This is a genomic window from Maledivibacter halophilus, assembly GCF_900167445.1.
GTDB lineage: Bacteria > Bacillota > Clostridia > Peptostreptococcales > Caminicellaceae > Maledivibacter > Maledivibacter halophilus.
Genome location: NZ_FUZT01000014.1, coordinates 57,672 through 115,342, shown reverse-complemented (window position 1 = coordinate 115,342; position 57,671 = coordinate 57,672). Strand labels below are relative to the sequence as shown.

General features: G+C 31.7%; 53 protein-coding genes and 1 pseudogene (2 of these 54 cut by a window edge). 45 read left to right on the top strand and 9 right to left on the bottom strand.

Translation table 11 applies throughout. The features are described from left to right. The 22 genes from lipA to B5X81_RS21905 all read left to right on the top strand — a co-directional run. Nucleotides 1-216, top strand: partial view of a lipoyl synthase gene (lipA, locus tag B5X81_RS22010; protein WP_079494951.1) — the 3' end only. 645 nt of this gene lie to the left of the window's left edge; the window shows 216 of its 861 coding nt (coding positions 646-861); the start codon falls outside the window, past its left edge; its stop codon occupies nt 214-216. A 57-nt stretch (nt 217-273) separates the two neighbouring features. Further along, nucleotides 274-1,170 (top strand): transposase, encoded by an 897-nt coding sequence (locus B5X81_RS22005; RefSeq protein WP_079494949.1) that lies wholly within the window; start codon nt 274-276, stop codon nt 1,168-1,170. A 77-nt stretch (nt 1,171-1,247) separates the two neighbouring features. Beyond that, entirely contained in the window at nt 1,248-1,922 is a 675-nt protein-coding gene (locus B5X81_RS22000) for a response regulator transcription factor (RefSeq protein WP_079494948.1), read from the top strand. After that, a complete protein-coding gene (locus B5X81_RS21995) occupies nt 1,919-2,965 on the top strand; it encodes a sensor histidine kinase (protein ID WP_079494946.1) in 1,047 nt (348 codons plus the stop codon). Before B5X81_RS22000 ends, B5X81_RS21995 begins: the two co-directional genes overlap by 4 nt. A 275-nt stretch (nt 2,966-3,240) precedes the next feature. After that, nucleotides 3,241-4,005 carry an ABC transporter ATP-binding protein gene (locus B5X81_RS21990; protein WP_079494945.1) on the top strand — a complete coding sequence of 255 codons (765 nt, stop codon included), beginning with the start codon at nt 3,241-3,243 and terminating at the stop codon, nt 4,003-4,005. Then, nucleotides 3,992-5,923, top strand: a complete 1,932-nt coding sequence (locus B5X81_RS21985; RefSeq protein ID WP_079494943.1) for an FtsX-like permease family protein — start codon at nt 3,992-3,994, stop codon at nt 5,921-5,923. Before B5X81_RS21990 ends, B5X81_RS21985 begins: the two co-directional genes overlap by 14 nt. 312 nt (nt 5,924-6,235) lie before the next feature. After that, a complete protein-coding gene (locus tag B5X81_RS21980) occupies nt 6,236-6,931 on the top strand; it encodes a transglycosylase domain-containing protein (RefSeq protein ID WP_170917547.1) in 696 nt (231 codons plus the stop codon). A gap of 68 nt (nt 6,932-6,999) precedes the next feature. Next, entirely contained in the window at nt 7,000-7,248 is a 249-nt protein-coding gene (locus tag B5X81_RS21975) for an alpha/beta hydrolase (protein ID WP_079494940.1), read from the top strand. Nucleotides 7,249-7,506: 258 nt separating this feature from the next. Next, nucleotides 7,507-8,514 (top strand): LacI family DNA-binding transcriptional regulator, encoded by a 1,008-nt coding sequence (locus B5X81_RS21970; protein ID WP_079494939.1) that lies wholly within the window; start codon nt 7,507-7,509, stop codon nt 8,512-8,514. 286 nt (nt 8,515-8,800) lie between these two features. After that, nucleotides 8,801-9,832 carry a TRAP transporter substrate-binding protein gene (locus B5X81_RS21965; RefSeq protein ID WP_079494937.1) on the top strand — a complete coding sequence of 344 codons (1,032 nt, stop codon included), beginning with the start codon at nt 8,801-8,803 and terminating at the stop codon, nt 9,830-9,832. 65 nt (nt 9,833-9,897) lie between these two features. After that, nucleotides 9,898-11,700 carry a beta-glucuronidase gene (uidA, locus tag B5X81_RS21960; protein ID WP_079494936.1) on the top strand — a complete coding sequence of 601 codons (1,803 nt, stop codon included), beginning with the start codon at nt 9,898-9,900 and terminating at the stop codon, nt 11,698-11,700. A 40-nt stretch (nt 11,701-11,740) separates the two neighbouring features. Then, nucleotides 11,741-12,217 carry a TRAP transporter small permease gene (locus B5X81_RS21955; RefSeq protein WP_079494934.1) on the top strand — a complete coding sequence of 159 codons (477 nt, stop codon included), beginning with the start codon at nt 11,741-11,743 and terminating at the stop codon, nt 12,215-12,217. A gap of 28 nt (nt 12,218-12,245) precedes the next feature. Next, a complete protein-coding gene (locus B5X81_RS21950) occupies nt 12,246-13,550 on the top strand; it encodes a TRAP transporter large permease (protein ID WP_079494933.1) in 1,305 nt (434 codons plus the stop codon). Nucleotides 13,551-13,569: 19 nt separating this feature from the next. After that, nucleotides 13,570-15,969 (top strand): glycoside hydrolase family 31 protein, encoded by a 2,400-nt coding sequence (locus B5X81_RS21945; RefSeq protein WP_079494931.1) that lies wholly within the window; start codon nt 13,570-13,572, stop codon nt 15,967-15,969. Nucleotides 15,970-15,990: 21 nt separating this feature from the next. Further along, a complete protein-coding gene (uxaC, locus tag B5X81_RS21940; protein WP_079494930.1) occupies nt 15,991-17,394 on the top strand; it encodes a glucuronate isomerase in 1,404 nt (467 codons plus the stop codon). Between the two features lie 18 nt (nt 17,395-17,412). Next, entirely contained in the window at nt 17,413-18,459 is a 1,047-nt protein-coding gene (uxuA, locus tag B5X81_RS21935; protein ID WP_079494928.1) for a mannonate dehydratase, read from the top strand. 11 nt (nt 18,460-18,470) lie between these two features. Continuing rightward, nucleotides 18,471-19,325, top strand: a complete 855-nt coding sequence (locus B5X81_RS21930; protein WP_079494927.1) for an SDR family oxidoreductase — start codon at nt 18,471-18,473, stop codon at nt 19,323-19,325. A 185-nt stretch (nt 19,326-19,510) separates the two neighbouring features. After that, nucleotides 19,511-20,239, top strand: coding sequence for a ZIP family metal transporter (locus B5X81_RS21925; protein WP_079494925.1), 729 nt, complete (start codon nt 19,511-19,513; stop codon nt 20,237-20,239). Nucleotides 20,240-20,682: 443 nt separating this feature from the next. Then, entirely contained in the window at nt 20,683-21,897 is a 1,215-nt protein-coding gene (locus B5X81_RS21920; protein ID WP_079494924.1) for a molybdopterin molybdotransferase MoeA, read from the top strand. 50 nt (nt 21,898-21,947) lie between these two features. Then, a complete protein-coding gene (locus B5X81_RS21915; protein WP_079494922.1) occupies nt 21,948-22,571 on the top strand; it encodes a molybdenum cofactor guanylyltransferase in 624 nt (207 codons plus the stop codon). Further along, nucleotides 22,534-23,022 carry a molybdopterin-guanine dinucleotide biosynthesis protein B gene (mobB, locus tag B5X81_RS21910; protein ID WP_079494921.1) on the top strand — a complete coding sequence of 163 codons (489 nt, stop codon included), beginning with the start codon at nt 22,534-22,536 and terminating at the stop codon, nt 23,020-23,022. Before B5X81_RS21915 ends, mobB (B5X81_RS21910) begins: the two co-directional genes overlap by 38 nt. Before the next feature lie 16 nt (nt 23,023-23,038). After that, nucleotides 23,039-23,806, top strand: a complete 768-nt coding sequence (locus B5X81_RS21905; protein WP_079494919.1) for an IclR family transcriptional regulator — start codon at nt 23,039-23,041, stop codon at nt 23,804-23,806. A 100-nt stretch (nt 23,807-23,906) separates the two neighbouring features. Here the strand turns inward: B5X81_RS21905 and B5X81_RS21900 are convergent, their stop codons facing one another. Both B5X81_RS21900 and B5X81_RS28850 read right to left on the bottom strand, forming a co-directional pair. Further along, entirely contained in the window at nt 23,907-24,419 is a 513-nt protein-coding gene (locus tag B5X81_RS21900) for a hypothetical protein (protein ID WP_079494918.1), read from the bottom strand. A 200-nt stretch (nt 24,420-24,619) separates the two neighbouring features. Further along, nucleotides 24,620-24,770 (bottom strand): annotated as a pseudogene (locus tag B5X81_RS28850) (IS1595-like element ISClba2 family transposase); the annotation flags it as partial. Nucleotides 24,771-25,269: 499 nt separating this feature from the next. Here B5X81_RS28850 and B5X81_RS21890 point away from each other — a divergent pair. The 9 genes from B5X81_RS21890 to B5X81_RS21850 all read left to right on the top strand — a co-directional run bounded on the left by B5X81_RS21890 (nt 25,270) and on the right by B5X81_RS21850 (nt 35,774). Then, on the top strand, nt 25,270-26,496 hold the full coding sequence (locus tag B5X81_RS21890; RefSeq protein WP_079494915.1) for an NAD(P)/FAD-dependent oxidoreductase: 1,227 nt from the start codon (nt 25,270-25,272) through the stop codon (nt 26,494-26,496). A 19-nt stretch (nt 26,497-26,515) separates the two neighbouring features. Continuing rightward, the gene (gene mobB / locus B5X81_RS21885; protein ID WP_079494913.1) at nt 26,516-27,037 is read left to right on the top strand and encodes a molybdopterin-guanine dinucleotide biosynthesis protein B; all 522 of its coding nucleotides are present in this window, start codon (nt 26,516-26,518) and stop codon (nt 27,035-27,037) included. A gap of 101 nt (nt 27,038-27,138) precedes the next feature. Further along, nucleotides 27,139-27,648, top strand: coding sequence for a 4Fe-4S dicluster domain-containing protein (locus B5X81_RS21880; RefSeq protein WP_244282205.1), 510 nt, complete (start codon nt 27,139-27,141; stop codon nt 27,646-27,648). Beyond that, on the top strand, nt 27,638-29,704 hold the full coding sequence (locus B5X81_RS21875; protein ID WP_079494912.1) for a molybdopterin-containing oxidoreductase family protein: 2,067 nt from the start codon (nt 27,638-27,640) through the stop codon (nt 29,702-29,704). The genes B5X81_RS21880 and B5X81_RS21875 overlap by 11 nt, the downstream gene beginning before the upstream one ends. A 29-nt stretch (nt 29,705-29,733) precedes the next feature. Then, a complete protein-coding gene (gene nhaC / locus B5X81_RS21870) occupies nt 29,734-31,155 on the top strand; it encodes a Na+/H+ antiporter NhaC (RefSeq protein WP_079494910.1) in 1,422 nt (473 codons plus the stop codon). Between the two features lie 106 nt (nt 31,156-31,261). After that, nucleotides 31,262-32,323 carry a butyrate kinase gene (gene buk / locus B5X81_RS21865; protein WP_079494909.1) on the top strand — a complete coding sequence of 354 codons (1,062 nt, stop codon included), beginning with the start codon at nt 31,262-31,264 and terminating at the stop codon, nt 32,321-32,323. Between the two features lie 17 nt (nt 32,324-32,340). Further along, entirely contained in the window at nt 32,341-33,240 is a 900-nt protein-coding gene (locus tag B5X81_RS21860) for a bifunctional enoyl-CoA hydratase/phosphate acetyltransferase (RefSeq protein WP_079494907.1), read from the top strand. 28 nt (nt 33,241-33,268) lie between these two features. Then, nucleotides 33,269-34,447, top strand: coding sequence for an aminotransferase-like domain-containing protein (locus B5X81_RS21855; RefSeq protein WP_079494906.1), 1,179 nt, complete (start codon nt 33,269-33,271; stop codon nt 34,445-34,447). Between the two features lies 1 nt (nt 34,448). Continuing rightward, nucleotides 34,449-35,774, top strand: coding sequence for an MFS transporter (locus tag B5X81_RS21850; RefSeq protein WP_244282204.1), 1,326 nt, complete (start codon nt 34,449-34,451; stop codon nt 35,772-35,774). A gap of 188 nt (nt 35,775-35,962) precedes the next feature. On the opposite strand, the gene B5X81_RS21845 is transcribed toward B5X81_RS21850, so the two are convergent. The 4 genes from B5X81_RS21845 to B5X81_RS21830 are packed head-to-tail and all read right to left on the bottom strand — an operon-like array spanning nt 35,963 to nt 38,539. Next, nucleotides 35,963-36,511 (bottom strand): 2-oxoacid:acceptor oxidoreductase family protein, encoded by a 549-nt coding sequence (locus B5X81_RS21845; protein ID WP_079494904.1) that lies wholly within the window; start codon nt 36,509-36,511, stop codon nt 35,963-35,965. A 2-nt stretch (nt 36,512-36,513) separates the two neighbouring features. Next, nucleotides 36,514-37,254 (bottom strand): thiamine pyrophosphate-dependent enzyme, encoded by a 741-nt coding sequence (locus B5X81_RS21840; RefSeq protein WP_079494903.1) that lies wholly within the window; start codon nt 37,252-37,254, stop codon nt 36,514-36,516. Between the two features lie 2 nt (nt 37,255-37,256). Beyond that, the gene (locus B5X81_RS21835) at nt 37,257-38,315 is read right to left on the bottom strand and encodes a 3-methyl-2-oxobutanoate dehydrogenase subunit VorB (protein ID WP_079494901.1); all 1,059 of its coding nucleotides are present in this window, start codon (nt 38,313-38,315) and stop codon (nt 37,257-37,259) included. Between the two features lie 26 nt (nt 38,316-38,341). Then, nucleotides 38,342-38,539, bottom strand: a complete 198-nt coding sequence (locus B5X81_RS21830) for a DUF362 domain-containing protein (protein ID WP_079494900.1) — start codon at nt 38,537-38,539, stop codon at nt 38,342-38,344. 704 nt (nt 38,540-39,243) lie between these two features. Here B5X81_RS21830 and B5X81_RS21825 point away from each other — a divergent pair. From B5X81_RS21825 to B5X81_RS21810, 4 genes are all read left to right on the top strand, one after another. Next, entirely contained in the window at nt 39,244-40,770 is a 1,527-nt protein-coding gene (locus tag B5X81_RS21825; protein ID WP_079494898.1) for an efflux RND transporter periplasmic adaptor subunit, read from the top strand. Between the two features lies 1 nt (nt 40,771). Continuing rightward, nucleotides 40,772-41,461 (top strand): ABC transporter ATP-binding protein, encoded by a 690-nt coding sequence (locus tag B5X81_RS21820; RefSeq protein ID WP_079494897.1) that lies wholly within the window; start codon nt 40,772-40,774, stop codon nt 41,459-41,461. Between the two features lie 11 nt (nt 41,462-41,472). After that, a complete protein-coding gene (locus B5X81_RS21815; RefSeq protein WP_079494895.1) occupies nt 41,473-42,651 on the top strand; it encodes an ABC transporter permease in 1,179 nt (392 codons plus the stop codon). A gap of 182 nt (nt 42,652-42,833) precedes the next feature. Continuing rightward, nucleotides 42,834-43,421, top strand: coding sequence for a GDSL-type esterase/lipase family protein (locus B5X81_RS21810; RefSeq protein ID WP_170917546.1), 588 nt, complete (start codon nt 42,834-42,836; stop codon nt 43,419-43,421). Nucleotides 43,422-43,533: 112 nt separating this feature from the next. Here the strand turns inward: B5X81_RS21810 and B5X81_RS21805 are convergent, their stop codons facing one another. The 3 genes from B5X81_RS21805 to B5X81_RS21795 all read right to left on the bottom strand — a co-directional run bounded on the left by B5X81_RS21805 (nt 43,534) and on the right by B5X81_RS21795 (nt 46,293). Then, the gene (locus B5X81_RS21805; protein WP_079494892.1) at nt 43,534-44,556 is read right to left on the bottom strand and encodes a sugar kinase; all 1,023 of its coding nucleotides are present in this window, start codon (nt 44,554-44,556) and stop codon (nt 43,534-43,536) included. A 193-nt stretch (nt 44,557-44,749) separates the two neighbouring features. Further along, nucleotides 44,750-45,379, bottom strand: a complete 630-nt coding sequence (locus B5X81_RS21800; RefSeq protein ID WP_079494891.1) for a bifunctional 2-keto-4-hydroxyglutarate aldolase/2-keto-3-deoxy-6-phosphogluconate aldolase — start codon at nt 45,377-45,379, stop codon at nt 44,750-44,752. 146 nt (nt 45,380-45,525) lie between these two features. After that, nucleotides 45,526-46,293 carry an IclR family transcriptional regulator gene (locus B5X81_RS21795; RefSeq protein WP_079494889.1) on the bottom strand — a complete coding sequence of 256 codons (768 nt, stop codon included), beginning with the start codon at nt 46,291-46,293 and terminating at the stop codon, nt 45,526-45,528. Between the two features lie 292 nt (nt 46,294-46,585). Here B5X81_RS21795 and B5X81_RS21790 point away from each other — a divergent pair, with 292 nt between their 5' ends. From B5X81_RS21790 to ortB, 10 genes are all read left to right on the top strand, one after another. After that, the gene (locus B5X81_RS21790; protein ID WP_079494888.1) at nt 46,586-47,230 is read left to right on the top strand and encodes a helix-turn-helix transcriptional regulator; all 645 of its coding nucleotides are present in this window, start codon (nt 46,586-46,588) and stop codon (nt 47,228-47,230) included. Between the two features lie 294 nt (nt 47,231-47,524). Continuing rightward, nucleotides 47,525-48,961: a sodium:solute symporter family protein gene (locus B5X81_RS21785; protein WP_079494886.1), complete on the top strand. Its 1,437-nt coding sequence runs from the start codon at nt 47,525-47,527 to the stop codon at nt 48,959-48,961. A 53-nt stretch (nt 48,962-49,014) separates the two neighbouring features. Next, nucleotides 49,015-49,680 (top strand): RraA family protein, encoded by a 666-nt coding sequence (locus B5X81_RS21780; RefSeq protein WP_079494885.1) that lies wholly within the window; start codon nt 49,015-49,017, stop codon nt 49,678-49,680. 167 nt (nt 49,681-49,847) lie between these two features. Beyond that, nucleotides 49,848-50,984 (top strand): aminotransferase class V-fold PLP-dependent enzyme, encoded by a 1,137-nt coding sequence (locus tag B5X81_RS21775; RefSeq protein ID WP_079494883.1) that lies wholly within the window; start codon nt 49,848-49,850, stop codon nt 50,982-50,984. A 37-nt stretch (nt 50,985-51,021) separates the two neighbouring features. Then, a complete protein-coding gene (locus tag B5X81_RS21770; protein WP_170917545.1) occupies nt 51,022-51,420 on the top strand; it encodes a RidA family protein in 399 nt (132 codons plus the stop codon). 288 nt (nt 51,421-51,708) lie between these two features. Further along, nucleotides 51,709-52,656 (top strand): sugar kinase, encoded by a 948-nt coding sequence (locus tag B5X81_RS21765; protein ID WP_079494880.1) that lies wholly within the window; start codon nt 51,709-51,711, stop codon nt 52,654-52,656. 490 nt (nt 52,657-53,146) lie between these two features. Continuing rightward, nucleotides 53,147-55,156 (top strand): transporter substrate-binding domain-containing protein, encoded by a 2,010-nt coding sequence (locus tag B5X81_RS21760; protein ID WP_079494879.1) that lies wholly within the window; start codon nt 53,147-53,149, stop codon nt 55,154-55,156. Then, nucleotides 55,153-56,502 (top strand): sigma-54-dependent transcriptional regulator, encoded by a 1,350-nt coding sequence (locus tag B5X81_RS21755; RefSeq protein WP_208985119.1) that lies wholly within the window; start codon nt 55,153-55,155, stop codon nt 56,500-56,502. The genes B5X81_RS21760 and B5X81_RS21755 overlap by 4 nt, the downstream gene beginning before the upstream one ends. Before the next feature lie 75 nt (nt 56,503-56,577). Continuing rightward, complete coding sequence (ortA, locus tag B5X81_RS21750; RefSeq protein ID WP_079494876.1) at nt 56,578-56,880, top strand: 2-amino-4-oxopentanoate thiolase subunit OrtA; 303 nt, start codon at nt 56,578-56,580, stop codon at nt 56,878-56,880. Then, nucleotides 56,881-57,671, top strand: the 5' portion of a protein-coding gene (gene ortB / locus B5X81_RS21745; protein WP_079494874.1) for a 2-amino-4-oxopentanoate thiolase subunit OrtB. Its footprint extends 610 nt past the window's final position; only the first 791 of its 1,401 coding nucleotides appear in the window; the start codon lies at nt 56,881-56,883; the stop codon falls past the right edge of the window.

Sequence of the window (57,671 nt, the reverse complement as noted above, 5' to 3'; positions counted from 1 at the left end):
TTTAAAGATCTCAGAGGAGTGCAGTGTGATTTTTTAACTGTAGGGCAATATCTAGCACCTAGTAAAGAGCATTATTCTGTTAAAGAATATGTTCATCCAAACATTTTCGAAAAGTATAAAGAAGAAGCACTTGAGCTTGGGTTTAATTTTGTAGCTTCTGATCCATTAGTAAGAAGCTCATATAATGCATATGAATGCATAAGGGGTCAGGCATGACAAAATGACAAACAGATAATATGATATAATAAATTTAGATAGTTTGGAGGATAAAAGATGGCAAGGAAGCCTAGAATTCATTACGAAGGCGCTTTATATCATGTGATTTGCAGAGGAAACAATAAAGAATATATTTTTGAAAATGAAGAAGATAAAGAAGAATATAGAAAAATAATTATTAAGTATAAAAAGAAGTATGGATTTACACTTTATGCATATTGTATTATGGATAATCATGTGCATATGCTTATAGAAGTTGAAAAAATACCACTGTCGAAAATAATGAAGGGGATACAACAAGTTTATACACAAAGGTATAATAAAAAATATGAACGCACAGGACATGTATTTGAACAAAGGTATAAAGCACAATTATGTAAAAAGAATGAATACCTATTAAATTTGATTAGATATATTCATAAAAATCCAGTTAAGGCTAAGTTAAATAAAGGTATAAATTACAATTGGAGCAGCCATAATGAATATTTAAATAAAGCAAATTTAAGGATTACAGATGTAAAATTTCCATTAGAATGTTTTTCTTATAATAATGAAGAAGCAATAAAAAGATATTTATTATTTATGGGAGAAGAGGAAAGCATTGATAAAGAGAAATGGCAAATTGATCAAAATGAAGTAAAGCAGAGTAAAAATTATCAAAATAAAGAAAAGAAAATTAAATTCTTAGAAATAATAAAATGTATAGAAGTGATTACAGGTATAAATATAGAAGATGTTAAAGGATCAACAAAAAACAGAAGAATTTCTGATATTAGAAAAGCTATTATTATTTTAAATAATAAATATGGAGATTATAACAATAAAATGGTTAGTGAATATTTACAAATAGATCCTACAACAGTATCACAAATAGTAAATGGGAGGTACTCTAAGAGTGAGCTTTTGACTAAAATAATAGAAGAATTTATACAAATGTCATCTTGTCATGCCTGACCCCTTTTGATGCTTATGCCTGCCCCCTTTTGATGACCCCTTTTGATGCTTTTGATGATGAGAAGGAGATGTAATAAATGTTTAAAATACTAGTAGTCGAAGACGATATAAAAATAAGAAACATAATACTTGAAAATATGAAAAGATGGGAATATGAAGGACTAGGTGTTGATGATTTCAATGAAGTATTTAACATATTTGTAGAATTTAATCCCCATTTGGTTTTATTAGATATTAATCTTCCTGCCTTTGATGGATTCTATTGGTGTAATAAAATAAGGGAGGTATCCAAGGTTCCCATAATATTTATATCTTCAAGAAATAGTAATATGGATATAATAATGTCGGTTAATATGGGCGGAGATGATTTTGTACAAAAGCCATTTTCATTAGAAGTATTAATGGCTAAAATAAATGCACTTCTAAGAAGAACATATTCCTATACAGATATTCAAACTAATGTTATTGAGCATAATGGGGTAGTTCTAAACCTAAAGGATAACAATATTATTTATAATGAAAAGCGTATAGAACTTACAAAAAATGAGTTTAAAATCATATATATACTTATGAAGGATAGTAGAAATGTAGTAAGTAGAGATAATATAATGAGAAAGCTCTGGGAGGATGAAAGCTTTGTGGATGATAATACATTAACTGTTAATATAAATAGATTGAGAAAAAAATTATCTGATATTGGGCTAAATGACTTTATAAAAACAAAAAGAGGGCAGGGATATATAATAGAATGAAATTTAGGAAATACTTAATAGATAAAAGATACATGTCTCTATTTTACATTATTATAATGTTATTTGTTTCTTTAGTAGTATATCTTGACCCTACGGTAAAGGTAAGTATAGAAAATATATTTTATATAAATGTTGTTTCCTTTATTTTATTTTCAATGTATTTAGTAGGAAGCTATATATATAATAAAAGATACTACGATACTCTTGAACATATAATAAAAAGTAATAGAAGCGATATAATTAATAGTTTGCCTGAAAGCAATACCTATGAACAAATATTATATAATAAATTATTAAAATATCTCTATGAAGAGCAAAATAAGAAAATTGAAGAATTATATAGAGAAAAAAAAGAAAATCTTGAGTATATAACTTCGTGGGTTCACGAAGTTAAAACTCCTATTGCAGTAAGTAGGTTAATTATTGAAAATGACATTGGAAAAACAAAGAAAGAAATACTTGAAAGTTTAGAAGAAGAAATCGATAAAATTGAAGCCCAGGTTGAACGGGCTTTATATAAATCGAGAATAGATTCATTTTCTAGAGACTATTTAATAAATGAAATAAAATTAGAGAAAGTTATAAAAGAAACTATAAAAAAACATGCTAAAACCTTTATTAATAAGAAAATAGAAATTTTAATAGAAAATGTAGATATAGATGTAAGTACAGATAAAAAATGGCTTATGTTTATTATAGATCAAATCATATGGAATTCTTTGAAATATACTAATAAAAATGGAAGTATAAAAATAAGTACTGAAAAGGATGAAAATGAAAAGAGGCTTATTGTTGAAGATAATGGAATTGGAATAAAGGTTGAAGACATAGGTCGTGTTTTCGAAAAGGGTTTTACTGGTCATTGTGGAAGAGAAAATTATAAGTCTACTGGAATGGGATTGTATCTAGCTAAAAAACTTGCGCGGAAATTAGGTCATAATATAACCATTCAATCTGAGTATGAAAAATATACAAGGGTAATAATACACTTTCCAAAGCTTATAGATTATTATAATATACAATTGAGAAACTTGCATAATTAACATTATCAATTTTTAAATACAATATGTAGATAACTCACCTGACTCTCTCTACTACATTTTGCATTTAAAAATTCTTTACATGTATTATGCAATTTCCTCAATTATAAAATAATTCAATGTTACAAAAATGTAAGTTTAAAATATAGTTTTGTTAGATAAATAAATGGTTTCGTTTATATATTTTAATTAAAATAAGGTTAGAAGCTCTTAAAAATCTTATAGGAGTTTTGAACCTTATTTTTTTTGTAATAATAAATATATAGGAGTGAAATTAAATGAATAATGTTTTAGTGGCAAGAAATTTAAAAAAAGTGTATGGTTCTAGAGGGAATATTTATCCTGCCCTTGATGATATAAATTTGGAAATAAAAGAAGGTGAATTCGTTGGAATAATGGGACCTTCTGGTGCTGGGAAAACCACGTTATTAAATGTTGTTTCAACCATAGATAGACCAACTTCTGGAACTATAACTATAGATGATGAGGATATTGTAAAAATGAATGAAAAAAGATTGTCTTTATTTAGAAGAAATAAATTAGGCTTTATTTTTCAAGATTTTAATCTTCTTGATACTTTAACAATTAGAGAAAATATAGTACTTCCATTAGCCCTTTCAAAGATTAATTATAAAGAAATTGAGAGAAGAGTAAATGAAGTTTCAAATAAACTTGGAATTAACGATATATTAAACAAGTATCCCTATGAGGTTTCAGGGGGGCAACAGCAAAGAACAGCAGCAGCTAGAGCAATAATTAACAAACCTAAATTGATATTGGCGGATGAGCCAACAGGTGCTTTAGATTCTAGATCGTCAAGTGATCTTTTACAGTGTCTAAACGACTTAAATGAAAACAGTAAAGCCACTATTATGATGGTTACCCATGATGCTTTTGCAGCAAGCTATTGTAAAAGAATAATATTTATTAAGGATGGGGTACTATTTACAGAGCTTTTTAAAGGAAAGTCTCGCAAGGAGTTTTTCCAAAGGATACTTGATGTATTAAAGGCCCTTGGAGGTGACAATAGTGACCTTATTTAATATAGCATTAAAGAATATAAAAAGAAACTTTTATAATTATTTTATATATTTAGTTTCTATGATATCTAGTATTATGATATATTACACCTTTACATCAATCCAATACAATGAGCAGGTGTTAACAATAGTTGGCCTTGATCGAAGGATAGATGTTGCATTTAAAGCTTCATCTATTGTAATTGCAATATTTACTGCAATGTTTATATGGTATTCAAATACTTTTTTTACTAAAAAGAGAAAAAAGGAAGTTGGATTGTATTCTCTAATGGGGATTAGAAAGAAAGAAATAGGAAGAATGCTTTTTTATGAAAATATACTAATGGGCATATTAGCCCTTGGTGCTGGAATTTTTATGGGAACCTTATTATCAAAGGTTTTTGTAATGCTATTAATTAAATTAATGGGATTTTACGTAGGGGTAAAATTTACTATAATTCCTAAAGCAATAATTAATACTATTATCACCTTTGCTATATTGTTTTTCATTACTTCTATTCATGGATATACTATTATTTATAGATTTAAGCTTGTGGAACTTTTTAAAGCAGATAAAAAGGGAGAAAAAGAGCCAAAGGGTTCAATAATATTTGCTATATTAGGAATTGGACTTATAGTTGGAGGATATGCACTATATCTATTACCAAAGTTTCCTTCCTTATTTTCTATATTAGGAACCTTAATAATTGTTGTCATAGGAACATATTTTTTCTTCTCGTCTTTTGTAATATTTATGATTAAATTAGGTAAAAGAAATAATAATCAATATTATAGAGGGACTAATATGATTAGGATATCTCAGCTTTTATATAGAATAAAAGGTCATTCCAGAACCTTGGCTACTATAGCTGTACTCAGTGCTACAACCCTTACTGCCATGGGGGTGACTGCTAGTTTTTATTATGATTTTCAGAGCGAAATTGATTCTAATTATCCCTTTAGTTATGCTTTTATTAGTAATGATGAGAACTTGAATAAAAAAGTAGAAGGAATTATGAAAAAATATCCCCAAAATGCAGTTATAAACTCTGTAGAATTTGAATTTGTTCAGGTTAGAGGCAAATTACCTAGAGCTAACAAATATAAACAAGAACAAGAGACTATTAATATTATCTCTGAGAGTAAATTTAATGAAATTGCACAAATCCGAGGATTTGATGAAAAAATCAATCTAGCTAATATGGAAGAAGCAGTTATTATAGATGAGTTTTATAATAAATCTATTAAGGATGGTTATATTGGAAAAACAGGAGAGCTTTATTTAGGAAATGAAAAGAAACAGTTTAAGGTAGTAGATAATAAATTTTACTCATTACTTAATAGACATATGGTATTTAATATATTAGTAGTTAAGGATGAAATATATAACGAGCATTATAATAAAGATAATATTATATTTGGAAAGGCTTATATAAATGGCAATCAAAAGAATAGTGAAGAATTAACTGAAGAGTTAACTAAGCTTCTAACAAGAACTAATATGAAGAAAGATGAAATAGGACGTCAGTTTACTTCATATTACTATAATTATAAAGAAGGATTAATTAGTTCAGGATTAACAGTTTTTATTGGAGCTTTCCTAGGACTAGTATTTTTACTATCGACAGGAAGCATAATATTCTTTAAACAACTTTCTGAAGCCAGTGATGATAAGGGAAGGTATAAAATACTAAGGAATATAGGAGTTAGCAAGAAAGAGATAAAAATTTCTATAGCAAAGCAAATGTTCTTTGTATTTCTTCTTCCTTTAGCTGTAGGAATAATGCATAGCTTAGTAGCTACAGCACTTCTAAATAAAATTTTAAATGTAAACTTGGCAATTCCGTTAAGTTTGAGTATGGGAGCGTACACCATTATTTATATGGTTTACTATATTTTAACAGTCAACTCATATGATAAGATTGTAAATTCAAAAGTATAAATTCTGTTTGAAGAACTTTTTTCCATAAATTTTATGGAAGAAAGTTCTTTTAAAATATAATTGAGAAAATTGAATAATTTTTTGTAAAGCTACTTCTTATATAGCTCTTTTCAATTTACATAATATGACTTAATAAACATATTTCATTTTAAACGATTAAATTAAGTATAATATTTACATATACAATTATTTCAACTTACAAAAACGTAAGTTTTGATATATTAATTGTAATGTAATTCAATGGCAACTATTTTAACATATATATATAATGAAATTAATAGAAAATATATATGGAGAGTGAGGGTTATAGCGATGAGAAATATATTTATATTCATAGTAGTTTTAATAATTTGTTTTATATCTATAAACTATTATGTATATGAAAAAATAAATGAATCTTATTCTACAGAGCAGGACCTTATGAAGAAAATTTCATCCAATATCCCTGATTATATAAAAATAGATAATATGCCTCAGAACCTTTTAGATGCTGTAGTGGCTGTTGAAGACAAAAGATTTTATATGCATTTTGGATTTGACATTATAGGGATTGGAAGAGCTTTTATATCAAACTTAAAAGAAGGAGAAATTATTCAAGGAGGAAGTACAATAACCCAACAATTAGCTAAGAATTTATTTTTATCCAATGAAAAAACCTATAAAAGGAAGTTAAAAGAATTGTTTATAGCAGTAAAAATAGAAAATCTATATACAAAGGAAGAGATTTTAGAAATGTATTTAAATGAAATTTACTATGGAGCAGGAGCTAATGGAATTCAAGAAGCAAGTCAAACTTATTTTAATAAAAATGTTGAAGAGCTTACATCAGCTCAATGTACAATGCTAGCTGGTATTATTCAAGCTCCAAGTTTTTATAATCCTAAGAAACATCCAGAAAGAGCTAAAAAACGACAGGAACTAGTTATAAATTTAATGGCTAAAAACGGATATATAAATAAAGAAGCTGAGAGAAATATTAAATGGCAAATGGTTTTTATGTCTCAATAGCAAGTAAGTATAAAGATATGGTATTATTAAATGGAGTAATTTTTTGACAGCATGGGATGATAAGATAAATGGAATTATTAGAATCAACAGATGGAAGCATAGAATCTTCTGACTCCACTAAGCTTTACTATGTTAAGGATATTTTTAATAAACCAAAGGCGATAATTGTTATAGTCCATGGATTTGGAGAACAGCTTGGAAGATATAAATGTGAAAAAAACAGATTTATAGAGTATGGATGCTGCGTAGATAGATTTGATAATAGGAGACATGGTAGGTCTGGTGGAGAAAAAGGTTACATAAATACTTCTAGATGAACAAATTGCATAATTACCTTACCTAAAAATTATCTACTACATGTGGTTTTAAAATCTTCAAAGCCATACCATCGAAATATATTTAATTCTAAATAATTAAATTAAGGATAATATTCGCATATGCAACCCAGCCAAATTAGAGTTATGCAATTTCCTCAAATATATACAATGTATAATTGAAACAGAAAAATTATTTTAATGTATATTATGAATATATGTTAAAATAGTACTTGAATTATAAAAGGAAAGGAATTTGCCATGAATGTTACTACTATAAAAGATATTGCTAAAATTGCAGGGGTGTCCCATTCAACAGTATCAAGGGCTTTAAACAATTCTTCTGCATTAAATGAGGAAACAAAAAAGAGAATACTAGAAATTGCTAGAGATCTAAATTATACTCCAAATACAAGTGCTAGAAGTTTAGTACTTTCCAAATCCTATAATATTGGAGTGTTTTTTTCCAGTATTTACGATGGAACATCTTCATCATTTTTTCACAATGTAATTAAAAGTATTAGTGAAAAGGTAGGAAGTAATTACAATATTATAGTAAAGAGTATAGATACCTATATCGAGAGTTACAATTCCATAAACCCTAAAAATTTTGATGGAATAATTGTTGTAAGTCAAAAGAAAGAGGATGATAGTTTCATAAAAAAAGTTATAGAGAAAATGATTCCTGTTGTAGTATTAAATAGGGAAGTAAAGGATTTAGAAGTGAATAATATAGTTTCAAATGAAATAATAGGTGTCTATGAAGGAATAAAACATTTGATAAATCTAGGACATAAAGATATAGCAATAATTGAAGGGAAAGAAGATTTTGAGTCTACAAAGGTAAGAAGAAAAGGATATTTAAAGGCTTTTAGTGAATTCAAAATTGATATTATGAATGAATTTATAGTAAAAGGTGATTATGGATTGGAAAGTGGCTATCTGAGAGCTAAGGATTTATTAAAATTAGAACATAAGCCCAGTGTGATTTTTGCTTTTAATGATGATATGGCTCTAGGTGCAATGAAGGCTATATTGGAAGCTGGATTAAGAGTTCCAGAGGATATTTCTATACTTGGATTTGATGGTAGCGTATTTTCCCATTATTTAACACCATCTATTTCGACTATAAAAAGACCGATTGAGGAAATTTGTTATTATGGAGTAAAGATATTATTTAATATCATGAAAAACAAAAATGTAGAGATTGAAAAAAAATCCTTTAAAACATTTTTTATAGAAAGAGATTCTATATTGCCTAAAAAGTAGAAAATATATAGCTAAAGGTAAATAATAATATGCTACTTGAAAAATTTTTAGGCAATTTTATTAAAAAGTTCTTGCACACGTGTGCTAGAAAATGTTATAATGTCTCTAGTGATGCACACGTGTGCAAAATGTGGAAAACGCTTATATTTAATTTGTTTGTTCCTTATGGTTTAAATTTTTACACTATATGTTAATTCATTAACAAAATATGGTGGTGAAAATTTAATATAAAGGCATTATATTTTTCATCAATTGCCAGAAAGATACATATTAGGAGGGGAAAGAAATGAAAAAAGTTTTATCTGTATTTTTAGTAGTTATACTTGCATTAAGTTTAGTTGCATGTGGTGGTAATGAAGTTAATGAAGGAGATCAGGGTACAAGTGAAGGAACTGAAAAAGTTGAATCTAAAACATTAAAATTAGCCCACAACTTAAATGAAAAACATACTGTACATTTAGCATTAAGTGAATTTGGGAAATTAGTTGAAGAAAAATCAAATGGAACATTAAAGGTTCAGATTTTTCCAAATGGACAGCTAGGTTCTGAATCTCAGGTTTTAGAACAACTTCAAGCTGGTGCAGTTGCAATGACCAAGGTTTCAGCAGCAGCACTTACTACTTATTCTGAAGGATATAATGCTTTTACATTGCCATATGTTTTTGCAGATGAAGAGCATTATTTTAAGAGTATGGAATCTAAAGCCGTAGAAAATCTTTATAATTCTACTGCCGAGAAAGGGTTTATTGGACTTACATTCTATAACTCTGGAGCCCGTTCATTCTATACAGTTGATAAGCCGATATTGACTCCTGAGGATTTAAATGGAGTAAAAATTCGTGTTATGGGTTTCCAATCTCAAACAGATATGGTTAAAGCATTAGGAGGAACACCTGTTGGTATGCCCTACGGAGAAGTTTATACATCACTTCAATCTGGAGTAATTGATGGAGCCGAAAGTAATGAAACAGCCCTTACAAATGGTAAGCATGGAGAAGTTTCAAAGCATTTTTCATATGATGAACACACAAGGATTCCAGATATTTTAGTACTAAGCTCAAAGGTATGGGAGTCTCTTTCTGAAGATCAGCAAGCTATAGTAAAAGAAGCTGCTGTAGAGTCAACTGAATATCACAAACCATTATGGGACAAGGCTATAGAAGAAGCAAAAACGGAAGCCAGTGAAGAAATGGGAGTTGAGTTCCATGAGGTTGATAAAGAGCCATTTAGAAAAGCTGTTGAGCCAATGTTAAAGCAATATGGAGAAGATTATCCGCAGGTTAAAGAATTACTTGATGCTTTCAAGGAATTAGAATAATAAAAAAATCCTAGCGTCAAGCTAGGATTTAATTTTTACTATTTTGCACAAGAGGAGTGATATTTATGTTATATCCTAAAATTACCCAAACTAGAAATTTAATTAATTTATGTGGAATTTGGAATTTTAAAGGAGATTTTAATGAAGAAGGATATAAGGAAGAATGGTTTAAAAATGGATTAAAGGACTATGATTTTATGCCAGTGCCTTCAAGCTATAATGATATAACTACCGATGGTAGATTGAGGGATATTGTTGGAGATGTATGGTATCAAAAGGACATTATTGTACCCAATAATTGGAATGAAGACAAAATATTTATAAGGGTGGGGAGTGCCAGCCATAACTCAAAAATATGGATTAATGGTAACTTGGTTAAGGAATATGTTGGAGGATTCTTACCCTTTGAAGCAGATATAACAGATTATGTAAAATATGGAGAGGAAAACAGGATAATAATATGCGTTAACAATGAACTTTCATGGCAAACATTTCCACCGGGGGAAGTGTATTATTTTGAAGATGCAGATGGAAATAAAATTAAAAAACAAAAGCAGCAGCATGACTTTTTTAATTATGGTGGAATCCATAGACCAGTTTATATATATACAAGACCAAAGGTTCATATTGAAGATGTAAGTGTAAAGACGACGGATTTTAAAGGTGAAAAGGGTTATATAAATTATGAAGTCTTTACCAATGAGGATTGTAATAATATTGAAGTTGAGATTTATGATGAGGAGAATAATTTAAAAGGAAAATCAAAGGGAAAAGAAGGCACAGTTCAAGTAGATGGTGTAAAGCTTTGGGAGCCTGGGAATCCTTATCTTTACAAATTCGTTGCCAATATAAAAAATGAAGATGAGCTAATAGATACATATAATCTTAATATTGGTATAAGAACAGTGAAAATAGAAAGTGGACAGCTTTTAATTAATAATAAGCCTTTCTATTTCAAAGGGTTCGGAAAACATGAGGATATGGATATTAAAGGTAAGGGCTTGGATGATGCAGTTAATATAAGGGATTTTAATCTATTAAAGTGGACGAATGCCAACTCCTTTAGAACATCCCATTATCCATATTCAGAGGAGATATTGGATTTAGCAGATAAGTATGGAATAGTAGTTATAGATGAAGTTCCAGCAGTAGGAATGCTAGGGCAGGCTGTTCCAGCAGTCGGGGAGCTTGATGGAGTATTTAGAGAAGATAAAATTAATGGTGATACCTTAAAGGAGCATATAAGAATAACTAAAGAGCTTATAGCAAGGGATAAAAATCATCCTTCAGTTGTAATGTGGTCTTTAGCTAACGAAGCTTCTGTAATGGAGCCAAGGGCAGGAGAATATTTTAAAGAGCTTGTAGAAGAAACGAGAAAATTAGATGATAGGCCTCTTATGAATGTAAATATTATGCTTGCTGAGCCCGGTAAATGTCATGTATCTAAATACTTTGATGTAATAGGACTTAATTTGTACTTCGGATGGTATTCTGAAAGAGGTGACATAGCTTCTGGTGCAAAGAGACTTCTGCAATGGCTTGAGGATTGGCATGAGAAAGAAGGAAAACCCATTGTAATGACTGAATATGGTTGTGATACCATAGCAGGACTTCATAAGCAGCCCTCAATAATGTTCAGTGAAGAGTTTCAAGTTGAGTTCTTAAAGGAATATCACAGGGTTTATGACAAATTACCCTTTGTAATAGGTGAACAAGTATGGAATTTTGCAGATTTTATGACGGGTCAGGATATTGTAAGAATAGATGGAAATAAAAAAGGTGTTTTCACAAGGCAAAGACAGCCTAAAATGGCAGCCCATTATTTAAAGGAAAGATGGGAAAAAATAAGTAATCATTTTACCAAATAGTAGTGTTTCTCTAAGAAGTTATTATGATGGAGGGAATTAAATGGAATTCATTAAGAAGATAATGAATAGTGTTTTATCTTATGTTACTGCATTTTTCTTAATAGTAATGACTGCTTTGGTAGTTTGGCAGGTTTTTACTAGATATATTTTAAGTAATCCAAGTATTTTTACAGAAGAGTTAGTAAGATTCATATTGATATGGACTTCATTCTTAGGAGCTGCCTATGCCTTTGGAACAAGGCAGCATATGGCCCTTATATTTGTAAAGGAAGGCGCAAAGGGAACTGCAAAGAAATTAATATGTACTTTTATTGATTTAGTGGTATTGATTTTAGCATTTTTTGTTTTGATAAAGGGTGGTTATAATTTAGCTTCAGGTGTTATGACAATAAAAACTCCTATTTTGGGAATACCAAAGGGTTTTGTATATATGATAGGCCCAATAAGTGGTGTTATCATTGTTATTTATCAGATTATTAATATTTTAGAAGACTTAAAAATGGAAAATATAGACTGAAAACTTTTAGAAAGAGGAGTGTAAAGAAATGGAAATAGCTTTAAAGGCTGCACTAATATTATTTTTTACCTTTTTAGTGCAATTGGGAATTGGTGTTCCTATATCCATAAGCATAGGAGTTTCATCAGTAATTACTGCTCTTACTGCACTGCCAATGGATATAGCAATTTTCACTGCGGCTCAAAAAATGATAAGTGGTATAGATAGCTTTTCGCTACTTGCAGTACCCCTTTTTGTACTTTCAGGAAATATTATGAACAATGGGGGAATTGCTAAAAGACTTGTTAATTTCGCAAAGACAATTGGAGGAAGATTGCCTGGAGCATTGGCCCATGCTAATATTCTTGGGAATATGCTATTTGGTTCTCTTTCTGGATCAGCTGTTGCAGCAGCTGCAGCAATAGGTGGAACAATGGCTCCACTTCAAAAAGAAGAGGGATACGAACCATCCTACTCTGCTGCTGTTAATATAGCATCCTGTGCCACTGGTATGCTTATACCACCAAGTGGAGTTTTAATCCTTTATTCCCTAGTTGCAGGAGGAGTTTCGATTTCAGCACTTTTTATAGCAGGTTATATACCGGGGATTTTAATGGGATTAGCATGTATGGTTGTGGCCTATATATATGCAAAGAAAAATAATTACCCAGTTTGTGACAAAGTTTCATTAAAAGAAGCTATTAAGGTGTTTTTAGATGCTATACCAAGTTTATTGCTTATTGTTATAGTTATTGGTGGTATTGTATTTGGAATATTTACAGCCACAGAAGGAGCGGCTATAGCTGTTGTATACACACTTATATTATCACTAATTTATAAATCACTAACTATACAATCCATGAAGGAAATACTTATGAAGACAGCTGTAACAACGGGCGTAATAATGTTCTTAGTTGCATCTTCTTCGGCAATGTCATGGATTATGGCGTATACAGGTATTCCTCAGGCAATAAGTAATATAATAATGTCAATTTCAGACAATCCTATAGTAATCCTATTTATCATGAATATTACTTTGTTAATAGTAGGAACCTTTATGGATTTAACTCCAGCGGTACTTATTTTTACACCGATATTTTTACCAATAGCCACCCAACTTGGACTTCATCCGGTACATTTTGGTATTGTTCTAGTATTTAATCTATGTATAGGAATAATGACACCGCCGGTAGGGAGCGTATTATTCGTAGGATGTAGTGTTGCAGATGTTTCAATAGAAGGAGTTATAAAACCTCTACTTCCGTTTTTTGTGGCATTGATAGCAGTTCTTTTCCTAATAACTTATGTTCCAGCTCTAAGCTTAATTTTGCCAAAGCTTTTTGGATTAATATAAAATTTAGGAGTGTTAAACTATGATATTAAAAGAATATTCCTTTAGTTTTATAAAGGAAGAAAACAATGTGTTGGATTTCAAATTGGATACTGATAATACAATGGTAAAGGTCTTTGTACTTGAAGAAGATATAATCAGGGTATTATTTATTGAAAATGAACTTAAGCTAGATAGGACGTGGCTGATTGCACCAGGGATGGATGACATAGAAAAAGAAGGTAGAGACAGACTTGATATTTCTCCATTTTCTTTACCGAAATTTGAATATTGTATCACAGATGAAGCCTGTATAGTAGAAACTTCTAAGATTAAGGTGGTTTTTGACTTAAACGGAATGAAGGCTTCCTGGTATGCAAAGCTAGATAATAGTGAAATTTTATTTGCTAAAGACAGAAAGACCCAGGCATATAATATATCTAATTCCCTTGGTGATGGTGTATATCATTATCTTGAAAGAAATTTAGATGAGGAATATTTTGGTCTTGGAGAAAAAAGTGGAGAAACCAATAGATACGGAAAAAGATATAGAATGATGAGTGTTGACCCTATGGGTTACGATGCACAATTTACCGATCCCCTTTATAAGCATATACCCTTTTACATTACAAGAAATAAAAATACTAATGTATTTTTCGGTTTATTTTACGACAATTTGTCAACATCAATATTTGACATGGGGAATGAATTGGACAATTACCATGGCTATTATCGTTATTATAATGGAGAAGAAGGCGATTTAGATTATTATATTATCCTTGGTCCAAATATTAAAAACGTAACTGAGAAATTTTCATGGTTAACTGGAAAAACAATGTTTATGCCTAAATGGAGTATAGGTTATTCTGGATCAACTATGAGCTATACTGATGCTCCAGATGCTCAAAACCAATTGCAGAAATTTATTAAAGACTGTAAAGAACATGATATACCATGTGATTCTTTCCAATTGTCATCGGGATACACTTCTATTGAAGATAAAAGATATGTTTTCAATTGGAATTATGATAAAGTACCTACACCAAAGGAGCTTTCAAAGAAGTTTCATGACAATGGGCTGAAGATTTGTGCAAATATAAAACCTGCATTATTAGTAGATCATCCTATGTTTGACGAGCTTGAAAGGGAGAATATGTTTGTACTAAAAAAGGATGAAGATAAACCTGAAATAGCTCAGTTTTGGGATGAGCTAGGATCATATGTGGACTTTACAAACCCTAAGGCTTATGATTGGTGGAAAAAGCAGGTAACAGAAAAATTATTGAAATACGGAATAGATTCCACATGGAATGATAATAACGAATATGAGATTTGGGATAAAAAGGCAAGGGCAAATGGCTTTGGGAAGGAAATAAATATTTCTCAAATAAGACCACTTCAGCCATTATTGATGATGAAGGCTTCATATGAAGCCCAAAGTGAATATGCTCCAAATATAAGACCCTATTTGATTTCTCGTTCTGGTTGTCCAGGTATGCAAAGATATGTTCAGACATGGTCTGGAGATAATAGAACATCATGGAAATCAATAAAATACAATATAAAAATGGGTATAGGATTGAGTTTATCGGGAGTATATAATATTGGCCATGATGTAGGTGGGTTTGCAGGTCCTGCCCCTGAACCTGAAATGTTTGTAAGATGGGTTCAAAATGGAATTTTCCATCCTAGATTTACAATTCATTCTTGGAATGATGATGGAACTGCAAATGAACCCTGGATGTATCCCGAGGTAACAAAATATATAAGAAAGCTTATTAAATTTAGAACCAAGATTACTCCATATATTTACAACCTACTTTATAGGGCAAATAAACATTATGAACCTATTATAAGACCTACATTTTATGAATTTGAAGAAGATAATAATACCTTTGAAGAAAATGATGATTTTATGCTGGGAGATAGTATGCTTATAGCCTCTGTGACCCAAAAAGAAAAGTATGAAAGAGAGGTTTATCTTCCTAAAACAGATGAAGGATGGTATGACTTTAATACGGAAAAATGGTATGAAGGTGGTCAAAGGATAACTATACCTTCACCCCTTGATTATACTCCACTTCTTATAAAGGGTGGTTCAATAATAGCAATCAATGATGCTGATATAACATTTGAAACAAAAGATAAGGATGAAAGAGGATTTATTCTTTTCCCTCATAAAGGTCAGGGAGAAAAAACATATACATTATATGAAGATGATGGAATTACAATGGATTATAAAAAAGGAATATATACAAATATTCATATAAATATGAAATCCAATAAAGAGTCAATAGATATGACTATTAGTAAAGATGGAAAATATAAGCTACCCTATAATGAAGTAAGATTCTATCTTCCAAATGGAGAGAATAGAAGGCTTACAATAAATGGGGAAATTTTCAAAAAAAATAAGGATAATATTCATAGTATAAATATTTAGATTTTGTAGAGGAAGATTTAGATGAAAAAATTTATGGACGATAATTTTTTACTTTTAAATGATACAGCAATAAAACTATATCATAAGTATGCTAAAAAAGTGCCTATATATGACTATCACTGTCATTTGAATCCTAAAGAAATTTGGGAAGATAAAAAGTATAAGAATATGACAGAGGTTTGGTTATATGCAGATCATTATAAATGGAGAGCCATGAGAAGTAATGGTATAGGTGAGGAATATATTACCGGTGATAAAAGTGACTATGAAAAGTTTATGGCATGGGCCAGGACTATCTCTAATTGTATAGGAAACCCATTGTACCATTGGACCCATTTAGAGCTTAAGAGATATTTTGGAATAGATGAAGTATTAAATGAAGATACTGCAGATTTTATATGGAATAAATGTAATGAGATTCTTAAAGAGGATGGCTTTAGTGCAAGGGCTTTAATTGAAAGATCCAATGTAAAGATGATTGGAACTACAGATGAACCTATCGACTCATTAAAATATCATAAAATGATAAAAAAGGAAGGCAAAATTGGTGCAAAGGTATTACCAACCTTTAGACCAGATAAAGGTTTAGAGATCAGAAAAGAAGGATTTAAAGAATGGATTGAAAAATTATCCAAATCCTCTAATAGAACCATTGAAACCTACAGTGATCTATTGGATGCATTAGCTGAAAGAATAAATTATTTCCATGAGCATGGGTGTAGAATATCAGACCATGGCATGGATTATGTTCCTTATGAAGAAGCAGCTATAGATGAAATTAATCTAATATTTAAAAAAGCTTTGAACAATAAATCTATAAGTGATTTGGAAGAAGAGAAATATAAGACCTATACACTAATTTATTTAGGAGAGATGTATGCTTCATTAAATTGGACTATGCAATTTCATATAGGAACAATGAGAAACAATAATACTAGAATGTTTGAAAAAATTGGTGGAGATGGCGGTTTTGATTCTATTAATGATCATTCTATTGCAAGACCCCTTTCTAGATTATTGGATTCTTTAGAAAAGAAGGATAAACTTCCCAAGACAATATTATATGCATTAAACCCAAGCTATAACTATATAATAGGCTCCATGATCGGTAATTTTCAGGGAGGAATGCCATCGAAAGTACAATTTGGAACTAGCTGGTGGTTTAATGACCATAAAGAGGGAATTATAAGGCAAATTACAGATTTAGCCAATCTTGGACTTTTAAGCCGATTTGTTGGTATGCTCACCGATTCTAGAAGCTTTTTATCATATACAAGGCATGAGTATTTTAGAAGAATATTGTGCAATATAGTTGGAGAGTGGGCTGAAAATGGAGAGGTTCCAAATGATATAGAGTTTTTAGGTAGTCTTATAGAAAATATATGCTACTATAATGCGAAAAACTATTTTCAAATAAAGTTATAAAAATTTAGGAGGTATATTATGAGAATGACCATGAGATGGTATGGGGATGATGATAAGGTTACGCTTAATCAAATAAGACAAATCCCTGGAGTTACTGGTATAGTTTCAGCTATTTATGATGTGCCTGTTGGAGAAGCATGGACAATTGATAAGATAATGGACTTGAAGAACAAGATAGAAAACAAGGGCCTAAAACTTGATGTAATAGAAAGTGTTCCAGTACACGAAGATATAAAGCTTGGACTTTCCAGTAGAGATAAATACATCGAGAATTATAAAGAAACCTTAAGAAATCTAGGAAGAGCAGGTGTAGGGGTAGTATGTTATAATTTTATGCCTGTATTTGACTGGACAAGATCATCCTTGGAATATGAATTGAAGGATGGTTCTAATGCACTTATATACGATGAAAAAACAGTTGAAAAAATGAATCCTCTATCTGGCGATTTAGAGCTTCCAGGTTGGGATACAAGCTATAAGGAAGGTGAGCTTGAGGACTTATTAAAGAAATATCAAAGTATTACTGAGGAGAAATTATGGGAGAATCTTGAATATTTTTTAAAAGAAATAATTCCTGTTGCTGAGGAAAGTGATATTAAAATGGCTATACATCCTGATGATCCACCTTGGTCTATTTTTGGACTACCAAGAATAATAACAAATAAAGATAATCTTGAGAGGTTTATAAACCTAGTTGATAGTCCTAATAATGGGTTGACTTTGTGTAGTGGTTCTTTGGGTGTGGCTGAAAAAAATCATATTCCTGAACTCATAAGACATTTTGGGAAAAAAGAAAGAATTCATTTTGCCCATGTAAGAAATATAAAGATAACAGGAGAAAAATCCTTTGAAGAAGCTTCCCACAGAAGTGATGATGGGTCTTTGGATATGTATGAAATTATGAAGGCATATCATGATGTTGATTTTAAAGGACCATTAAGGCCAGATCATGGAAGAATGATCTGGGGAGAAACAGGAAGACCTGGATATGGCCTTTATGACAGGGCCCTTGGAGCTACCTATTTAAATGGTATTTGGGAAGCTTTAAGCAAAAATAAAATTTAGGAGGATAATTTATGAAAATACCCTTTAATATAGATTTAAAAGAAAAAGTTGTAGTAGTAACAGGTGGGGGAGGAGTTTTATGCGGTGTGTTTGCAAAGGCTCTGTCAAAATGTGGAGCAAAGATAGCTGTACTTGATCTTAATAAAGAAAATGCCCAAAGGGTTGCAGATGAAATAAATAATGATGGTGGCACAGCAATAGGAGTAGCGGGAAATGTTCTAGATAAAGAAAGCTTAAATAAAGCAAAAGCCATTGTGAATGAAAAGCTTGGAACATGTGATATACTCATAAATGGTGCTGGAGGGAATCATCCTAAAGGTACAACTACCAAGGAGTACTTAAACATAGAGGATTTAGAAAAAAATGATGAAATAATTACATTTTATGATTTAGATCCAAAGGGGATAGAGTTTGTATTCAATTTAAATTTTCTGGGAACCCTTATTCCTACTCAGATTTTTTCAAAGGATATGTTAGAAAAAGAAGATTCTGTAGTTATTAACATATCTTCAATGAATTCCTTTGTACCTTTAACTAAGATACCTGCCTATAGTGGTGCTAAGGCTGCAGTAAGTAATTTTACTAAGTGGCTTGCTGTACATATGTCAAAGGTTGAAATTCGAGTAAATGCAATTGCACCGGGATTCTTTCTGACAAATCAAAATAGAGGGCTTCTTACAAATGAAGATGGAAGCTTTAAGCCCCGGGCAGAAAAAATATTAAGTCATACTCCTATGGATAGATTTGGTGAACCGGAAGACCTTGTAGGAACTTTACTTTGGCTTGTAGATAAAAACTCATCGGGATTTGTAAATGGCACGGTAATTCCAGTAGACGGTGGTTTTTCAGCTTACTCTGGTGTCTAAATATTTGTTAGAATAAAATAGTTTATATTATAGTAAAAACCTGCAATAAACCTTTAGAGGATATTGCAGGTTTTCTATTTCAAATTTTATATTCGATGCAGAAATATTGACAAAATAACATATATTATTTATAGTAGATAAGAAAAAGGTTACTTTACAAAACAAAAGATTGGCGGGAATTATCTATGAATACTATTGCTACCATTGTAGGAATATCTGTCTTAGGACCGATAATAGGGTCCTTTATAGGAGTGCTAAAAAAGCCCTCTGAAATTTTCATGTACAATATGCTTTCCTTTGCAGCTGGGATTATGCTGACCATATCCTTTCTTGAGCTTATTCCTGAGAGTATAGAATTTTCTTCCATTTATATTTGTATAGCAGGGATTGTTATTGGCTCTTTAATAATGTATTCTATCGACAGATTAATACCCCATATTCATCCAGAATTAATCGAGCAGGAGCAGGGAAAAAACATAAAGAAAACAGCAGTATATCTTATAATAGGAATTTTTCTTCACAATTTTCCAGAAGGCATGGCAATAGCCATTGGAACAGTTTCGGAATCGAAAATAAGTATTGTTATAGCATTGGCAATAGCAATTCATAATATTCCAGAGGGAATATGTACATCGGCACCATATTATCATTGTACTCAAAACAGACTTAAGTCCTTTTTAATATCTTCAATGACGGCATTACCTATTTTAGTAGGCTTTATATTTGCACACTATTTATTTAAAAATATTTCTCATACTTTAATTGGATTTATAATAGGTGCCACGGCAGGGCTTATGATTTATATTTGTGCCGATGAGCTAATTCCTACTTCAGCATGTAACACTGGAAATCACAGTACCATATTCTCATTAATTGTAGGTATAATATTTGTTATCTTGTTGCAATTGATATAATTTAATTATGATTATGGTGAGAATCAAATTGAAAGGTTGATTTATACGTCATAAAAAGTCATAGAAACATGGATATTTTCAGGCTATATAAATTAAAATTTCACTTTTTTCACTATAATAAAGTCTTTACTCAAATCCCTATAAATGAACCTTTCTATTTAGAGAAGGTTCATTTATATATAAAAATAAATAACTTTAAGGTTTAATAAATTTCAAACAAAAAATGTAGTAGAATTCATTATTTTTTAAAAATTCATGAAAATTAGAGAATATCTATAATAGAATATGTAAAATATTTATGATAAAATATATTAATAATAGAACAATGTTCCGGAATTTACCGATACATAAATGAAGTATAGTATATAAAAATTGTTTAAGTTTATAATGACAACGAGATTATGATAGCTATGATTATATAGTTTCAGAAAGGTAAGGAAATTATGTATAAAAAAATATCCTTAGAAGAAGCACAAAATCTATTAATTAAAAATGTAAAAAAGACTGATGAGATGTGTATAAATATACTAAAGGCGCATGGCGAGGTGCTTGCAGAAACAATCGTATCTCCTATTAATCAACCACCCTTTGATAGATCACCCTTGGATGGTTATGCTTTAATTGCAGAGGATTTAGAAAATCTATCGTTAAATAATCCTATGAAGTTTAAAGTAATAGATGAGATATATGCAGGAGAGGTGTCAAGTAAAAAAATAGAAAAGGGTGAAGCTATTAGACTTATGACAGGAGCTCCTATACCAGAAGGTGCAAACTGTGTTATAAAACACGAAGATGTTATAGAAAAGGAAGATACAATATTTATATCAAAACAAATATTACCATGGCAGAATTATTGCTTCAAAGGAGAAGATGTTAAAAAAGGGGATAGAGTTTTAGAAAAAGGAAGATTTTTAACATCAAATGAAATAGGATTAATTGCTAGCTTAGGCATAGAAAAAGTTAAAATCTATAGAAAACCAACTATATCCATACTAAGTACTGGAGATGAACTCATAGATATAGGAGAAGAGCATTTACCAGGGAAAATATACAATAGCAACATATATTCCTTGGCCTTTAGAATTAAAGAATTGAATTTAAATTATAAAATTTTAGGACAAGTACAGGATAATGTAAAATTAATAAAGGAAAAAATTAAGAAGTATATTGAAAAAACAGATATGCTTATAACAACTGGTGGGGTTTCGGCCGGGAAAAAGGATTTAATGATTGATGTATTAAAGGATTTAGGAGCAGAAATTTTATTTTGGGGAGTAGAAATGAAACCTGGCTCTTCAGTGTTATGTGGAAAGTATAAGGGCAGGCTTATTCTATGCTTATCGGGTAATCCAGCAGCAGGTTTAATTGGTTTTGAAGTAATAGCAAGACCTATGCTTGCGTATGCTTCAAGACAGGAAGCTATAAAATTGAAATATTGTAAAGGAAAAATAACAGAAAATTATAATAAGAAAAGTAATGTAAGACGATTTTTAAGGGGAAGGATGTATTTGGAGGAAGGAAAATATTATGTATTTCCAATATCAGGTAACAATTCCTCAGGATTATTAAGTGAAAATATTAATTGTAATTGTTTGATAGATATTCCAAAGGGAAGCATAGGAATCAAAAAGTATCAAGAAGTTGATATAGCTTACTAAAACAAATGAGCTCTATCAAAGGATTAAAATATAAGAAATAAGGTGAGTTTATGATAGAAAGCAGTGCAATTGTTTTAGCAGGTGGTAGAAATAGTAGAATGGGCTATCAGAACAAATCATTTTTAAAGCTTGGAGAATCAAACTTTATTGAAATTGTGCTGGAGAAGGTTAAAGAATTTAATGATATAATTATTGTTACAAATGCACCTGATGAGTATGAATATTTGGGAATAAAAATAGTGAAGGACATATTTCCATTTACTGGGCCTTTAGGGGCGATATATACGGGATTAAAATATGCTAAATATGATAATTCAATTATATTTCCATGTGATATGCCATTTGTAAATCATAAGCTATTAGAGCATATTGCTAAAATTGCTAAGGGTTATGATGGAGTTGTTCCTAAGGTGGATGGATATTATCAGCCTCTTTGTTCAGCATATTCTAAAAAATGTATTGAAATTTTTGGAGAAGGCTTAAAGAATGGAATAACTAAAATCATAGACCTCTATCCACTAATGAATATATATTATATGACAAGAAAAGAAATAGAACAATATGGAAATTATGATGATATGTTTATAAATATAAATACACCTAGGGAATATGAAAAGCATATTAAGGAGGATTTAAATGGCAACAGGGATATGTATTGTCGGAAAATCAAATAGTGGTAAAACTACTTTGATATTAAAAATAATTGAGGAATTACAAAAAAGGGGATATAAAGTAGCCACATTAAAGCATCACAGCCATCGTTCCCATATGGATCAGCCTGGTAAGGATACATGGAAACATTATAATGCTGGAGCAGAGCAGGTAATGATTTCATCACCATCAGGCTATGCAATTTATAGAAGAATAGAAAAGGAACTTACTATAGATGAATTATTAGATTACAATAAGGGAATGGATATTGTATTAATTGAGGGATACAAAAGAGCAGCTATGCCCAAGGTTGAAGTGGTTAGAAGGGAAAGAAGTACAGAAATGATTTGTTCACCTGATGAAGTTCTGGCAGTAGTTAGTGATATTAACTTTGATATTGGGAAGCCATTATTTCATATAGATGACTATTTATCAATAAGTGATTTTATTGAAAAAAATATTATAGAAAATTAATGAAGGGAGTTAAAATATGGGTGAAATTATTAATTCAATAGATAGGGCATTAGACATTATAATTCTTCTATATCATGAAAGACAGGAGATGGGAATATCAGAAATTGCAAAAGAGTTGGGGCTTTATAAAAGTACTGTCCATAGGACGTTGATAACCCTGGAAAATAAAGGGTTTATTAAACAGAATCCTGACAATGGTAAATATTGGTTCGGTATAAAATTATATGCCATAGGCATGTTAGTCGGTGACAAGATTTCTTTTAAAGAAATTATAAAGCCCTATGCTAAAGAATTATATGATGAGTTTAGAGAGGTTGTAAATGTATCTATATTAGAAAAGAGTTCCATGGATTATCCTAGAAGTATCATTATTCATAAGGAGCAAGGATTAAATCAAGTATTAACTGTAAATCCACCTGTGGGGTCAAGTAGTCAGTGTCATTGTTCAGCAGTAGGAAAATGTCTTTTAGCATATTCACCTAAAAAGGTATATGAAAAGTATATAGGTAAGTCCCTCACAAAATTCACAAGAAATACTATAGATAATTGGGATGATCTGTTAGCTGAGTTAGAACAGGTTAAAAAACAAGGATATGCAGTAGATAATGATGAGTTAGAAATAGGCCTTACATGTATTGGAGCACCTGTTTTAGATAAAAATAATGAAGTGATTGCAGCTATAAGTCTTTCTGGTCCTACAACTAGAATGAGAGAAGGGGATTTTGAATATAAAATAAAGAAAGTTATGGAAATAGCAAATAAAATTTCTTCTTTATTAAAGTAACTCGTTATGCTAGTTCTTATATGATGGTTTTAATATTTGGCTCTGTTAGATTTTAGTGTTGTTAATGTGCAATGAAAAAAGTGTATGGAATAATACACTTTTAATTCATTGGTCGTGATTTCATGTCATACTCTGTTTCTTCTAATAACTCGTTTAGAAGAATAATGGCTTCTGCTTCACTCCTTTGAGGATAGACTGCAAATTTGGCATTATTACTGTCCTCAAAGTGATGATTTTCATCAAATAAAATTACAAATTCAGAGAAATTTCCGTTCGGTAATATAACCCCGAAATCATATATACCTGTATCAAGAGGAATATATGATTCATCTCTATTGGGGAAATTTGATGCCATATATCTATATTTTCTATCATCGATTTGAAAAAGAACATCCACTTTCTTTGAAAAGAGTGGTATTTTACTATGTTTTGTAATAACAATATCAAACTGAAGATTGTACTTTTCAACATGGGAATCTGAATAATCGTATATTATAAAATCTTCAGATATTGTTCGCCTTGAAGGAAGTATCATGATTAGTAGAACTAAAATTAAAAGTATCCACCATCTTTTTCTTACTTGAGTTAATATAAATTCTTTGATATTCTTCATGGTTAACGCCCCCCTCTTTGTTATAGGTTTTTCATATTCTATATAATTAGAATACTTCATAATACTATCCAATTACAATATTTATTTATGTTATGAGTATATTGGTGTCCTTGTTCTGTATTGATACAAATTTGTATCCGTCATTTTAGTGGAACTATTGACCAATAATTGTCTTGCTTTTACAATTTCTTTTTCGTCGAAGAAAGTTTGCAACCACTTGAACCAATGCAAGTAGTTCGGTAGATATTTAGTTGCTACACCATTAAATCTATCAATTCATTTCTTGAATTTACTATGCAAACTATTGACATGCGAAATGTGATAAACACCATTCTTCTTGCCATGTTTTATGACACTGGTACTACCACAATGCAAACAAGCCACCCCTTTAGAAAAGCGTTGCTCTCGATTATCACTGTATAATGATTTGGTCATGGATTTAAGAGATAGAATTTCTCCGATATTGTTAAACAGTTCTTCAATCTGACTATCCGTTAAGGTTTTTATATCCTTGAAAATAGAATGTACTGATGGCATAACTGGCTCCTTTGCGAATGTATGTTCGTATTAATTATAGAACAATAGTTCGCATAAGTCAAATAACAACACTAAAATCTAACAAAGCATAATATTTAATTTATTAGCACAACAGGTTAAAGTAATGGAAAGATAATTGTATATAAATAAAATTAAAAAAATTAAGAAAGCTATTGAAAACCAAATAGAAGAATATTATAATGGGAATATAAATAAAGAACGTCGTTCCGTGGTATAGAACACCACGGCACATTTTAGATTTTAAAATAGAACAATGTTCTGATCATCAGAACAAATATAAGGAGGTGAGACGATGAAACTTGTTATAATCGGAAATAGTGCAGCAGCTCTTAATGCTATAGAAAAAATAAGGAAATATGATAAGGACTTAAAAATTGTAGTTATCTCAAAGGAAAAGAGAAGAGCTTATTCAAGGGTATTATTGCCATATTACCTAAGGGGAAAATTTAAGGCTCGTGAAAACCTTTACATAAGAGATGAAATCTATTATGAAGAATTAAATATTGAGTACATAGAAGATGAAGTTGTTAAGCTTGATGATTCAAATAAAAAGCTTTTACTTAGAAATGGTGGTAATATTAGTTTTGATAAGCTTTTAATTACAACTGGTTCGTCACCGTTTAAACCACCTATAAAGGGATTAGACAATGATGGAATATATCATATGTGGACCTTTGAAGATGCTGTGAAGCTAGAACCATACTTTAAAGAAGGTAACAAGGTTTTAATTTTGGGGTCAGGATTTGTGTCTCTTCAGGCAGCTTGGGCGGCCCTTGTTAAAGGATTAGATGTTTATGTTTATGAGCTTATGCCTAGAATAATGCCCAGGGTTTTAGATGATAAAAGTGCAGGAATATTGATGGAACAAATGATAAAATTAGGTGTCGATTTAAAACTGAAGATTTCTACCCAGGAAATTAAAAAACTTGAAAATGGGAAACTAAAAGTTTGTGCAAAGGGTGAAGATGATGTAATTGTAGATTTTATTATTGTAGGAACTGGAGTTAAACCCAATATTAAATTTATCAGAAATACTTCCATAGAAATAGATAGAGGTATTCTTGTTAATGAATACATGGAAACCAGTGTAAAAGATATTTATGCAGCTGGCGATGTTACTCAGGGACCTACGGTATTTGGAGAGAAGTATATTATTCACGCATTATGGCCAACAGCTGTTGAGCAGGGAAAAATAGCAGGTACAAATATAATTGGGAACAGGGAAGCTTATGGTGGAAGTTTAAATATGAATGTGACCCAAATGTTTGATATTACAGTTGCTTCAACAGGAAATTTTAATGAAGAAGAAACATCTCAGGTATGGATGTATGATCTTGGTGAAAAGGGATTTTTTAAAGTGGTATTAGAAGATAAAGTTCCAGTTGGAGCTTCACTAGTTGGAAAATCTGAACTAGTAGAATTTTTAGGTATACTTAGACCAATTATAAGAAAAAAAGTTGAAATAAATTGCCAAAGAGACAATTTATTTGAATATTTACGAACTAAGTGTCAAGTTTAAGGATAATGGAGTGAGATAAATGAAAAAAGCTTCTATTTTATCGATTATTTCAAGGGAATCAAATACTGGTAAGACAACTTTTATTCAAGGAATTGTTCCCAAGCTTACAAGAAGAGGATATAAAATAATGACACTTAAATACAGCTGCTATGATTTTAATATAGATTACAAAAATACAGATAGCTATAAGCATTTTAATTCTGGTGCCGTTAGAACTGTATTAGTTGGACCTCAAAAGTGTGCAGTTATTGAACAAACAAATAGGCATAAAGAAATATATGAAATTGTAAATTCCTATAACGATATTGATTTAATAATTGCAGAAGGATTTAGAAATATTAATGAGCCAACTATAGAAATTATTAGGGAATCTATTACAAAAAAAATTATTACCTCAAGAAAAAATTTAATTGCAATAGCTGCGGATACAGATGATTTAAAAACAACTGCTCCGATTTATAATTTGAATGATTATTGTAGAATTTGTGATTTTATTGAGAATACACTTTTAAACAGAAAAGTTTTAAATATTACAGGGTGATTTAATTTAACGGATTACATAATTATTCTATCTATTATGGAATTTTGCTAAATTAGAGTTATGTAAAATCTTTAATTTGGTGAAGCTGGGGAGGTGGTAATGTGAAATACGTAACTATGGATTTAGACAAATGTGTTGGATGTAGGAACTGCGAATATGCCTGTTCATTTAAGCAAGCAAATAATTTTAATAGAAATGATTCCAATATAAGAGTGAATTTTTATCCTGAAACAGTGATTTGTATTCCCATGACTTGCATGCATTGTACAGAGGCATGGTGTTTGGAAATATGTCCTGCAAATGCTATAAGCAGAGATAAAGAAACAGGGGCTGTAATAATAAATCAGGATAGATGTGCGGGATGCAAAATGTGTATGCTGGCATGTCCCTATGGGAACATACACTTTGATTCTTCGAAATTGGTAAGTAAAAAATGTGATCTATGTGGTGGAGACCCTAATTGTGTAAAATTCTGTATATCTGGAGCATTGCAGTTTGAAGAAGCGGAAGATTTATTTGAATCTAAACGAGAAGCTTTAAATAGCAAGATACAGCAGCTTATACTTAATAAAAAATTAAAGGCCCAAGGAGGTGAATATAATGGAAAATAATAAAAAAAATGTAGTGAAGACCCTTTGTAGAATGTGTGATGATCATTGCGGTATTAATGTTTATCTAGAAAATGATGAAATAGTTGATATTGATGGAAGTAATCATTATTGGAATCGTGGAAGAATATGTGTAAAAGGTAGAGCGGGAGTAGATTTGTTTAATGGAAAGGATAGAATATTAAAGCCCCTTAAAAAAGTAAATGGCAAATTTGTTGAGATAGGTCTTGAACAAGCATTAAATGAGATATCTAAGAAAGTGCTCAAGATTAAGGAGGAATACGGAGCAAGATCCTTTGGTATTTGGAAGGGCGAAGCAGTTGGATTTGCACAGCAAGAGGAACTAGCAAGAAGATTTATACATGCTTTTGGATCTCCAAATTATTTTTCTAATGACTCCCAATGTTTTGTAGGGAGATGGATTGGGTATTCATTAGTGGCAGGTGCGTGGATGGCACAACCGGATTTTGAAAATTCTAAATGTATATTGCTTTGGGGAGCAAATCCACCAAATGCACATCCTAATATGACACAATACATAATGAGGGCAAAGGGAAAAGGAGCAAAAATAATTGCTATTGATTCAAGGTTAAGCCATATAGCTAGACAAGCCCATGTGTTTGCACAAGTCAGGCCTGGGACAGACGGGGCATTAGCCCATGGAATTATGAGATTATTAATTGAAAGGGATGGAATAGATAAGGAATTTATTAGAAAGTATACCCAGGGATATGACAAATTAAAGGAATATGTAAAGGAATTTACAGATGAATATGTAGAAAGGGAAACGGGAGTAGATAGAAATATACTTCATCAAATAGTTGACTTTATAATACAGGGAAGGCCCCATGTAATTAATTATGTAGGAAATGGCCTTGAGCATCATGAAAATGGAATAAATAATATAAGAGCCTGTGCTTGTATAGATGCCTTAGTAGCAAGCTTTGATCAAAAAGGTGGAAACTTTATGCCAGAGGGATTTGGCCAAAGAAAGCTTACCTTATATGATGAATTACCATTGACACATTTAAAGCCTATAGGTGCAGATAAATTTCCTGTATTGTATGAATATAGACAGGAATGTCATACCATGACGGCAATGAATACAATTCTTTCCCAAGACCCATATCCTTTAAAGGGAATGATAATAATAGGTGCAAATCCGGCACTAACTAATCCTAACACTAAAAAAGTTGTAAAGGCTTTAAAAAGTTTAGATTTGTTAGTAGTAAGGGAGCTGTTTATGTCAGAAACAGCTGAGCTTGCAGATTATGTACTACCTGCCGCATCATATCTTGAACGCTCTGAAATGCACTGCCATGGAATGCATCAAGTTGTTGCCCTGACCAATAGAATATGTACTATACCTGAAGTTCAGGATGAATATCAATTTCTACATGATATAGCCCATAGTGTGGGAATAGGAGAATATTTTCCATGGGAAAATGAAGATAAGTTAAATGAATGGCTGGTAGAGCCGACTGATGTTTCAATAGATATATTAAAGCAGAACCCAGAAGGATATCAGTATAAGCCCTTAAGATATAAAAAATGGGAAGAGAAGCTAAATAACGGTGAAAAGCCATTTAATACAAAAAGCGGAAAAATAGAATTGTATTCTGAGTATCTTGATAGCTTAGGCTATGATGGATTGCCAGTTTATAAATCACCGGATTATATAGAAAATAAAGATGATGAGTATCCATATACTATGATAACGGGAGCAAGAAAATTAATTTACTATCATGGAAGGAATAGAAACTTTAAGAGATTTAGAACTGCTATCCCCGGTCCGGAAGTAGAATTACATCCAGTAGATGCAGCAAAGCTTAATGTTAAAGATGGTGATGCAGTTATAATAACATCTCAAATAGGAAGCCTAGAAATACCTGTGAAGATCAGACATGAAAAAGAAATTATGCCAGGAATGATACAAATAACCCATGGCTGGAAGGAGGCTAATGTAAACCTTATAACACATGATGATAGATTTGATCCTATTGATGGCTTCCCACTAATGAAGTCAGTAAAGGTGAAAATTGAAAAAAAAGAAAAATAAACTATTTTTCAATTGAAGGAGTGTTACTGATGATTGATAAAAATGTGAAAGGGAAACCCAGTGTTATGGAGTCATTATTACTGTTTTTAAGTATTGTTGCTATATTGATAATAGGTATTATGGTATTAAAAACAGATATACATGTTTTATTAATATTAGGGTTGTGTGTAACCTGTTTAGTATCATTTAGATATGGTTATAAATTCGATGATTTACTTAAGGGAATGCAAAAAAGTGTTAGTCGAGCAATGGTAGCCATGGTTATATTTATTTTGATAGGTACAATTATTGGTTCATGGATAACAGCAGGAACTGTACCAGCTCTAATATATTATGGTCTTAAGTTTTTAAATCCTAAATTTTTTCTTCCACTGGGATTAATAATTTGCAGTCTTACATCATTGGCAACAGGAACTTCCTGGGGAACAGCAGGGACTGTAGGTATAGCTTTAATGGGAATGGGCGTTGGACTGGGAATACCTGCACCGGCCGTGGCAGGTATGGTAGTGGCAGGTGCATTTTTTGGAGATAAAATGTCACCTATATCGGATACAACGAATCTATCAGCTGTATCTGCCGGTGCTGATTTGTATGATCATATAAAGGCCATGGCATATACAACTGTTCCATCATATTTAATTTCAATCATTATTTATACCTTCATTGGATTTAAATATGCCAGTGGAAATGGAAATCCTGAGGATATACAAATGATACAGGATACATTAGCTGCTAATTTTAATCTCAATCCTATAGTAATATTACCAATGATTGTTTTATTTACATTGAATCTGAAGAAGGTACCAGCTGTACCAGCAATGATAATCGGTACCTTTACAGGATTACTAGTAGCAGTAATATTCCAAGGAACAAGCTTAAGTAGTGCATTATCATCATTAAACTATGGATACACCAATAAAACTGGTATAGAATTAGTAGACACTCTTTTAGTAAGGGGCGGTATACAAAATATGATGTGGACTTTTTCTCTATCCTTTATAGCCTTATGCCTAGGTGGTGTTTTAGAGGAAGTTGGATACTTAAAAGCTTTGATAGAAGGTATACTTTCTAGAGTAAAGAGTGTAGGGGCGTTGGTTTCGATGGTTATTTGCACAACAATTTTAGGAAATGCATCAATGGGAGAAATATATCTTGGAATCATACTTAACGGGAGTTTATACAAAGAGGCATTTAAAGAAAAAGGACTTAAACCAGCGATGCTTAGCCGCTTACTTGAAGAAGGTGGAACCTTAACAGGGCCATTAATTCCCTGGACAACAGCAGGAGCATTTATGGCAACTACATTAGGGGTTTCAACTATAAAGCTTGCTCCATATGCCCTATTAAATATCATTAATCCAATATTATCAATTGTACTATCATTTATGGGAATATTTGTGCTTTGGGAGAATAAGAAAGTAAAGAAACCACTTAGTAAAAATAAAGCTTAAAAATTTAAAACAACATAATGAATGAAAAAGTATTTCCCGAACAAGATTGCTCGGGAAATATTTAACACAATAGTAGAACAGAATTTCAAAATCTAAGGAGGAACTTATGAAAATACTTGTAATAAACCCTGGAGGTACTTCTACAAAAATTGCGGTTTTTGACGGGGAAAAGAAAATATTTAAGAAAAGTATTAAACATACAGCCGAGGATTTGAAAGAATTCAAAACAGTGTTTGATGAGTATGAATATAGAAAAAAATTAATATTAGATTCTATAAATGAAGGGAATATATCTGTAGATTCTTTAAATTGCGTTGTAGGTAGAGGTGGACTTATGAAACCTATAGAAGGCGGCGTCTATAGAGTTAATAAAAGAATGCTTGAAGATTTGAAAAATGCAATAAATGGAGAGCATGCTTCAAATTTAGGGGCTATACTTGCTAAGAATATTGCTGATGATATAAATGTCCCATCCTTTGTTGTAGATCCAGTATCGGTAGATGAATTTCAGGATATATCCAGAATTACAGGATTATCAGATATTGAGAAAGCAAGCTGGCTCCATTCATTAAACCATAAGGCTGTATGTAGGAAAATAGCAGAAAAAATGGGAGGAAGATATGAAGATTTTAACTTTATAGCAGCTCACCTTGGGTCGGGAATATCAGTAGTAGTCCATAATAAAGGTAGAATGATTGATGGAAGTGGTGGAAGATCAGATGGGCCCTTTTCTCCGGAGCGAAGTGGTGGATTATTGGTATATCCTCTAATTAAGCTTTGTTATTCTGGAAAATATACATGTAAGGAAATGGTGGCAAAGGTCAGTACCATAGGTGGAATGTACGATTATTTGGGGACAAAGGATATTATGAAAATAGAGGAAATGATAGAAAAGGGCCATAGGAAAGCAAAGCTTGTTATGGATGCGTTTATATATCAAATTGCAAAGGAAATATCCATGTATGGAGCTTCCTTATATGGAGAGATTGATAAGATAATATTAACAGGTGGTATAGCAAATTCAAAGATGGTAACCGGTGGAGTACAGAAAAGGGTAGAATATTTAGCACCAGTAGAAATTGCTCCAGGAGAAATGGAAATGGAAGCCTTAGCCCTTGGAGCAATGAGGGCACTTAAAGGAGAAGAAGTAGTAAAGGAATATCTATAGTATAGGAGGTGAAAACTGTGCTGAAAAGCTTTGATGAAGCAATAGAAAAGGTGAAAAAAGTAGGCCCTTACACTCTTAGCGTTGCAGGTGCAGAGGATGAAGAGCTATTAAAGGCAGTGAAAAAAGCTGTGGATATGGGATTTATAAAACCAATACTTGTAGGGAATGAAGGAAAAATAAAAGAAATTATAAAAAAAGTTAAATTGGATAATTGTAAAGTAATTAATAGCTCTACTTCGGAGGAAGCAGCATTGGAAGCTGTAAAGCTTGTAAAAAAGGGAAAAGCCCAGGTGCTTATGAAGGGACTTGTAAATACATCTGTTTACATGAGAGCAGTACTTAATAGACAGCATGGGCTGAGAACCGGAAGGCTTATTAGCTTAATGGCAGTATATGAACTTCCTGGATATCACAAGCTTTTATATTGTACAGATAGTGGAATAAATACAGCTCCTAATCTTAAGCAAAAAAAAGATATATTAATAAATGCTTTAAAGGCAATGAAAAGGATGGGATTGAATAATCCTAAAGTGGCAGCTTTAGCGGCAAATGAGATGGTAGATGAAAAAGTACAGGCCACAGTAGATGCTGCTGAATTAGTAAAAATGAGAAGGAATAATGAAATATCAAAGTGTATTATTGAAGGTCCTATAGCATTTGATGTAGCCTTTGATAAAAATGCAGCCCAGCACAAGGGGATAGACAGTCAAATATCAGGAGATGTGGATCTACTATTGTTCCCAAATATTGAAACAGGAAATGTATTGGGAAAATCATGGCTTCATTTCAATAAAGCTAAATGGGTAGGTATTGTACTTGGAGCTTCAAATCCAGTAATACTCGGTTCAAGGTCCGATACAGCAGAGATTAAAATAAATTCAATTGCCTTAGGGTGTCTGGCGTCGTCACAGATATAGTATTTTATAACTAGAGGGGGAGATAATTATGAAGCTATCAACTAGATTAAGTGTTATGAAGCCTTCAGCAATTAGGGAAACAGGAAAACAGATAGCTGCAAGACCAGGATGTATGTCCTTTGCAGCAGGGCTTCCATCACCACAATTAATACCAGTAGAAAAGGTAAGAAAAATAACTGATAAAATATTGAAGAAAAAGGGGGCTATTGCTTTGCAATATGGTCCCACAAAGGGACATGAGCCATTAATAGAGAAGATAGTCAAAATAATGGAAGAAAAGAATGTGACTGCAACAAGGGAAAATATTCAGATAACAACGGGGTCTCAACAGGCAATATTTTTTAGCGCCATGATGTTTGTTAATAAAGGAGATACAGTAATTACGGAAAATCCAAGTTATCTGGGAGCTTTAGCAGCCTTTAGACCCTTTGAATGTAATTTTAAAGGAATAGATGTAGATGAAGATGGAATGAAATTAGATGAGCTTGAAGCAGTATTGGAAAAGGATAATAATGTTAAAATGATATATGTAGTACCAAATTTTTCAAACCCTACGGGAAGAACTTGGTCCTTAGAAAGAAGAAAAAAATTGCTTGAAATTGCAGGTGAATATGATCTTCCAATAGTAGAAGACAATCCATATGGAGAAATAAGATTTGAAGGGGAAGATATACCCACAATAAAAGCTTTGGATAAAGAAAATAGAGTAATATATTTAGGATCATTTTCTAAAATATTTTGTGCTGGATTAAGAGTAGGTTGGATATGTGCAGATAAAAATCTTATAAATAAATACGAAATAATGAAGCAAGGTGCAGACCTTCAATCAAATCAACTTGCCCAAATGCAGGTTGATGAATTTCTTAATGAATATGATATGGAAGAACAGATAAAGGAAATTATAAAGGTATATAAAGTTAAAAGAGATTTAATGTGTAGGCTTATAGATGAAAAGTTTCCTAAAACAGTAAAAAGAACAGATCCCAAGGGGGGAATGTTCCTTTGGATTGAGTTTCCTAATGGGGTAGATGCTTCAAAATTACTTCAAAAAGCATTAGAATTAAATGTTGGATTTGTACCTGGAGGACCTTTCTATCCAAATGGTGGACACGAAAATACAGTAAGACTTAATTATTCAAATATGTCGCAAGAACAAATAGTAGAAGGAATTGGACTTTTAGGAGAACTTTTCAGTAGGGAGTTTTAAAATGTACAGTCTAAATATGATAAACTCAAGTGAAAAAGCTAAAAAAATGATGAAATACCGTTGGTTAATTTGGGGAGTAATCGTACTTGCATATGCAATAAAGTTTTTTCATTCCCTATCAATGGGAGTTGTAAAGGATACGATTATTGCTGAATTTGCATTAACAGAGACTACCTTTGTTTCTATAGGAAATAGTTTTTTTTATATATATCTTATTATGCAAATACCTACTGGGCTATTGGTTGATACCCTTGGCGCAAGAAAAACAGCCTCCTATGGCACTTTAATAGCTGCCTTTGGAATAATTTTATTTAGCTTTTCCCACAGCGTAGCTCTATTATATGTAGGAAGAGGTATGGTAGGACTTGGAACATCTGTAGTATTTGTGTCTATACTTAAAATTCAATCAGAGTGGTTTAAAGAAAGTGAATTTGGAACTATGACTGGAATCACTTGCTTTATAGGGGTTTTAGGAGGAGCTTTGGCACAAACACCTCTGGCATTAATGGTTTCAAATATTGGATGGAGGAATTCCTTTAGAGGAATAGGTATAGTTTCTATGGTAGTGGCTGCTGCAATATATTTTATAGTAAGAAATACTCCAAAGGAATTGGGAATGCCTTCAGTAAAGGAGTTAGAAGGAAAATTAAATGAAGATAAAAGTGAATCTAATGAAGACAATATAAGTATAATGACGGGACTGCTTCAAGTCCTTAAAAACCCAAAAACCTGGCCAGTATTTTTCATGTATGCAGGATTTTATGGGACCTATGTAATTATGATGGGATATTGGGGAACATCATTCATATCCAGTGTTTATGGAAAATCCACAATACAATCCTCCAATTATATAACAGCTGGAGTATTGGGAAGTGCCATTGGTTCTATGGTAATTGGAAATATATCAGATAAAATAAGAAGCAGAAAAAAGCCTTTGCTTATATCTGGTGGGTTATACGTCTTTACATGGGTTTTTATAGTCTTTGCAAAGGGAGGGCAGCCTCCATCATTCCTACTATTACCCTTAATATTTATGGTAGGCTTTATGAGTTGTGCTTATGTAATAAGCTGGCCTTGTATAAAGGAAGTCAATCATCCCAAATATGTCGGAGTATCAACGTCAGTAGCTAATATAGGTGGATTTTTTGGAACTATAGTACTTCCTCCAATAGTTGCAAAGGTTTTCGACAAATACAGCTTGACATTATCACCTGCAGCTTTATACCAAAAAGCCTTTACAGTAGTACTTATAGCAGCAGTAATAGGATTTATTTCATCTCTATTTGTAAAAGAAACAGGATGTAAAAATATATATAGAAAATTTTGATGAAAGCCTTAGAATATAGAAACTACTTACACACTTTCCATGAATAATCTGGGCTAAAGAATATTACTTGAAATAAAAAATAATGCTTTGAGTTAGAAAATCTACTCAAAGCATTATTTTTTATTTGTATATTTATGTTCGTTAAACCAAATAAAGAGAAGCAACCTCTGAGGTTTCCATTTTTAAAGTTAGTTATGTTTATAAAAAAAATCATATCCTAATTTAAGGGCCTTTGTATTTATTTCTTCAAATTTTTCTTTACCCTTTTTTCTAAACATGTCATTCATACCCTTTATTCCTTCATCCTCTGTAAAATCGTTTGTTATCTTTAATATGACCCCGGCCATTATAATATTTGCGCCCTTTGGATGATTTATTTCCTTGGCTAAATTGGAGCATGGAACTTCTATTATTTTAATATCGTCTCTAATAGTATTATCATATGTAACCATATCGCTATTTATTATTACTGTTCCACCTGGAGCCACAATATGGATAAATTTATGTAAAGAAGGATTGTTCATGGCTAATAGTATATCTGGTTCTTCTTGAGAAGGATTATATATTGTATCATTTCCATATTTAACTGTACAATTGGCAGTTCCACCCCTCATTGCAGAGCCATAGGAAGGTATCCATGTGGCTTTTAAGCCTTTATGCACAGCTATTTGTGAAATTACCAGTCCTGCTGTTAGTACACCTTGACCTCCAAAACCGGCAAATAGGATTTCTTTCATAGTTACTTTACCTCCCTAGTTTTAAATTCTCCCAATGGGTAGTATGGAATTATTTCTTCTTCTAATCTATCCATAGCTTGTAATGCAGTCATTCCCCAATTGGTTGGGCAAGGCGAAAGAACTTCAACTACAGAATAGCCTTCACCCTTTATTTGAGCATCTAAAGCGTTTTTTATATAGCCCTTTAACTTGTTTATATTGGCAGGATTAGTAACTGTACCCCTTGCAGCATATGCAACATCAAATTGACTTGCAATAAGCTCCGGAAATTTTATAGGAGCACCTGTTATTGAGCAGTCTCTACCATAAGGAGTTGTTGTAGTTTTTTGACCGGGCATAGTTGTATTACTCATTTGACCGCCTGTCATACCATAATTTGTATTGTTTACTATAATAACTGTGAAATTTTCATTCCTATATGCAGCACTGGTTGTCTCTGCCAGTCCTATACTATAGGCATCACCATCACCTTGATATGAAACTACTATGTTTTCTGGAGATACCCTTTTCATGCCTGTGCAAACTGCTGAAGCACGACCATGGAGACAGTGTAATCTATCTGTTTCAAGTATTCCCCCTAATAAGCTTGAACATCCAACGCCTATTCCAAAAATTATATTGTTGTCTTGATCCAGTTCTTCTAAACATTCGGATATAAGTCTAATTACTATTCCATGTCCGCAACCAGGACAAAAAGATGAAGGCTTATCTGCTATTGAAGGAACTTTTCTTGATTTAGCCATAATTAGTATACCTCCTTAATTTCGCCGGATATTATTTTAGCAAAGTCAGATTTTATAGTTTTCATGGCTGGTATTCCATAGACATAGGGTAAGCAAAAGATTGGAATATCTGCTTTTAAGTATTTTTTAACTGTTAATGCAACATCATCCACCATTTGTCCAGTTGCATTAGATTCAACTGTAATAAAGCCCTTAACATTAGGATTCACTTTAGTAAAGGCTTTTTCTGGAAATGGCCATGCAGTAATTGGCCTAATAAACCCTACTTTATAACCTTCTGCTCTAAGCTGTTTAACTGCACCTTGAGTAGACCTTCCTGGTAATCCATAGGATACAAAGATATAATCTGCATCTTCTACATCTCCATCTTCCCATCTTTGTTCATTTTCTTTAATGGTATTGTGTTTTTTATTTAATAAGGTGGCTTCTTTCATAGAATCTCTATCGAAAATACCAACCTTTTTATATGAGTATTTTCCGTCAAAACCCCAGGTGTGTCTTTTGACTTCCTTAAATTTAGGAAGGTCACAGGGTTCCATCATTTGTCCTAGGGCTCCCTCTGTCATAAGTGTACAAACAGTTCTATATTTTTCAGCAAGGTCAAAGGCTAATCCAATTAAATCAACGGCTTCCTGAATACTTGCAGGGGATAGTACAATTGGTCTGTAGTCCCCGTTTCCACCACCCCTTGTTTCCCTCAAATAGTCACATTGGGATGTGTGTAGAGTTCCTATGCCATTGCCATATCTAACAACATTGATTACAACTGCAGCTAGTTCTTCATCATATAATTGAGAAATACCTTCCTGTTTTAAACTTATTCCAGGACCAGAAGAGGCAGTAAAGCTTCTAACTCCACATGCTGCTCCACCTATTACCATGTTTATTCCAGCTATTTCACTTTCAGCCTGTATAAATGTTCCACCAACCTCATTCATACGCCATGATAAATATTCCATTATTTCTGTAGATGGAGTTATTGGGTATCCTGCGTATAGTCTTGCTCCGGCCCTTATTGCAGCTTCAGCTATAGCTTCATTACCTTTGATCATATCTCCCATAATTTTTTTCCTCCTTAAATTATGTATTAACCTAAAATTTCGTATACCCCATCTGGGCACATAGTATAGCAAATACCGCAGGCTATGCATTTATCATCGTCTATTACTACAGTTCTGTATCCAAATTCATTGAAATTTTTTGTGAATGTTATTGCATTTTTAGGACAGTTCACCAAGCATAGTCCACATTGTTTGCATCTTTTTGAATTAACCTTTACTTTCATGATAAAATTCCCTCCTAACTTAGAGTCCTATGTGTACTATTTTTATGAGTACGGTTCTAATAATTGTTTTTATATCCGTTCCATCTAATAGAACATCGTTCTCTTTTCAATATTAGTATATCATTAATCCATAAAATTGTAAATCCAAATATATAGTGAATAAAATTGGAAAGTAAATCTATACATTAAAAAAATCCCAGAAGCATTCATTATTTTCTTTGAAATTTATAATACTTGAGGAAATTGCATAATTCTAACTTGGCTGGGTTGCATAATATATATGGTATGTCTTTGGAGATTTTTAAACTATATGTAGTAGATAGTTTTTACAGAAGGTAATTATGCAATTTGCTCACTTATAAAAAGAATGCAAAATATTAAAAAAATATTAAGAAAATTGTCGAATGATTTATGGTATTGTAATTATAAGTATATAGATATTCCAGTAAAATAGTTAATTTATACATCTCAAAAATCCTTAGAAATGCTGGATATTTTGATACGTATAAATTAAATTTTACTATGGGAAATCTATATAGATAAAGAAATTAAAAGTTCAATTGGGTAGGTGACAAAAATGTAAGTTTATGAATTGTTTTGTAAGTTAAATGAATGGACTTTGTAGTATAAATTATGTATAATGTTTGCTATATAATATTATAGTTGTTTTTAGCTTGAATAAATTACACAAGGAGTTGTATTAAGTGAAGAAAAAATATTTAAAAATTGGACTTGTGATTATTGTAGTAATTGCAGTAGGAACAGCATTGTTTTTGAATTTTAAGAAAAAATCAAATATTGAAGGCATGAATAATTTAGAAGAAAATAATATTGGTTTAGACAATACTGCCGTTGTGGAAAAAGGGAATATTGAGACAAATATAACTGGAACAGGGAATATTCAATCTAAAGTAGTAAAGGAATTGAAAACGAAAAAGAATGGAACAGTAGGAAATCTATATGCCAGTGAAGGACAGAAAGTAAATAAGGAAGATATAATATTGGATTTGAGAGATGAATCCGACAGCATAACAATAGAGCAAAGTGATTTAAATGTTTTTGAAGCAGAAAGTGAGCTTGAAGAATTAAAGGAAGAAGCTGAGAATCTAATAGTAAAATCTTCTGTTTCCGGTACAATTAGTGAAATTTTTGTAGAAGAAGGGGAAGAAATATCGAATAATCAAAAATTCTTAAGAATTATTGATAAAAGCATTTTAGAAGTAGTTGCCCCCTTTAGTAATAAACAAGTTGAAAAAATGAATATTGGCGATAATGTAGATGTTGTTTTACTGGGAAGCTATCAAACAATAAAGGGGAAAATTACTAAAATAAGCAAGGAAGGCTATGGAACAGAAAATGGTGGATTGATGCATGATGTAACCATTGAATTAAAAAATCCTGGAGCTTTGATTGAAGGTAATGAGGTTCAAGTAAAAATTAACAAAGGTGGATTCTATTATACATCACAAAATAAATCTAGCAAGTTAAAATGGAAAACTAATAAAATCGTAGAGTTTAAGATTGCTGGGACATTAAGTGAAATAAATGTTGAAGAAAATCAGAAAATTAATAAAGGGGATATTCTTGGAAAAATCAGCAATGAGGATCATTTAAGGGAGATTGAAATTCAAGAAAAGCGATTAAGAAACAAAAAATTGGAATTGAATAATAAAAAGAAAGAGCTGAATGAGGATGCTATATATGCACCTATTTCAGGAACCTTAATAAAGCTAGATGTAGTTTCTGGTGAAAATATACTTTCTGAGGAAGTAGTAGCAAAGGTGGCAGATTTAGATAATTTAGAGGTGACTATTCCTGTAGATGAATTAGATATTCTAAAAATCAGAAAAGGTCAGGAAGCCGTTATAAATGTGCCTGCCTTAGAAGATGTAAATTTTAAAGGAAAAGTAACTGATATATCTGAAGTAGGAAAAATTGAAAATGGGATTGCAACCTTTGATGTTACTATAAGTATAGATGATCCAAAGAATTTAAAGCTTGGTATGAGTGCCAGTGTGAAAATTCTACTGGATTCTAAGGAAAATGTATTAATGGTTCCGGTAGACTGTGTAAATGAAAGAGAAGGAAAATATTATATAAATATGCAGGATGAAAATGGAGAAGCCAAGGAAATTGAAATAGAGGTTGGACTGGTATCCAAGGATTTTGCAGAAATTAATTCGGATAAATTAAAAGAAGGAGATAAAGTATTAAAGGGGACTGTATATTAAAATGGAAAAATCAATAATACAAATGAAGGATATAAGGAAAACCTATAAAACAGGACCTTTAGAAGTAGAGGTTTTAAAGGGAATATCAATAGATATAAAGCAGGGAGAGTTTGTTTCTATAATCGGCGCAAGTGGCTCAGGTAAATCTACACTGATGAATATAATGGGCTGTTTGGATACATGTACATTTGGAGAATATTTATTGGATTCAAAGGATATTAATGCCTATAGCGAAAAGGAACTAGCAATTGTAAGAAATAGAAAAATAGGTTTTATTTTTCAAAAGTTTAATTTGCTTCCAAAGTTAAACGCCTATGAAAATGTTGAGCTTCCTTTATTATATAAAGGTGTAGATAAGAAAAAGCGTAGAGAAAATGTATTGAAATCCCTGGAAATGGTAGGTCTTAAAGATAGACTAAAGCATAAACCCTCAGAAATGTCAGGAGGGCAGCAGCAAAGAGTAGCTATTGCCAGGGCCCTCGCAGGAAAACCTCCATTGATTCTAGCCGATGAACCAACTGGAAATCTAGACAGTAAATCAAGTGATGAAGTAATGGATATTCTAGTAGATTTAAATAAAAAAGGAATTACTGTAATACTGATAACCCATGACCAAGATGTGGCAAAGCTGGCCAACAGAATAATCGAAATAAAGGATGGGGAAATTGTAGGCGAAATAAATCAGATATAGAGGGGATAAAAATGGATTTACTTACAATAATAAAACTTTCTATTAAAGAAATAGTTTCTAATAAATTGAGATCCTTACTGACGATGCTGGGAGTAATAATAGGTGTCTTTTCCATAATAGTTTTAGTATCCATAGGTCAAGGAGCAACTGCTACAATAACTGCTGACTTGGAAAAGGGATCAAATATTGTGAATATTAACCTTTTCCCAAAGGACCCTAATAAGCTTATGGACTATGAAGACACGATGGATTATTATGAAAAATTTGATGTAAAAAGTGTATCGGCCCTCTTAAATTCTAATGGTGAGGTAAAGTATAAGGATGCTAAACAGAGCTTTCCTATTAAGGGCGCCGATAGTAATTATATTGGATTGAATGATCAAAAACTTTCAAAGGGAAGGTTTATTGCCCCCCTTGATATAGAATATCGTCAAAAGGTTGCAGTGATAAATAATATGATGATGGAGACCTTTTTTAAGGGCGAAGACCCTATTGGTAAAGATATAAAAATAAACGGAGAAGTTTATAAGGTTATAGGTGTAGCTGAAGATAAAGAAGCTTCAATGTTTATGATGTCAGAAGAAGAGGTATATATTCCTATTACAACTATGCAGAGGGTTATGAGAAAAAAGGGAATAGACAACATCATGATTGAAGCAAAAAGTAAGGATGAAGTAATAAACCTTTCTGAGGAAATAAAGAAATCTTTAGAAAAGTTATATCCTCCAGAGGATGAATATTCAAGACAATTTTATATATATACCCCTGAAGAAATATTAAAAGAAGTAAATAAGACAACAAGGATTCTTACCTTAATGCTTGGGGGGATTGCTGGTATATCTCTATTGGTTGGAGGTATCGGGATTATGAATATAATGTTTGTATCAGTGACAGAAAGAACTAGGGAAATAGGTATTAGAAAGGCAATAGGTGCTCAGCGTAAAAATATACTTTTACAATTTTTAATAGAATCCAGTGTAGTAAGCGGTGTAGGTGGAATAATCGGTATTTTACTGGGAATTGGTGTAAGTAGTGCTGTAACAAAATTCACACCACTTCAAACTAAGGTTAGTATTGAAATTATTTTATTGGCATTTTGTTTTTCATTGGCAGTTGGAGTTATTTTTGGAATATATCCAGCCAATAAAGCAGCCAAATTGAAACCTATTGATGCACTACGATTTGAATAGTTAACTTTAAAAAAGCTTTAGAATTTTTATTAATAAAAATTCTAAAGCTTTTATTAAAATGTTCTATTTATCCAGTGATAAATTACAAAATCTGATAAAATATATTAATAGATGTAGTATTGATTAAATCTTTATATAGGATTTTAAAAAACTGCATATCTATAAGAAAGGAGCTAATAATCTTGAAAATAGTTTGTATTGGTGATAGTTTGACCTATGGATTTAAAGTAAGAAGGTCAGAGGTTTGGACGAAACTAATGGAAAACAAGTATGATATTAAGGTACTAAATAAAGGTATCAATGGTGATTCTACCGGAGGAATGCTCTCAAGATTTTATCGGGATGTTGTAGACAATAAGCCCTTTTATGTACTTATTATGGGAGGAGCCAATGATTTGATTATGGGAGTTCCTTTGAATATTATTAGATCCAATATTTCTACCATGGTGCATCAATCCTATGGAAATAATATAATACCTATTATTGGAACCCAGCCCCTTACTGAGCCCTACATGGCACAAAAATATTGGTCTAGTATAACTAATTTTGAAAGGGTAAATAAAGAATTATTAAAATTGAGAAAGTGGATTATGGAATTTAGTAAGATTTTTAATGTGCAAGTGATAGACTTTTGTAAAGAGTTAGATGAAAAGATAACAGAGGAAAATACCAAGGATATTTATATTGATGGATTACATTTTACACCCAAGGGTAATGAAATGATGTTGAATGTTATAAGTGCCCAGGATAATTTAAGATTTATTAAATAGATATGATTAAAAATCACAAAAAACTGCTCATAAGCAGTTTTTTGTTGGAATGTGAGGAAATACAAATATATATGAAATGAGTAAAAATACTCATTAATAGCATTATTTTCAATTATCTTTGAACCCTACCGGAAGCATCTCCCTTTGCTAAAGCTTCAACTTCATCTACAGAAACTAGATTAAAATCTCCATGGATTGTATGCTTTAAAGCAGATGCAGCAACTGCAAATTCTAAAGCATCTTTATAATCTTTTCCGGATATAAGGGAATAGATTAATCCGCCAGCGAAGGAATCACCTCCGCCAACTCTATCAACGATTCTTACATCATACTTTTTAGAATGATAGAATTCATTTCCATCATAGATTAGAGCTGACCATCCATTATCAGAAGCAGAATAACTTTCCCTTAAGGTTGTAACTACATATTTAAAATCAAAGGTTTCCTTCATTTGTTTAAATATGCTTTTATAACCTTCAAGCTCTAGTTCTCCAGTAGTTACATCTGTATTACCAGGTTTAAAGCCAAGTACCTTTTCAGCATCTTCTTCATTTCCTATACAAACATCAACATATTTCATTAAATTAGTCATAACTTCTTTAGCTCTCTGGGGAGTCCATAATTTTTTTCTGTAATTCAAGTCAACAGATACTGTAACTCCATGCTTTTTAGCAGCTTTTAGAGCTTCTTCTGTAAGTAGAGTAGCTTTTTCACTTAAAGCTGGTGTAATTCCTGAAAAATGGAACCACTCAGCATCTTTAAATATTTCATCAAAATCAAAATCCTTTATATCAGCTTCAGATATAGATGAATTAGCTCTATCATAAACAACCTTAGAAGGTCTCATAGAAGCACCTGTTTCTAGATAATAGATACCAACTCTATCTCCACCCCTTGCAATATAGTCAGTATTCACTCCAAATCTTCTTAAATGATTTACTGCACTATCTCCAATTGGGTTTTCAGGTAGCTTTGATACAAAATGAGAATCTAGTCCATAGTTTGCTAAAGAAACAGCAACATTTGCTTCTCCACCACCATATACAACATCAAAGGAATCCGCTTGAATGAACCTTTCATATCTTGGGGTAGAAAGTCTAAGCATTATTTCTCCCATAGTAACTACTTTCTTCATAGTAATACCTCCATTAATAAATTAGTAATATATAGATTCGTATAAAAAATTTAAGTAAGGAAGTAGCCCCTGAGGTTTCCTCGCCGGCGATTTTTATGAACCTGTTTATCATTCAAATATATAATTAAAACAGGTTTATTACATGAGACAAAAGAATTCTCAGTGGCTACGACCGTAAATTAGCATTATATATTTAAGAATTTCTAGCTTCTTTAATTTTTGCAACAAATTTTTTAGCTGTTTCAGTTATATCTTCTGATGAACCTTTAGTTAAGGCTCCACCGGCTCCAACTGCAACACAGCCATTTTTAATCCACTGATCAACATTATCTAGACTAACTCCACCGGTTGGCATAAGCACAGCTTGTGGAAGAGGTCCTCTAATGGCTTTTATAACCGATGGTCCAAAGGCACTTCCAGGAAATACTTTAATAATATCTGCACCGGCTTCCATAGCCCTAATAATTTCAGTTATAGTCATGCAGCCTGGCATATAAGGAATTTGATATCTATTACATAGTTTTGCAGTATCTAAATCAAAGGCTGCACTAACTATGTATTTTGCTCCAGCTAGTATAGCTATTCTTGCTGTTTCACTGTCAAGGACAGTACCTGCACCTACCAAAAGCTTATCACCGAACTCATTAGTTAAATCTTCAATTACTTTATGTGCTCCTGGAACAGTAAAAGTAATTTCTATTGCATCTATTCCACCTGCCATACATGCTTTAGAGATATTCATAGCTTTTTCTGTATTCTCAGCCCTAACAACAGCAACGATACCAGTATCTTCGATTCTTTTAATAATTTCATATTTTCTCATAAGTACCCTCCTAATATCAGTTTCGTATTATGAAACTATGTTTTGCAAAATGAACCTTTACTTAGATTATAAGAAAAAAAAGATGTTTTAGCAAGGGGAAATTTATATTTTTTAAAATTTATAAAAAAAATAAAGGATCTTGAATATTAATAAACATATCCAAGATCCTTAGAAATTGCTTTAGTGGTTTCATTAACCAGTTTTCCAAAACATTTTATTTTTTCTTTATTAATTCTCATTTTAGGGGTAGAGATGCTTATGGCGTATTTAATACTTTTATCATAGTTAAATATTGGCGCAGCAACACATATTACTCCTTTTTCATTTTCTTCATTATCCACAGCAAAACCATTATTTCTTATGTCATCTAATTCCTTTATCATCTTTTCCTTTGAGGTAATTGTATTTTCAGTTAGCTTATTTAGATTATTTTCTATATTGTTCCAAAGAGATAAAAATTCATTATCTTTCAAATGTGCCATATAAGCTTTACCCACCGCAGTACAATATATTGGTATTCTTTTTCCAATATAAGAATGCATTCTTATGGTATTATGAGACTCTATCTTGTCAATATATACAATTTCACTTTTTTCTATTAATACTAGGTGAACTACTTCATTTGTTTTATCTGAGAGTTTTTTAATATGGGGTTTAGCTATACTTACTATATCTAGAGAATTTAAGCAGCTATTACCAATTTCCAAAAACTTAAAAGAAAGCTTATATTTATTATTTTCTGAGTTTTGATTAACATATCCTCTATAAATTAAAGTATTTAAAAGCCTGTGGACAGTGCTTTTATTCAAATTTACCTTCTTAGATAAAGCTATTAAACCAATTTCATCCTCATCCCTTAAAGCTTCTAATATATCAAAGGCTCTATCCACTGATTGTACAATATCAGATTTCATATTATGAATCACCCTTTCTGAATATGAACTTAATTGATAGTATAGGATAAAAAAATATAATATGCAATAAGTTTTATTATAAATTTTAGTTTTACAGTAATATATTTAAAAAAGTTGAGGATTTATAAAAAAGCAAATTTAGACAATAAGTTTTGCTAAAAAAAATTTTTTTAAGCAAAAAATTTTTTTGATAAATTCACTTTATTATGTTATACTAAAAAATATCCAAGAAAAATATAATCTGATTTTTATATATTAAAATAAAACCGAAGGATTGGGAAGTGAGAAAAAGATGAAAAATATACAAGAAGAAATTGTATTATTTAAAAGAATAATAAAATGTATTGGAGCGCAATTTGGTAAGGATTGTGAAGTAGTACTTCATGATTTAAAAAGACCATATGATAGTACGATTGTAGCTATAGAAAATGGACATGTAACTGGCAGAGGTATTGGAGATTCAGGAACAAATTTAGGGCTTGAAGTTTTAAGAGGGACAGTAGAAGGAGAAGATAGGTATAATTATGTGACTCAAACTAAAGAAGGAAGAGTTCTTAGATCATCATCTATATATATAAATGATGATGATGGAAATGTTATTGGAAGTATTTGTATTAATTTTGATATCACAAATCTTATTATGGTTGAATCAAACTTAAAAAGTTTAATAAATTTTGAGAAAAATGAAGAAACAAAAGAATTTTTTACAAATAATGTAGATGAGTTATTAGATATACTTATTCAAGAATCTCTTCAACAGATTGGTAAGCCAGTGGCATTAATGACAAAGGAAGATAAGATGAAAGGATTAGATTATTTGGATAAGAAAGGTGCTTTGTTAATTAAAAAATCAGGCGATAGGATATCAAAGTTTTATGATATTTCTAAGTATACTCTATATAATTACTTGGAAGAAATAAGAACTACTAATGATTAAATGGCTTTTGAATGAATTTGTGGAAAACGTTTAGTACTAATCTATAGAGATTTTTACAAGATAGATTTTTTATTAAAGTTACTATAAATTAAGAAAGGAGGGAAATGAAAATTTTATATATGAAAGGAGGTGAAGTAGAGTTAAATTAAAAAGCTTTAGATTATATAAAAAGAAAAAAGGCAAAGAAAAACTTTGCCAAAAAAATAAAAATATATAAAAAACTTTACGAATACAATTATAAATCAAAATCTTATTTATAGCAAGAAAATAGAAAATTTTGTAAGGAGGGTTATTATGAACACTACGATATTTTTTGTATGTTTTTCGATATATATGGCTCTAATGGTATTTATAGGATGGCGTGTATCTAGGGGCCAGTCAGGAGAAGACTATCTAATAGGTTCACGTGGAATTAATGTATTTCTTATAATTGGTACAATGTTAGCAACACAAGTAGGAACAGGATCTAGTATGGGTGCTTCAGGATTTGGATATACCAATGGTTGGGCTGGTCTATTATATGGAGTTGGTGGTTTTGCAAGTATTGTATTAGTTGCACTTTTATTTGCAGATGTGCGTAAATATGGATTTTTAACTATGTCTGAAGAAATTTCTTTTTATTATGGAGCAAATAAATATATAAAAAGTATTGTGTCAATCTTGATTTATATTGCTTCAGTAGGTTGGTTAGGAGCCCATATACTTGGAGGAAGTATGTATTTGTCATGGGTTACAGGTATTGACCTTTTAGCTGCTAAGCTTATTACAGTTTTAGGTTTTGGTATTTATGTTACCATTGGAGGATATTTAGCTGTTGTATGGACTGATGCAATACAGTCAATTATTCTTTTTGTCGGATTTATTGTTGTAGCTATTATGTCAATACCAGAAGCAGGTGGATTTGAAGCAATAAGACAAGCAGTGCCAAATGATGCCCTTTCCTTTCTAGGAATAGAGAAATATGGAGTTATTCCAGCAATATCATTATTAATTGCAATTACAGTGGGAGGATTAGCAGTCCCATCTTTTCGCCATAGAATTTATTCTGGAAAAGACGTTAAATCTGTAAAAAAAGGTTTTTTATGGACTGCTGGACTATATGCCATATTTGCTGTTTTCCCTGTTATCATTGGAATGTCAGCCTTTACCATTAATCCTTCATTAGAAAATAGTAGTTTTGCAATTCCATTTATGGCAATGGAAGTTCTGCCAGCAGGACTTGGAATGTTGATTTTAATTGCTGGATTAAGTGCAACTATGTCTTCCGGCGATTCAGATGCAATAGCAGGGGTTACAATCTTAATGACTGATATTTATAGTATGGTTTTTGGAAAAATGCCAGATGAAGATAAAATGGTTAGAAACTCACGTATTGCTACTGTATTAACATTAGGAATTGCCTTTGTAATGGCTGCTGGAGCAACGAATATTACAAATTATATTGCTAATATGATATCTACAACCTTATCAGGGCTTGCAGTAGCTTCAATCATGGGTAAATATTGGAAAAGGGCTACTTGGCAAGGTGGACTTGCAGCTTTGATAGGAGGTTCTATATGTTCTATTTTAGCAACAAATAGCGGTGAATTAATGGAGCTTTTAGGAGACCCAACAATTCCTTCTCTAGCTGGGGCCTTTATTGCATGTGTCGTTGTAAGTCTAATGACATCAGAAAATAAAGTATCACGAGAAGAAGCATTAAGACTTATTCAAGAGAATCGTAAAAAATAATTAGAAATTTATATAGATAGAATGGGAAAAATATCAAAAAGGGAGAATTAGAAATGGCTGAATGGAAAAGTGATAAAGAATTAATTGAATTGGTAAAAAAAGAATTATATACACCGGTAGTAGGAGATATCTTAGATGAGCTTGGATACTATCATCAATTTCTACCTCAAGAAATTCAACCAATGAGAGAAAGTGATATAATTGTAGGACGTGCTATGCCAGCCCTTATGATTGATGTATATGGACCGCAAAAGAAGCCATTTGGTCTTTTGACAGAAGCATTGGATCAACTGCAAGAAAATGAAGTGTATATTGCCAGTGGTGGTGATATGCGCTGCGCCTATTGGGGAGAGATACTTACTGCAACAGCTAAGTATCGTGGAGCAGTAGGAGCTATAGTAAATGGATTTCATCGTGATACACCAAAAGTAATGGTTCAAAATTGGCCTGTTTTTAGCCGTGGAAGATATGCTCAAGATTCATCAGTGAGAACGCAGGTAGTTAATTATCGTTGTTCAATTGAGGTTGGAAACGTATGGATTGAACCTGGAGATTTAGTTTTTGCTGATCTTGATGGGGTATTGATTATACCACAAAAAGTAGAGGTTGAAGTGATTGAGAAGGCACTAAAAAAAGCAAGGGCTGAGAAAACTGTCTTGAAGGAGATTCAAAGTGGAATGTCTTCTACAGAAGCGTTTGAGAAGTATGGTATATTGTAATTATTTTTCTATAGAGTTTATAGTTCTGAAATATAAATTTATAAAATAATTAAGACAATAAATAAAAAATGCCCCCTACAAAATTAGGGGGTATTAGCTCTGGTAGTTTCAAATATAAGGATCATTATTAGAAAACATAATTGTTTATTTAGGGAGAGAAAAGTATTATGGAAAAAAGGAAAGATATATATGATAGATTAGGAGTAAAAAAATTTATTAATGCTGCAGGAACCTATACTGCCATAGGCGGTTCAAGAATGAGCAAAAAAACCTTAGAGGATATTGCAGATGCCGCAGCAAGTCATGTAGAGATTAGAGAACTTCAAAAAAATATTCATGAAAAACTAGCTGAACTAACGAAAAATGAAGGTGCCTATATATGTAATGGTGCAGCAGCTGGCTTATATCTAAGTATTGCTGCTTGTATTGCATCAAAAGAAGGGAAAGCCTTTAATTATATTCCTATAGCTAAAATAATGGAAAAAGAAGTTGTTACTTTTTCTGCCCACAGAAATCCATATGATTGGTCGATAAAACAGCTTGGTGCTAAAATTATACAAATTGGTTTTCCAAATATTATATTGCCTGCAACTGCTGAGGATTTAGAAAATGCAATTACTGATAACACGGTGGCTGTTTACTATGCTGCTGGAAGTGAGGATGGATGGATTCCTAAAGGAGCCTTATCTTTTGAAGCAACAGTAAAAGTTGCAAAGGAGAGAAATATTCCTGTTATTGTGGATTCTGCAGCACAATTACCACCTGTAGAAAATTTATGGAATTATACAAAACAGGGGGCTGATATAGCGATTTTTAGTGGAGGGAAAGACCTTAGAGGACCTCAGTCAAGCGGCTTGATTGTAGGAAGAAAAAAATTAATTGACATAATAACAAAAATTGGATTTCCCAATTATGGAATAGGCAGAATGTTGAAAGTTGGGAGAGAAGAAATTATAGGACTTTTCTCAGCAGTTGAGCAATTTGTAAATATGGATCATGAGAAAAGAAGAAATTGGTGTGAGGATGAAATAAAACGATTACAAGAAGCATTTAATAGAAGCAATTTATTCAAGATTGATAGGACGTATCCAAATGAAGCAGGACAGCCTATTCCAAGGGCTTTTGTAAATATTATTGATAATAATAGGTTAAAAGCTAAAAAACTTCAAGAGCTTTTAATGGAAGGTGAATATGGAATTTATACTAATAGTGAAGATAGAAATGGTGTATATATTAATCCTATGACTTTGCAAGAAGGAGAAATGAACATCATTATTGATAGATTAAAAGAAATAGAAGGATAGATTATAATATTTTGTTGTAATGAAAGGGGTTATTGTAATGGAAAATAAGACTGAATTTAAAAGAAATCCTAAGGGAGCTACACAACATAAAACGGCAGGACCGTATTCACCAGTATTAGAAATAGAATGTAGTAAATTAGTTGTTATTTCAGGTCAAGCTGCAATTGACATGGAGGGAAATGTAATAGGAAATACCATTGAAGAGCAAGCAGAGTTAACATTGGAAAACTGTAAAAAGCAGTTAGAGACCGCAGGTTGTACTTTTGATGATGTTTTTAAGGTAAATGTATTTATGACTGATTTAAAGCTGTGGCCAAGATTTAATAAAATTTATGAAAAATATTTTTGTAATCCCAAACCAGTTAGAACAGCAGTTGGAACAGATTTATTAATGAATTTATTAGTAGAAATTGAAATGTGGGCAGTAAAAAAGTAGTACAAATTACTTAGTAATTTAAGCTGACAATAATTCTAAATTATTGTCAGCTTTTATATAAAGGAAAATACTTTCTAAGAGGAAATTATAAAAAATAATTACAGAAATATATAAAATTATTCTTGCTAAAAGAATTTCTTTTTCTTATAATTGAATAAAAAGTTCAAATTATAAAACTTAGTTTCAATATACGAAACTAAGTTTGCATAAAAATTTAAACACTTATAAGAGAAACTAGTAAAATGAGTTAATTACTATTTTCATTAATTAAAATTAGGAGGGAAATATATGGATGTTGTAACTTTTGGAGAGACTATGGTTTTATTTAATCCAGATTCAAATGGCCCTTTGAGATATGCACATAGATTTACAAAATCTATAGGGGGCGCAGAATCAAACGTTGCCATAGCTCTTACTAGGTTAGGACACGAAGTAGGATGGTTTTCTAGAGTGGGTAATGATGAATTTGGAAAATATATAAAATCAGTAATAAGAGGAGAAGGGGTTGATGTATCAAGGGTAGTTGAAGATGAAGAAAGAAATACGGGTTTAATTTTCAAAGAAAGATTTATGCATACTGATCCCAATATTTATTATTATCGTAAAAACTCAGCTACAAGTTTTTTAAATGTAGATGATTTGGATTATGATTATATAAAACAATCTAAGATATTACACATTACTGGAATAACCTTAGCTTTATCTAAGCTGGCAAGAGAAGCAGTTTATAAGGCAATTGAAATAGCAAAAAAGGAAAAGGTTCTTATTTCCTTCGATCCAAACATGAGATTTAAATTATGGAGTAAGGAGGAAGCAAAGCCTATTTTATTAGATATAGCTAAAAAAGTAGATATTATTTTGCCAGGGATTTCAGAGGCAGAGATGCTATTGGGGATTAATAATCCAAAGGAAATTTCAAATAGATTTTTGGATATGGGCTGTAATACTGTAGCTATAAAACTTGGGAAAGAAGGATGTTATGTTTCGGATAAGAATTCAGGTGAGTTTTGTGATGGGTATGTAATTGATAAATTTGAAGATACTGTAGGTGCAGGAGACGGGTTTGCTGCAGGCTTTTTATCAGGAATATTAAAGGGTTTAAGTCTTAAGGAAAGTGCACAAATGGCTAATGCAGTTGGAGCCATGGCCACTTTAGTAAGGGGAGATATGGAGGGTTTTCCAACTACATCTCAAGTAATGGAGTTTATGGGTAAAGAAAAGTATGTTGATAGATAAAAGATATAAAGGCGATACTATTTATTAAATAGATAGGATCAGTAATAAAACCTAAGCGATTTTAGACTTAAGTTTCAAAAGTCTAAGGTCGTTTATTTTTTTGTGATTTTTCTATTATATGTAAATTGATATATTTATTAATCATATTAACCATATTTTGATATGAAGGTAAAGCTTCCACAATTTTATCGAATAATGATAAAATAAATAAAAGAGATTATTTATTTTAGAAATGAATTTGAGTTTATTTTAAATATAAAATCTTACAGTTCTAATCAGGAACAATTTTATATGTGGCAGTGTTCTATCTAAGGTTTTAAGACTATATATATAGATTTCCCATAGTAAAACTTAATTTATACGTATCAAAATATCCAGTGTTTTTAAGGATTTTTGATATGTATAAATTAACTATTTTACTGGAATATCTATAGTGTTTAGTTTTGACAAGAAGTAATTATGCAATTTACTCAAATAAGTGAGGTGAAATATGAATATATTACAAAGGTTGAAGACAAAAAGAAGATTAAAATATATTATTATTATAGCTATTTTAATACTACAACTGATAATATTACTCACAATAAATGAAGGAAGAAATCATATATTAAATAAGAATATTTTGACTGAAGAGGAAAAAGAGTGGCTGAGTAGAGAAGGAACTCTTATTTATGGAGCAGACAATAATGCACCACCCTTAAGATTTGTTGATGAAAGTGATGGACGGTATAAAGGAGTCGTAGTTGACTATATGAGTGTTTTATCCTTGGAGCTTGGAGTTAATATCGATGTGCATCCACTATTGTGGGAAAATGCTCTCCAGAGTCTTAAGGATGGAGATACAGATATGTGTGATATGTTTATAAGTGATAAAAGATCAGAGCTTTTTTTCTTTTCTGATCCCATTTATAATTTGCGTGCAGTTGTTGTTACAAGGGGAGAGGACAAGCCCCTTGAAAAAATGACCTTTGCCTCTCAAATGGGGGATTATGCCAATGAATGGCTGCTAGAGAATTATCCTGATTTAGATATAGTTTTTGTAGATAACATAGGAAGTGCCATTGATCTACTTCTGAGGGGAGAAGTAGATGCTGTTGCTGGAGATGAACCTGTGGTGCTTTATCATTTAAAGAATAAAAAAGCAGGAGACAAACTTCATATAATGGATAAACCATTATATGAGAAAGGAGTTGTTTTTGGGATTCCAAAATCAAAACCGGAGCTTTTGCCTATTCTGAATAAAGGAATTGCAGCCATTAAAGAATCAGGACAACTTGAAAACATACAGCAGAAATGGTTTGGAATCTCAGCACCAATTGTACAGATACCTGATTACAGCAAAAAAATTAGATATTTTGTAATAGGCTTAGGTATTTTAGTTTTGATAGTTATAGGTATGATTACTTGGAATTACTTATTAAAAAATGAAGTAGACAAAAGGACAAGAGAGGTTATAAATAGTAAAAATGATTTACAGACTACCTTTGATGGCATGAGCGAATATATTGTACTATTTGATCTTGATTTAAGGGTTGTTAATATAAATAAATCTTTGATCACATTCCTAGAAGAATCAAAGGAGAATCTAATTGGCAATTGTTATGATAAGGTATTGAAAAATTTTAGTTCAACTGATCTGCACAAGATAATATCCGATACCCTTAATGAAGAAACCTCCTTTGAAAAAGAATTAGTTCTTCAAAACAACTATTTTATAGTTAGAACATATCCTCTAAAAAATACCCTTGGGAAAATGAAAAATATTTTAGTAGTAATTCAAAATATAACAAAGGAGAAATTATCGGAAAGACAAATTCTACAAAAAAATAAGATGGCTGCCATTGGACAACTTGCGGCAGGAATGGGACATGAAATAAGGAATCCCCTTGGAATAATAAGAAACCACAGCTATATTTTAAGTTCTATTTCTAAGGATGAAAATATAAATAGATCACTAAAATATATTGATGCAGCTGTTGAAAGGGCAAGCAAGATTATTGAAAATATCCTGGAATTTTCTCGTTTAACCGATGGCTCAAAGGATAGGTTCAATATTTATGAATTGATTTCAAAGTTGTTGGACCTTGAGAAGAAGACTTTAATGAAGAGAAATATCAAATATAACTTAAATTGTGATGAAAACTTAATGATTAATTCTAATAAAGAATCACTAAAGCATATATTGATTAATCTTTTATCCAATGCCATTGATGCTATAGAAGAAAATGGATCAATAGATATAATAGCTTTTAAAGAGGATAATGATATTACTTTACGCATTGAAGATACAGGAAAGGGACTGGGAAGTGAAGAAATAGACAATATATTTAATCCCTTTTATACTACAAAGGATCCTGATAAAGGCACCGGTTTAGGATTATATATAGTATATAATGAAGTAAAAAAATTAAATGGAGATATAACTGTTTCAAGCTCTAAGGGTGAAAAAACAGTTTTTGAGATAATATTACCGTTTGATGGAGAGAGGATGGTGGTATGATGGAATCGACTAAAATTTTGATTGTGGACGATGAAGTTGAGTATAGAGAGACCTATAGAATTCTTTTAGAACAGAAGGGCTTTATTGTAGAGGATGCAGGTTCAGCAAAGGAAGCCCTTGAAATCCTGTCAAAGGAATATTTCCCCATAGTAATAACAGATGTAATTATGCCTGGAGAAGATGGGTTTTATCTACTTGATGAAATAAAGAAAAGTTTTAAAGAGCTAATAGAAGTGATTATTGTAACGGGATATGGAAGTATTGAAAGTGCCGTTTCGGCAATGAAGGCAGGGGCCCTTGGATATTTTATAAAAAGCAGTAATCCTGATAAGCTATTTAGTGAAATAGAAAAGGCCAGAAGGCTTATTAAATATGAAGTGCAGCAGTTTATTGTCAACAGAGATGTAGATTCAAAATTATTTTTATATCAATCAAAAAACTTAAAAATCCAAAAAATTTTAAGGGATATTGAGACATTGTCTGAATCCACTTGCAATGTACTAATCACTGGAGAATCGGGTGTAGGGAAGGAAATATTTGCGAAATTGATTCATGATAAAAGCAGTAGATCAAAGGGGGTTTTTTTGCCCACAAATTGTCAGGCGATTTCTGAAAATCTACTTGAAGATGAACTCTTTGGCCACGAAAAAGGGGCATTTACCGGGGCCAATACCCAGAGGATTGGAAGGTTTGAGGAGGCCAGTGGAGGAACTATGTTTCTCGATGAAATTGGGGAAATAACACCAAGTATTCAAGTTAAGCTTTTAAGAGTATTAGACAGCAGGTATATTGAGAGAATTGGATCTAATAAGAGAATTCCTGTTAATTTTCGTCTTATTTCTGCTACTAATAAGGATTTAAAAAGGGCTATACAAATGAAAGAATTCAGGGAGGATCTCTATTATCGTATTAATACTGTAAATATTGAAATACCTCCTTTAAGAGATAGGAGAGAAGATCTTGAAGATATGATAGATTTTTTCATATATAATCTTTCCAGGGAAACTAAAAAAAGAATTAAGGGAATTGAACCCAATACTAAGGAGTTTCTAATTAATTACAGTTATCCCGGTAATATAAGAGAATTAAAAAATATACTTGAGCGTATGATTGTTCTTTCAAGGGATGGAATTTTAAGGATGGAAAAATCTATAAATAATCAAAAGAAAAATGCCACTGATGATTTCCAACTTATTCCCTATAAAGAAGCCAAAAAAGATTTTGAAATTAACTATATAAAGAATGCACTTACAATGTGTGATAATAACATATCAAAAACAGCTGAAAAAATAGGTTTAAGTAGAAGACAATTATTTAATAAAATAACCGAATATAATTTAAAATAAATTTTTTAATAACGTCGACAAAGTTGGCGTTATTTTTGCGTAAAATATTTATATTAAAAAGGAGGAGGGAAAAAAATGAAAAAAGCTATTAAAGGTTCATGGGTAGAGATTGAGAATATTGTGCTTTCAGATAAGGCACGTGCACCTCAAGTACCTGAAGATACTAAAGAAACTCCATTGAAGATGTGGACTCGTGGGGTGTTGATCAATGATGAAGCTCAAATAGGTGAAACAGTTAAAGTCAGTACTTTATCAGAAAGAATTGCCGAAGGTAAATTAGTTGACATAAAGCCTAGGTATGCCCATGACTTTGGTTATCCTGTAATGGAACTTATAGAAACGGGATTGACACTAAAAAAGGATTTAGGAGGGAAATAAATGAAGGATTTATCTTATCAAGGAGTAATGGGTAGAAAAAATGATATTATGAAGGATGCAGTTGGAATTGATTATGATGTTTTTGAAAGAGGAAAGATTTCCTTTGATTATGAAGAAATGATGAATAATGTTGCCTATAGTATGGAAGAAATGCAGAGTATTCAAAGGGAAACAAAGGTTGGAAATACACCTTTATTTGAGCTTCATAACGTAAATAAACTGATAAAGAAATATTCTCCTGAGGGTAAAGGAGCAAGGGTATTCATAAAGGATGAAGCTGCAAATGCATCGGGGTCCTTTAAAGCAAGAAGAGCTTCAATATCAGTTTACCATGCTAAAAAAATGGGCTATAAAGGTGTTATAGCAGCAACAAGTGGTAATTATGGAGCAGCAGTTGCATCTCAAGCGGCAATGCATGGATTAAAATGCATTATTGTTCAGGAAGTATATGATTCAAATAAAAAGGGGCAGCCTGAAATCATTGAAAAGGCAAGAAAATGTGAAGCTTTTGGAGCAGAAGTTATTCAGTTGACTGTGGGCCCTGAACTCTTCTACACATTTTTAAAGCTGTTGGAGGAAACGGGATTTTTCAATGCATCCCTTTATACACCCTTTGGTATTGCAGGTGTAGAAACCCTTGGATATGAAATTGCTGAGCAAATGCAAGAGAGAGAAGGAAAATATCCTGATGTAGTTATAGCAACCCATGCGGGTGGTGGAAACTTGACTGGGACTGCCCGTGGATTGATAAAGGCAGGAGCAACAGATTGCAAGGTTATAGGAGCTTCAGT

Excerpts from the sequence above, each read along its gene's own strand:
- B5X81_RS22005 (WP_079494949.1), top strand. The coding sequence starts at position 274 with ATGGCAAGGAAGCCTAGAATTCATTACGAAGGCGCTTTATATCATGTG.
- B5X81_RS22000 (WP_079494948.1), top strand. The coding sequence starts at position 1,248 with ATGTTTAAAATACTAGTAGTCGAAGACGATATAAAAATAAGAAACATA.
- B5X81_RS21995 (WP_079494946.1), top strand. The coding sequence starts at position 1,919 with ATGAAATTTAGGAAATACTTAATAGATAAAAGATACATGTCTCTATTT.
- B5X81_RS21990 (WP_079494945.1), top strand. The coding sequence starts at position 3,241 with ATGAATAATGTTTTAGTGGCAAGAAATTTAAAAAAAGTGTATGGTTCT.
- B5X81_RS21980 (WP_170917547.1), top strand. The coding sequence starts at position 6,236 with ATGAGAAATATATTTATATTCATAGTAGTTTTAATAATTTGTTTTATA.
- B5X81_RS21975 (WP_079494940.1), top strand. The coding sequence starts at position 7,000 with ATGGAATTATTAGAATCAACAGATGGAAGCATAGAATCTTCTGACTCC.
- B5X81_RS21970 (WP_079494939.1), top strand. The coding sequence starts at position 7,507 with ATGAATGTTACTACTATAAAAGATATTGCTAAAATTGCAGGGGTGTCC.
- B5X81_RS21965 (WP_079494937.1), top strand. The coding sequence starts at position 8,801 with ATGAAAAAAGTTTTATCTGTATTTTTAGTAGTTATACTTGCATTAAGT.
- uidA (WP_079494936.1), top strand. The coding sequence starts at position 9,898 with ATGTTATATCCTAAAATTACCCAAACTAGAAATTTAATTAATTTATGT.
- B5X81_RS21955 (WP_079494934.1), top strand. The coding sequence starts at position 11,741 with ATGGAATTCATTAAGAAGATAATGAATAGTGTTTTATCTTATGTTACT.
- B5X81_RS21950 (WP_079494933.1), top strand. The coding sequence starts at position 12,246 with ATGGAAATAGCTTTAAAGGCTGCACTAATATTATTTTTTACCTTTTTA.
- B5X81_RS21945 (WP_079494931.1), top strand. The coding sequence starts at position 13,570 with ATGATATTAAAAGAATATTCCTTTAGTTTTATAAAGGAAGAAAACAAT.
- uxaC (WP_079494930.1), top strand. The coding sequence starts at position 15,991 with ATGAAAAAATTTATGGACGATAATTTTTTACTTTTAAATGATACAGCA.
- uxuA (WP_079494928.1), top strand. The coding sequence starts at position 17,413 with ATGAGAATGACCATGAGATGGTATGGGGATGATGATAAGGTTACGCTT.
- B5X81_RS21930 (WP_079494927.1), top strand. The coding sequence starts at position 18,471 with ATGAAAATACCCTTTAATATAGATTTAAAAGAAAAAGTTGTAGTAGTA.
- B5X81_RS21925 (WP_079494925.1), top strand. The coding sequence starts at position 19,511 with ATGAATACTATTGCTACCATTGTAGGAATATCTGTCTTAGGACCGATA.
- B5X81_RS21920 (WP_079494924.1), top strand. The coding sequence starts at position 20,683 with ATGTATAAAAAAATATCCTTAGAAGAAGCACAAAATCTATTAATTAAA.
- B5X81_RS21915 (WP_079494922.1), top strand. The coding sequence starts at position 21,948 with ATGATAGAAAGCAGTGCAATTGTTTTAGCAGGTGGTAGAAATAGTAGA.
- mobB (WP_079494921.1), top strand. The coding sequence starts at position 22,534 with ATGGCAACAGGGATATGTATTGTCGGAAAATCAAATAGTGGTAAAACT.
- B5X81_RS21905 (WP_079494919.1), top strand. The coding sequence starts at position 23,039 with ATGGGTGAAATTATTAATTCAATAGATAGGGCATTAGACATTATAATT.
- B5X81_RS21900 (WP_079494918.1), bottom strand. The coding sequence starts at position 24,419 with ATGAAGAATATCAAAGAATTTATATTAACTCAAGTAAGAAAAAGATGG.
- B5X81_RS21890 (WP_079494915.1), top strand. The coding sequence starts at position 25,270 with ATGAAACTTGTTATAATCGGAAATAGTGCAGCAGCTCTTAATGCTATA.
- mobB (WP_079494913.1), top strand. The coding sequence starts at position 26,516 with ATGAAAAAAGCTTCTATTTTATCGATTATTTCAAGGGAATCAAATACT.
- B5X81_RS21875 (WP_079494912.1), top strand. The coding sequence starts at position 27,638 with ATGGAAAATAATAAAAAAAATGTAGTGAAGACCCTTTGTAGAATGTGT.
- nhaC (WP_079494910.1), top strand. The coding sequence starts at position 29,734 with ATGATTGATAAAAATGTGAAAGGGAAACCCAGTGTTATGGAGTCATTA.
- buk (WP_079494909.1), top strand. The coding sequence starts at position 31,262 with ATGAAAATACTTGTAATAAACCCTGGAGGTACTTCTACAAAAATTGCG.
- B5X81_RS21855 (WP_079494906.1), top strand. The coding sequence starts at position 33,269 with ATGAAGCTATCAACTAGATTAAGTGTTATGAAGCCTTCAGCAATTAGG.
- B5X81_RS21850 (WP_244282204.1), top strand. The coding sequence starts at position 34,449 with ATGTACAGTCTAAATATGATAAACTCAAGTGAAAAAGCTAAAAAAATG.
- B5X81_RS21845 (WP_079494904.1), bottom strand. The coding sequence starts at position 36,511 with ATGAAAGAAATCCTATTTGCCGGTTTTGGAGGTCAAGGTGTACTAACA.
- B5X81_RS21840 (WP_079494903.1), bottom strand. The coding sequence starts at position 37,254 with ATGGCTAAATCAAGAAAAGTTCCTTCAATAGCAGATAAGCCTTCATCT.
- B5X81_RS21835 (WP_079494901.1), bottom strand. The coding sequence starts at position 38,315 with ATGGGAGATATGATCAAAGGTAATGAAGCTATAGCTGAAGCTGCAATA.
- B5X81_RS21830 (WP_079494900.1), bottom strand. The coding sequence starts at position 38,539 with ATGAAAGTAAAGGTTAATTCAAAAAGATGCAAACAATGTGGACTATGC.
- B5X81_RS21820 (WP_079494897.1), top strand. The coding sequence starts at position 40,772 with ATGGAAAAATCAATAATACAAATGAAGGATATAAGGAAAACCTATAAA.
- B5X81_RS21815 (WP_079494895.1), top strand. The coding sequence starts at position 41,473 with ATGGATTTACTTACAATAATAAAACTTTCTATTAAAGAAATAGTTTCT.
- B5X81_RS21805 (WP_079494892.1), bottom strand. The coding sequence starts at position 44,556 with ATGAAGAAAGTAGTTACTATGGGAGAAATAATGCTTAGACTTTCTACC.
- B5X81_RS21800 (WP_079494891.1), bottom strand. The coding sequence starts at position 45,379 with ATGAGAAAATATGAAATTATTAAAAGAATCGAAGATACTGGTATCGTT.
- B5X81_RS21795 (WP_079494889.1), bottom strand. The coding sequence starts at position 46,293 with ATGAAATCTGATATTGTACAATCAGTGGATAGAGCCTTTGATATATTA.
- B5X81_RS21790 (WP_079494888.1), top strand. The coding sequence starts at position 46,586 with ATGAAAAATATACAAGAAGAAATTGTATTATTTAAAAGAATAATAAAA.
- B5X81_RS21785 (WP_079494886.1), top strand. The coding sequence starts at position 47,525 with ATGAACACTACGATATTTTTTGTATGTTTTTCGATATATATGGCTCTA.
- B5X81_RS21780 (WP_079494885.1), top strand. The coding sequence starts at position 49,015 with ATGGCTGAATGGAAAAGTGATAAAGAATTAATTGAATTGGTAAAAAAA.
- B5X81_RS21775 (WP_079494883.1), top strand. The coding sequence starts at position 49,848 with ATGGAAAAAAGGAAAGATATATATGATAGATTAGGAGTAAAAAAATTT.
- B5X81_RS21770 (WP_170917545.1), top strand. The coding sequence starts at position 51,022 with ATGGAAAATAAGACTGAATTTAAAAGAAATCCTAAGGGAGCTACACAA.
- B5X81_RS21765 (WP_079494880.1), top strand. The coding sequence starts at position 51,709 with ATGGATGTTGTAACTTTTGGAGAGACTATGGTTTTATTTAATCCAGAT.
- B5X81_RS21760 (WP_079494879.1), top strand. The coding sequence starts at position 53,147 with ATGAATATATTACAAAGGTTGAAGACAAAAAGAAGATTAAAATATATT.
- B5X81_RS21755 (WP_208985119.1), top strand. The coding sequence starts at position 55,153 with ATGATGGAATCGACTAAAATTTTGATTGTGGACGATGAAGTTGAGTAT.
- ortA (WP_079494876.1), top strand. The coding sequence starts at position 56,578 with ATGAAAAAAGCTATTAAAGGTTCATGGGTAGAGATTGAGAATATTGTG.